Annotated in this window: 50 protein-coding genes and 3 pseudogenes (1 of these 53 running past the window's edge); 24 read left to right on the top strand and 29 right to left on the bottom strand. The window is 58.9% G+C overall.

Features of this window, described 5'->3' with window-relative positions:
* The 5 genes from M653_RS0119520 to M653_RS0119535 all read right to left on the bottom strand — a co-directional run.
* On the bottom strand, nucleotides 1-517 hold a 517-nt coding region (locus M653_RS0119520), incomplete at its 3' end, for an adenosine kinase (protein WP_027144846.1).
* A gap of 72 nt (nucleotides 518-589) precedes the next feature.
* A complete protein-coding gene (gene metK / locus M653_RS0119525; protein ID WP_027144847.1) occupies nucleotides 590-1,786 on the bottom strand; it encodes a methionine adenosyltransferase in 1,197 nt (398 codons plus the stop codon).
* 205 nt (nucleotides 1,787-1,991) lie between these two features.
* The gene (locus M653_RS1000000137780; RefSeq protein ID WP_280940110.1) at nucleotides 1,992-2,321 is read right to left on the bottom strand and encodes a hypothetical protein; all 330 of its coding nucleotides are present in this window, start codon (nucleotides 2,319-2,321) and stop codon (nucleotides 1,992-1,994) included.
* 338 nt (nucleotides 2,322-2,659) lie between these two features.
* Nucleotides 2,660-3,454, bottom strand: a complete 795-nt coding sequence (locus M653_RS1000000135810; protein ID WP_198028812.1) for a class I SAM-dependent methyltransferase — start codon at nucleotides 3,452-3,454, stop codon at nucleotides 2,660-2,662.
* 304 nt (nucleotides 3,455-3,758) lie between these two features.
* A complete protein-coding gene (locus tag M653_RS0119535; RefSeq protein WP_027144849.1) occupies nucleotides 3,759-4,496 on the bottom strand; it encodes a class I SAM-dependent methyltransferase in 738 nt (245 codons plus the stop codon).
* A gap of 825 nt (nucleotides 4,497-5,321) precedes the next feature.
* On the opposite strand from M653_RS0119535, the gene M653_RS1000000135020 reads away from it, so the two are divergent.
* The 8 genes and pseudogenes from M653_RS1000000135020 (at nucleotide 5,322) to M653_RS1000000138250 (ending at nucleotide 13,421) form a co-directional block, all read left to right on the top strand.
* Nucleotides 5,322-5,510, top strand: coding sequence for a hypothetical protein (locus M653_RS1000000135020; RefSeq protein ID WP_027144850.1), 189 nt, complete (start codon nucleotides 5,322-5,324; stop codon nucleotides 5,508-5,510).
* Between the two features lie 160 nt (nucleotides 5,511-5,670).
* Nucleotides 5,671-5,844, top strand: coding sequence for a hypothetical protein (locus M653_RS1000000136825; protein WP_156938230.1), 174 nt, complete (start codon nucleotides 5,671-5,673; stop codon nucleotides 5,842-5,844).
* 940 nt (nucleotides 5,845-6,784) lie between these two features.
* The gene (locus tag M653_RS1000000135815; RefSeq protein WP_084636779.1) at nucleotides 6,785-7,318 is read left to right on the top strand and encodes an SET domain-containing protein-lysine N-methyltransferase; all 534 of its coding nucleotides are present in this window, start codon (nucleotides 6,785-6,787) and stop codon (nucleotides 7,316-7,318) included.
* Nucleotides 7,300-8,365: pseudogene (locus M653_RS1000000134580) on the top strand (IS5 family transposase). Before M653_RS1000000135815 ends, M653_RS1000000134580 begins: the two are co-directional and overlap by 19 nt.
* A 402-nt stretch (nucleotides 8,366-8,767) precedes the next feature.
* The gene (locus M653_RS1000000135820; protein WP_245262229.1) at nucleotides 8,768-8,932 is read left to right on the top strand and encodes a hypothetical protein; all 165 of its coding nucleotides are present in this window, start codon (nucleotides 8,768-8,770) and stop codon (nucleotides 8,930-8,932) included.
* Nucleotides 8,933-9,628: 696 nt separating this feature from the next.
* Nucleotides 9,629-10,032: pseudogene (locus M653_RS1000000135825) on the top strand (CapA family protein); the annotation flags it as partial.
* Between the two features lie 137 nt (nucleotides 10,033-10,169).
* Nucleotides 10,170-12,164: a CocE/NonD family hydrolase gene (locus M653_RS0119570; protein WP_027144851.1), complete on the top strand. Its 1,995-nt coding sequence runs from the start codon at nucleotides 10,170-10,172 to the stop codon at nucleotides 12,162-12,164.
* A gap of 941 nt (nucleotides 12,165-13,105) precedes the next feature.
* Nucleotides 13,106-13,421: pseudogene (locus tag M653_RS1000000138250) on the top strand (ferredoxin family protein).
* Between the two features lie 203 nt (nucleotides 13,422-13,624).
* Here M653_RS1000000138250 and M653_RS0119580 read toward each other — a convergent pair.
* The 9 genes from M653_RS0119580 to M653_RS0119630 form a co-directional block, all read right to left on the bottom strand.
* Nucleotides 13,625-14,407 carry an ABC transporter permease gene (locus M653_RS0119580; protein WP_027144852.1) on the bottom strand — a complete coding sequence of 261 codons (783 nt, stop codon included), beginning with the start codon at nucleotides 14,405-14,407 and terminating at the stop codon, nucleotides 13,625-13,627.
* Nucleotides 14,408-14,409: 2 nt separating this feature from the next.
* Nucleotides 14,410-15,324, bottom strand: a complete 915-nt coding sequence (nodI, locus tag M653_RS0119585) for a nodulation factor ABC transporter ATP-binding protein NodI (RefSeq protein WP_027144853.1) — start codon at nucleotides 15,322-15,324, stop codon at nucleotides 14,410-14,412.
* Entirely contained in the window at nucleotides 15,312-15,650 is a 339-nt protein-coding gene (locus M653_RS1000000137365) for a hypothetical protein (RefSeq protein ID WP_027144854.1), read from the bottom strand. Before M653_RS1000000137365 ends, nodI begins: the two co-directional genes overlap by 13 nt.
* Nucleotides 15,651-15,682: 32 nt before the next feature.
* On the bottom strand, nucleotides 15,683-15,937 hold the full coding sequence (locus tag M653_RS01000000133075) for an exopolysaccharide production repressor protein (RefSeq protein WP_051442748.1): 255 nt from the start codon (nucleotides 15,935-15,937) through the stop codon (nucleotides 15,683-15,685).
* Between the two features lie 642 nt (nucleotides 15,938-16,579).
* A complete protein-coding gene (gene nodC, locus M653_RS0119605) occupies nucleotides 16,580-17,932 on the bottom strand; it encodes a chitooligosaccharide synthase NodC (RefSeq protein WP_027144855.1) in 1,353 nt (450 codons plus the stop codon).
* Nucleotides 17,919-18,605: a chitooligosaccharide deacetylase NodB gene (gene nodB, locus M653_RS0119610; RefSeq protein ID WP_027144856.1), complete on the bottom strand. Its 687-nt coding sequence runs from the start codon at nucleotides 18,603-18,605 to the stop codon at nucleotides 17,919-17,921. Before nodB ends, nodC begins: the two co-directional genes overlap by 14 nt.
* Nucleotides 18,602-19,228 carry a NodA family N-acyltransferase gene (locus tag M653_RS0119615; RefSeq protein WP_051442749.1) on the bottom strand — a complete coding sequence of 209 codons (627 nt, stop codon included), beginning with the start codon at nucleotides 19,226-19,228 and terminating at the stop codon, nucleotides 18,602-18,604. Before M653_RS0119615 ends, nodB begins: the two co-directional genes overlap by 4 nt.
* Before the next feature lie 1,438 nt (nucleotides 19,229-20,666).
* A complete protein-coding gene (locus M653_RS0119625; RefSeq protein WP_027144859.1) occupies nucleotides 20,667-21,725 on the bottom strand; it encodes an NADP(H)-dependent aldo-keto reductase in 1,059 nt (352 codons plus the stop codon).
* Nucleotides 21,726-22,617: 892 nt separating this feature from the next.
* Nucleotides 22,618-23,361, bottom strand: a complete 744-nt coding sequence (locus tag M653_RS0119630; protein ID WP_027144860.1) for a sulfotransferase — start codon at nucleotides 23,359-23,361, stop codon at nucleotides 22,618-22,620.
* 489 nt (nucleotides 23,362-23,850) lie between these two features.
* Here M653_RS0119630 and M653_RS01000000133080 point away from each other — a divergent pair, with 489 nt between their 5' ends.
* The 3 genes from M653_RS01000000133080 to M653_RS1000000137795 all read left to right on the top strand — a co-directional run bounded on the left by M653_RS01000000133080 (nucleotide 23,851) and on the right by M653_RS1000000137795 (nucleotide 25,893).
* The gene (locus tag M653_RS01000000133080) at nucleotides 23,851-24,789 is read left to right on the top strand and encodes a LysR family transcriptional regulator (RefSeq protein WP_032935642.1); all 939 of its coding nucleotides are present in this window, start codon (nucleotides 23,851-23,853) and stop codon (nucleotides 24,787-24,789) included.
* Between the two features lie 236 nt (nucleotides 24,790-25,025).
* Complete coding sequence (locus tag M653_RS0119640) at nucleotides 25,026-25,616, top strand: NodA family N-acyltransferase (RefSeq protein WP_027144861.1); 591 nt, start codon at nucleotides 25,026-25,028, stop codon at nucleotides 25,614-25,616.
* A 106-nt stretch (nucleotides 25,617-25,722) separates the two neighbouring features.
* Nucleotides 25,723-25,893: a hypothetical protein gene (locus M653_RS1000000137795; protein WP_245262231.1), complete on the top strand. Its 171-nt coding sequence runs from the start codon at nucleotides 25,723-25,725 to the stop codon at nucleotides 25,891-25,893.
* A 260-nt stretch (nucleotides 25,894-26,153) separates the two neighbouring features.
* Here M653_RS1000000137795 and M653_RS0119650 read toward each other — a convergent pair whose 3' ends face one another.
* From M653_RS0119650 to M653_RS0119715, 13 genes are all read right to left on the bottom strand, one after another.
* On the bottom strand, nucleotides 26,154-27,047 hold the full coding sequence (locus M653_RS0119650) for an SIR2 family protein (RefSeq protein WP_027144862.1): 894 nt from the start codon (nucleotides 27,045-27,047) through the stop codon (nucleotides 26,154-26,156).
* 39 nt (nucleotides 27,048-27,086) lie between these two features.
* Nucleotides 27,087-27,299: a putative nitrogen fixation protein NifT gene (gene nifT / locus M653_RS0119655; RefSeq protein WP_027144863.1), complete on the bottom strand. Its 213-nt coding sequence runs from the start codon at nucleotides 27,297-27,299 to the stop codon at nucleotides 27,087-27,089.
* Nucleotides 27,296-27,622 carry a nitrogen fixation protein NifZ gene (locus M653_RS0119660; protein ID WP_027144864.1) on the bottom strand — a complete coding sequence of 109 codons (327 nt, stop codon included), beginning with the start codon at nucleotides 27,620-27,622 and terminating at the stop codon, nucleotides 27,296-27,298. The genes nifT and M653_RS0119660 overlap by 4 nt, the downstream gene beginning before the upstream one ends.
* Nucleotides 27,623-27,692: 70 nt before the next feature.
* The gene (locus M653_RS0119665) at nucleotides 27,693-27,887 is read right to left on the bottom strand and encodes a 4Fe-4S binding protein (protein ID WP_027144865.1); all 195 of its coding nucleotides are present in this window, start codon (nucleotides 27,885-27,887) and stop codon (nucleotides 27,693-27,695) included.
* A 35-nt stretch (nucleotides 27,888-27,922) separates the two neighbouring features.
* A complete protein-coding gene (nifB, locus tag M653_RS0119670) occupies nucleotides 27,923-29,374 on the bottom strand; it encodes a nitrogenase cofactor biosynthesis protein NifB (RefSeq protein WP_027144866.1) in 1,452 nt (483 codons plus the stop codon).
* Between the two features lie 233 nt (nucleotides 29,375-29,607).
* The gene (gene nifA, locus M653_RS0119675) at nucleotides 29,608-31,308 is read right to left on the bottom strand and encodes a nif-specific transcriptional activator NifA (protein ID WP_084636774.1); all 1,701 of its coding nucleotides are present in this window, start codon (nucleotides 31,306-31,308) and stop codon (nucleotides 29,608-29,610) included.
* Nucleotides 31,309-31,889: 581 nt separating this feature from the next.
* Entirely contained in the window at nucleotides 31,890-32,189 is a 300-nt protein-coding gene (locus M653_RS0119685; RefSeq protein ID WP_027144869.1) for a ferredoxin family protein, read from the bottom strand.
* Nucleotides 32,190-32,202: 13 nt separating this feature from the next.
* Entirely contained in the window at nucleotides 32,203-33,510 is a 1,308-nt protein-coding gene (locus M653_RS0119690) for an FAD-dependent oxidoreductase (protein ID WP_027144870.1), read from the bottom strand.
* An 11-nt stretch (nucleotides 33,511-33,521) separates the two neighbouring features.
* Nucleotides 33,522-34,631 (bottom strand): electron transfer flavoprotein subunit alpha/FixB family protein, encoded by a 1,110-nt coding sequence (locus M653_RS0119695; RefSeq protein ID WP_027144871.1) that lies wholly within the window; start codon nucleotides 34,629-34,631, stop codon nucleotides 33,522-33,524.
* Nucleotide 34,632: 1 nt separating this feature from the next.
* Nucleotides 34,633-35,496 carry an electron transfer flavoprotein subunit beta/FixA family protein gene (locus M653_RS0119700; RefSeq protein WP_027144872.1) on the bottom strand — a complete coding sequence of 288 codons (864 nt, stop codon included), beginning with the start codon at nucleotides 35,494-35,496 and terminating at the stop codon, nucleotides 34,633-34,635.
* 181 nt (nucleotides 35,497-35,677) lie between these two features.
* The gene (gene nifW, locus M653_RS0119705) at nucleotides 35,678-36,061 is read right to left on the bottom strand and encodes a nitrogenase stabilizing/protective protein NifW (protein WP_027144873.1); all 384 of its coding nucleotides are present in this window, start codon (nucleotides 36,059-36,061) and stop codon (nucleotides 35,678-35,680) included.
* 60 nt (nucleotides 36,062-36,121) lie between these two features.
* A complete protein-coding gene (gene nifS, locus M653_RS0119710) occupies nucleotides 36,122-37,300 on the bottom strand; it encodes a cysteine desulfurase NifS (protein WP_027144874.1) in 1,179 nt (392 codons plus the stop codon).
* Nucleotides 37,301-37,374: 74 nt separating this feature from the next.
* Nucleotides 37,375-37,695: an iron-sulfur cluster assembly accessory protein gene (locus M653_RS0119715; protein WP_027144875.1), complete on the bottom strand. Its 321-nt coding sequence runs from the start codon at nucleotides 37,693-37,695 to the stop codon at nucleotides 37,375-37,377.
* Between the two features lie 1,163 nt (nucleotides 37,696-38,858).
* Between M653_RS0119715 and M653_RS0119720 the strand changes: the two genes are divergently transcribed.
* Together M653_RS0119720 and M653_RS0119725 are read left to right on the top strand one after the other, a co-directional pair.
* Nucleotides 38,859-40,598, top strand: coding sequence for an ABC transporter ATP-binding protein (locus tag M653_RS0119720; protein WP_245262234.1), 1,740 nt, complete (start codon nucleotides 38,859-38,861; stop codon nucleotides 40,596-40,598).
* Nucleotides 40,598-42,499, top strand: a complete 1,902-nt coding sequence (locus tag M653_RS0119725) for an ABC transporter ATP-binding protein (protein WP_027144877.1) — start codon at nucleotides 40,598-40,600, stop codon at nucleotides 42,497-42,499. Before M653_RS0119720 ends, M653_RS0119725 begins: the two co-directional genes overlap by 1 nt.
* 184 nt (nucleotides 42,500-42,683) lie before the next feature.
* Here M653_RS0119725 and rpoN read toward each other — a convergent pair whose 3' ends face one another.
* On the bottom strand, nucleotides 42,684-44,099 hold the full coding sequence (rpoN, locus tag M653_RS0119730) for an RNA polymerase factor sigma-54 (protein WP_027144878.1): 1,416 nt from the start codon (nucleotides 44,097-44,099) through the stop codon (nucleotides 42,684-42,686).
* A gap of 12 nt (nucleotides 44,100-44,111) precedes the next feature.
* Nucleotides 44,112-44,663 (bottom strand): peroxiredoxin, encoded by a 552-nt coding sequence (locus M653_RS0119735; protein ID WP_027144879.1) that lies wholly within the window; start codon nucleotides 44,661-44,663, stop codon nucleotides 44,112-44,114.
* Nucleotides 44,664-45,601: 938 nt separating this feature from the next.
* On the opposite strand from M653_RS0119735, the gene M653_RS0119740 reads away from it, so the two are divergent.
* The 11 genes from M653_RS0119740 to nifE all read left to right on the top strand — a co-directional run.
* Nucleotides 45,602-46,297 carry a nitrogen fixation protein NifQ gene (locus tag M653_RS0119740; protein ID WP_027144880.1) on the top strand — a complete coding sequence of 232 codons (696 nt, stop codon included), beginning with the start codon at nucleotides 45,602-45,604 and terminating at the stop codon, nucleotides 46,295-46,297.
* A gap of 133 nt (nucleotides 46,298-46,430) precedes the next feature.
* The gene (locus tag M653_RS0119745) at nucleotides 46,431-47,663 is read left to right on the top strand and encodes a cytochrome P450 (RefSeq protein ID WP_027144881.1); all 1,233 of its coding nucleotides are present in this window, start codon (nucleotides 46,431-46,433) and stop codon (nucleotides 47,661-47,663) included.
* A 45-nt stretch (nucleotides 47,664-47,708) separates the two neighbouring features.
* Nucleotides 47,709-47,912, top strand: a complete 204-nt coding sequence (locus tag M653_RS0119750; protein ID WP_027144882.1) for a ferredoxin — start codon at nucleotides 47,709-47,711, stop codon at nucleotides 47,910-47,912.
* 174 nt (nucleotides 47,913-48,086) lie between these two features.
* Nucleotides 48,087-48,629 (top strand): nuclear transport factor 2 family protein, encoded by a 543-nt coding sequence (locus M653_RS0119755; RefSeq protein WP_027144883.1) that lies wholly within the window; start codon nucleotides 48,087-48,089, stop codon nucleotides 48,627-48,629.
* 191 nt (nucleotides 48,630-48,820) lie between these two features.
* The gene (locus M653_RS0119760) at nucleotides 48,821-50,338 is read left to right on the top strand and encodes an SDR family oxidoreductase (RefSeq protein ID WP_027144884.1); all 1,518 of its coding nucleotides are present in this window, start codon (nucleotides 48,821-48,823) and stop codon (nucleotides 50,336-50,338) included.
* Between the two features lie 260 nt (nucleotides 50,339-50,598).
* Nucleotides 50,599-51,681 carry an LLM class flavin-dependent oxidoreductase gene (locus tag M653_RS01000000133085; protein WP_051442750.1) on the top strand — a complete coding sequence of 361 codons (1,083 nt, stop codon included), beginning with the start codon at nucleotides 50,599-50,601 and terminating at the stop codon, nucleotides 51,679-51,681.
* A gap of 1,025 nt (nucleotides 51,682-52,706) precedes the next feature.
* Nucleotides 52,707-52,919: a hypothetical protein gene (locus tag M653_RS0119770; RefSeq protein ID WP_027144885.1), complete on the top strand. Its 213-nt coding sequence runs from the start codon at nucleotides 52,707-52,709 to the stop codon at nucleotides 52,917-52,919.
* A gap of 489 nt (nucleotides 52,920-53,408) precedes the next feature.
* Nucleotides 53,409-54,305, top strand: a complete 897-nt coding sequence (nifH, locus tag M653_RS0119775; protein ID WP_027144886.1) for a nitrogenase iron protein — start codon at nucleotides 53,409-53,411, stop codon at nucleotides 54,303-54,305.
* 87 nt (nucleotides 54,306-54,392) lie between these two features.
* Entirely contained in the window at nucleotides 54,393-55,892 is a 1,500-nt protein-coding gene (gene nifD / locus M653_RS0119780) for a nitrogenase molybdenum-iron protein alpha chain (RefSeq protein ID WP_027144887.1), read from the top strand.
* A gap of 120 nt (nucleotides 55,893-56,012) precedes the next feature.
* On the top strand, nucleotides 56,013-57,554 hold the full coding sequence (nifK, locus tag M653_RS0119785; RefSeq protein WP_027144888.1) for a nitrogenase molybdenum-iron protein subunit beta: 1,542 nt from the start codon (nucleotides 56,013-56,015) through the stop codon (nucleotides 57,552-57,554).
* A gap of 59 nt (nucleotides 57,555-57,613) precedes the next feature.
* Nucleotides 57,614-57,671: the start of a nitrogenase iron-molybdenum cofactor biosynthesis protein NifE gene (nifE, locus tag M653_RS0119790; protein ID WP_027144889.1), read on the top strand. It continues 1,433 nt past the right edge of the window; only the first 58 of its 1,491 coding nucleotides appear in the window; it begins with the start codon at nucleotides 57,614-57,616; the stop codon falls past the right edge of the window.

The following is a 57,671-nucleotide window of genomic DNA, read 5'->3' on the forward strand; positions in this document are numbered from 1 at the left end:
CCGTCTGCCGGATGGCTTCCTTGGCGCGCGGCGGGTCCCATAGATAACCTTCGAAATAGGTGACCTTGGCGCCCGACGCCTTGTCGGCCTCGACATCTTCCGGCCCGAGTTCGACGCAGGCGCCGAGATAGGTGTTCATCGAGCGTTCGCCATCGGGGGTGACGAAGATCATCGAGCGCGCCGTCGGCGGCTCGCCCTCGAGCGGCCTGGTGTCGAAGGCGACGCCCTGCGCGTGGATGTCGTGCGCGTAGATTTCGCCCAGNGCATCGTTGGAGACCTTGCCGAAGAAGGCGGCGCGTCCGCCGAAGGAGGCGACACCNGCCGCCGTGTTGCCGGCACTGCCGCCGGAGGCCTCGATCGCCGGGCCCATGCGGCTGTAGAGCAATTCGGCGCGGTGGGTGTCGATGAGATTCATCGCGCCCTTGATGATGCCGTTGATCTCGAGGAAGTCCTCCTCGCACTGGGCGATGATGTCGACAATCGCATTGCCGATGCAAAGCACGTCATAATCCGGCATCAATGTCTCCATGCCCGCGCGGGTGCCCCTTGTTGCGATGGTCTGCCGCTTGCAGACAACCCGGTAGTGCCCTCAAGCCGCAGTCAGACCTGCCTCCCGCCGCAAGAGCTCGGCTCTGTCGGTCCTCTCCCAGCTGAACTCAGGCTCTTCACGGCCGAAGTGGCCGTAGGTCGCGGTCTTGCGGTATATTGGCCGCAACAGATCAAGCATCTTGATAATGCCTTTGGGCCTGAGATCGAACAGCTCAACAATGAGGCGCTCGATCCTTTCTTCCTCGATCGTCGCCGTGCCAAACGTGTTGACGAAAACCGAAACCGGATTGGCCACGCCGATTGCGTAAGCAATCTGCACCTCGCAAACTTCGGCAAGTCCGGCAGCAACGACGTTCTTGGCGACGTACCGGCCCGCATAGGCAGCAGAACGGTCAACCTTGGAGGGATCCTTACCGGAAAAGGCACCACCGCCGTGACGTCCCATCCCACCGTAGGTATCGACGATGATCTTGCGTCCAGTGAGGCCGCAGTCGCCACGTGGTCCACCGACCACGAACCGTCCCGTCGGGTTGACCAGGATTCTGATCCCTGTCGTGTCCAGGTCGGTGGGCAAGACTGGCTTGATGATCTCCTCCATGACGCCTTCCCGCAGGGCTTCCTGTGAGACCTCTTCATCATGTTGGGTCGACAGGACGATGGTATCGAGCGCCACAGGCCGCAAGCCTTCATAACGCACCGAGACTTGCGATTTCACATCGGGACGCAGCCAGCTGAGCTGTCCTGCTTCGCGAACGTCTGCATGCCTTTTCGTCAAGTGGTGAGCGAGCTGGATCGGCAAAGGCATCAGTGTATCGGTCTCCCTGCAAGCGTATCCGAACATGAGGCCCTGATCCCCCGCTCCCTGATCGAGATCAATTCCTCGTCCTTGGTCGACACCTTGGCTGATGTCAGACGACTGTTCGTTGATAGCCAGAACGACCGCGCAACGCCGACCATCAAACCCGATGGCGTCGTCATCATATCCAATGTCAAGAATGGTATCACGGGCGACTTGGCTGTAGTCGATCTGCGCATCACTGGTGATCTCGCCAGCCAGCACGACCATCCCTGTCTTCACCAAAGTCTCACAATTTTTCACCAAGGCCTCACAGGCGACCCGCCCCTTGGGATCCTGACGGAGGATAGCATCGAGAATGGCATCCGAGATGTTGTCGGCCATCTTATCTGGGTGGCCCGCGCCCACGGATTCGGAGGAGAACACAAATTGTCTTGCCATGGAGTAGCCTCGCTTCAGGTGTTGGGTCGAACAGGATTAGTTATGCTGCCTACGGGGCAGTGATGCCGGGCGCGGCGAACGGAGCGCAGAAGTCCGCAACGTCCTTCCGCACTTTGCATAAACATCTGGATCGTCAGGTTGGCGTGCAGACTGAGCCGATGAAACCGGCAATCTGCCCATTTCTCGCTCACACATGCCATCGACGTCACTGCTGGTTCCCTAAGCGGATCCCGCTTGTGGCCGCTGACTCCAACGGGTCGGCAGGCACCATATTGAAGTTCGTAATGATGCCTGCCTCGACACAGGCTTTGCCGGATAGCGGCCAATCCTGAGGGTAAAGGATCAGCATGTGATTGTCAGTCCCGCCGGTGACCAGCTGGTAGCCGCGGCCCAGAAGCGCGTGCGCCAGAGCCTTGGCATTCTGCACGATCTGCTGACCATAGGTACCGAATGGCGGGTTCGCGGCTTCGTGCAAAGCGACAGCCGGCGCGGCGATGGTATTCACGTAGGGCCCCGCTGAGGAAGACCGCGCGATCTATACGTTTGGCGAGATGTGTTTCGGATCGTAGAGCGCCTGATAGCGATCTTCATTCCGCGACAGAATGAAGCCACTACTTGGACCTCGAGCCATCTCTCCGACAGAGGCGGACAAACGGTCTTACGCAACATTCGCCCCATCCGTGATGTCAGTCGCTGCCAGGGCGATGCGTTCGTCTCGTGCATAGCGATCCATTCCTAACTACTGCGTCGATTACATTAAGACACCCACATCCCGGTCGCCAACACACGGCGACCCAGTGTTACCCGTGAAGAGAACCACAGCGCCGCCAGGAACTTGGACAATATAAAAACTTCTTGCAGTTAGCTCAGGGATTAGAGAGCGACAGTTGAATCAGTCTTTCGAAAGACCGACACATGACTCCAGGATGAGGTGTCAACTGGCCGCCGCTCCCAATCGCCCCAACGCTCAACCAGTCCCAAGCCAACGAAACGAGTGAGAAGTTCTAGTTCAGATGGATAAACGTATCTAAGTTTGGTGGGAAGAGTGCGCACTCCCTCGGGAGTAATCCAAAGGTCTTGCGAAATAAATATCTGGTCATTCCGATCGTGCTTAGTAAATCTAACCAGTGTGCGGTGTTCGTCTACGTGAAATACTGTTGTACGTTGATCAGCCTGCATTCCTTTCCCTGTAAAATCCGTCGTATTAGGGTAGTTCAAGTGTATAACAAAATGCCCATCATCTTCCAATGCGTTAGTTACGGACCGTAGACATGACAACTGCCTTTCTACCGACAGTAGATGCGTGAACGAATTGTTGACGCAATAAATTAGGTCAAACCGCATACCAAAGTCAAAGTTCGCCATATCGCCATGATGAGTTTGTACCAAGTGCGGGTCATTCTTTTGGTCAAGTAACGATAACATGCGAGTGGAGCTATCGAGACCATGGATCTGCATTCCCGCCTTGCCCAGCGGTAGCGCGATATGTCCATTTCCACATCCGAGTTCTAGCGCTGTACCGCCACCTACAAGTCCTGCTAAGAATACCACAGCCTTTGTGGTCTCTGCAGTTTTGTTTTGTGCGTCCGCGTATTCGTCATACGCGTCACCCCAATAAAGACCAAAATCTGGGTACGTATCATCATTTTCTCGCTGGACATTATTCATAATGCATCTCCGCATGGCTATTGTCAGCTAGGTTATCTTGCACTGGCAGTCGTGGAGACTGGAGGCGTCCTCCCCCGATTCAAGCGTGGCTGCATAGGAGCGGCCTAGATGCGGAACGCCCTTTTGGTTGGTTGCTGAGGTACCAGTCCGAGCCGTTTCTGAGGCCGCACCCGCCACCCAGCAACGACATTTTTCGGACCGGCTAGCTTTCTGAACTGCGAATAGGGAACAGGAGCAACTACCCGAAATTGAAGCTTGCCTTTTTTGAATCAGTCATCAAAGATCGGCCCCAAAAAGTCCCGAACTACAGGCCGGTTCGGCGGTAAACCGAGATATGACGTTTGGATTCTTTGGTGAATGCACCTCTCGTCCAATCTCCCCAACGCTCCGCTAATTCTAGTCCTACGCACTCGGCCATGGTATCGAGCTCCTGATGATAAACGTAACGAACGCAATGTGGTAAACGCCTGACCTCTGCACCGGAAAACCAGAGGAGGCTTGAAACGAAGGTCTGAGTCAGTGGATCATGGACGCCTGCATTGAGGATCGTATTCTCATGATCCACGAGCAGAGTACTGGTTTGATGCCCGCTGACGAGCCCATCCAAGGGCGGCACGCCGACATCTATCACCAAAAAACCACCATCATCTAGTGCCTCCACAGCAGATCGGAGGCAAGCTATTTGCGCTTCGCGCGTGATGACCAGCGTGAACGTATTCCAAACGCAGTACACAAGGTTGTAGCGTTGCTCTGATCTGAAATTGGCAATATCCGCCTTCCAAAATTTGATGAGATCGGTGCGCTTGGCGAGAAGTTTCAACATGCTATCCGAATTGTCGATACCTTCGACCCTGACGCCGCGCTCATTCAACGGCGCCGCCACCCGTCCGTCACCAACACCAAGTTCGAGAGCACTCCCTCCGCTCGCATATCGTTCAAGAAAGGCGACAGTCTCGGCTGCCTCATCCCTCTTGCCTCGCATGATGGCAAATTTTTCGTAGATTGAAGCCCAATCCTCGTTATAGATGAAGTCGTTCGACATATTCAAATCTCCTTAACTCTTTTGATGTCCTATTTTGTTGCCTTCATAGCGCGATAGATTTCCAAGACGGACGTAAACGCAATTTTTTTGAAACGACAAAGCAAATATACAGAAAGTTTCCATTTCGGTCCTTTGCGACGTCGCGGTGATCAGGCCCTAATCGAATCTAGTCATCATCGAGTGGCGCTGTTCTGGGGGAACGTCACGATTAGAACCGCAAGAACTATGCCCACGCAAAAAACGGTTCCGGTTCAGTAGGTTGGTTTTTCGTGTCTCATTATGTGTGCCCGCTTCCGCGCAGTTTTGTCAGGCTTCCGACAACGGAAACACTGGGTCGCGAAGGCGCCACACCAAGCAGGAGGGACGACACGGAAAGTCAGGAAAGGCTAGTGGATTCCGGGACAGAAGAGTCTTTTTTGGGATTCCAGGCTTGCTGGCGCTCGGCATGCGACTCTACGCGATGCGCACTGGTAACCGACAAGACGCCCTCCGGGCATTGCGCCGCTTCAGTCTGTGCCGGTCGACAAGGTCGTGGCTGACACTTCGGCCTCAACTGTCAAACGACAAGGCATTCCGTGCATTCCGTCCTCGATCTGCAGGCGGCCGTCAATCGCTTCATTCCCGAGCACAATCAGCCATCCCGAACGTACGTCTGAAGAGCCGACCCACACAATCATCACCGCCACCAGGCTGGGTGGCTGTCCCTAAAAATAATGGTGTGTTGAAACGGAGTCCGAGCCATCGGCTCCAAGCATCACAGAGAGGAACAACCGTGGAACACCATGCGGGATCGATGTCTCTCTGGAAGAGCAGCGTGCGCGACGATTGCGCGAGGTCAAGATCGCCCCCCAGCCCGAGGCACTGGTCCGCTATTTCGACGACCTGAATTTTCCGTCGGCTGCATTCGGCTCGGGCGGGCCATCGTCGCAATCGCTGCATGCCGGGCTAGTGGCGCCGGACGCGATGCGGTTTTGCTCCAGACGCGTCAAGACGGTGCTCTCGGCAATGACGTAAAGACATGCACGCGGATCCCCAATTGCTAGGATGGGATCGCCCCGGTTCATGCCAATCGAGAGTTGCAAGTATAGGAGCCGAGCCTTTCTTGTCGGACGCAAGCTTCTTCAAGGCAAGCTTCTCGACGTTGAAATGAGTATCCGTAGGATCTTGCGTGGCTATGGGGCTGAAGGTCGGAGATGTCGGTTGTGGAAAGTTTGAGGGGTGCATCGGGGAACTAACAGCTGGGCACTTCACCCTGGAGATGGTCATCGGTGCGATGCTGGCGGCGCGGACGGCGTTGTGGTGCGTGTTTACCAAGCTCCATCGCGACATGCTGGAGATCACGCGCTGATAAGGTCTGCCGAAGTTTGAGGCGCGCCAGGGCGGCCCTGGCCCGCAAGTTGGGCGTCGTGCTCCGCCGCATGTGGATGCGACCGACGTTCACTGGAGCAAGGCCGCCTGGGCGCTGCAGGCCCTCCATCACGACAACGGCCGGCGACATCGATGTGCCAAAATGGTGGATCAAAGCCCGCAATCAGAGAGGACGGCAATCTCGTCGCACGGGACAGGTGAATGCCCTGCGCGCCGCGCGTTACGAATACCTCTCCGAGCCGGATCAATGCCAGGACGAAGAAAAAGGCGAAACAACCGGCGACTGCGACGGACAAGGCGCGCGTCTGAATACGAGGCGTGGGGTCGGCCGATTAATCGCGCTGGCGGTCGAGACCTTTGCCCCAGAGATGTCAGACTTCAAGCGCGGCCGGATTTTGCGGTTCACGACCGAGGCCCAAGGGCGAGCACCTTTTCAACATCCTGCTAGGTCAACGCATAGCCGGTCGAACAATGCCTTCCGACATCTTCTGTCTGTTTGTCGGGTCCGCCACACAATCTTGTTTAGCCATTCGCTTGGCTGCCTCCGGCTAAATAACTGAAACGCGAGCAAAATATTCTTCTTCGATCTACCAGCCGGATCGGCACGAATTTTGAAGCCTTCGTTGCGAGGCGGTGAGAGCTGCCTACCGGAGTTGGTGTCACGGCTAACCCAATCGATGGATGGGACGAAGGAAATCTCAAGTTTGCGTCACATCGCGTTCTACCGGAAGGGACATCGGCAATTGCACCGCCTCCCAAAAAAACGCTTCGCGCCGCCTTGGAGGAAAAACTCGGCTAATAGAACACTGGTAGTGTCCCTGGGTAATCAAATAACAATTCTGGATAATGATGCCGAATGGCCATCATTTGTGCTTCTGACACGATATCAAGTATGGCGCTCCCTCGCCTAGCATCACATCATGAAAGCAGTTGCCATGACCACTTCGCACATAGACAAAAGCAATTCTATCTTGACAGATGATGTCGGCTGTGCCCGGCGCATCAATGCCCGCAACGTAAGTGTCCTCATCACAGGGGGGGATAGGGGCCGGGGCGTGTTCGCTGCTCGCGATTTCCTGCCGGGCGAGGTTGTTATCATCGGGCTACTTGACCGCCTGGAAGGCATTCGAACGACAAACTCGATCCAACTGGATTGGGATGTCCATGCTCTCTTTGAGAAACCGGCTGTCCTGGTGAATCATTCTTGTTGTCCCAATTTAGCAATCGTGTCTAACCGGTTCGGAGCGTACGATTTTGTCGCCAGTCAGGAGATCTCTTCTGGTGCCGAAGTGACCTGGGACTACGCCGCCTCGGAGTTTGAGTGCATCGGAGTCTCAGTCTGTCTTTGTTCAGCGGCAAATTGCCGAGGTGCAGCCGGAGGCTTCTCTACATTGCCTCCCGATCATCCGATGCTCGTGTCGGGATTCTATGCGCCATACCTAGCAGGCTGTTGAAAAAGGAGGCACTGCGGGGGCTGGAGCGGGAATTCTCGGCGCTGTATTCGCCGATCGGGCGGCCGTCGATCCCGCCGGAGAAGCTGCTGCGGGCGATGCTGTTGCAGGCGTTTTACACGATCCGCTCTGAACGGCTTTTGATGGAGCGGCTGGAATACGACCTCCTGTTCCGCTGGTTTGTGGGCATCGGCGTCGACGATGCGGCCTGGGACCATTCGGTTTTCTCGAAGAACCGCGACCGGCTGCTGGAGGGCGATATCGCGGCGAAGTTCCTGGCGGCCGTGCTGGCGCAACCCAAGGTGAAGAAGCTTCTGTCCACGGATCACTTTCGGTCGACGGCACGCTGATCGAGGCGTGGGCATCGATGAAGAGCGTGAAGCCGAAGAACGGGTCGGGCGAAGACCCGAAGGATGGCTTTGGCGAGCCGCCGTCAGAGGGCGGCGGGCGCAATGCCGAGGCAGACTTCCACGGCCAGAAGCGGTCTAACCAGACGCATGCATCGACCACCGATCCGCATGCGAGGCTCTATCGCAAGGGGCAAGGCAAGGAGACGAAGCTGTGCTTCATCGGGCATGGGCTGATGGAGAACCGCCATGGCCTGCTGGTCGATGCTTGCCTGACGCAAGCCGACGGGCATGCCGAACGGGTGGCGGCGCTGCACATGATCGAACCCTATGCCGACAGGCCGCAGGCAATCACGCTCGGCGCCGACAAGGCCTATGACGCGCAGGACTTCATCAATGAGCTGCGTTCGATGAAGGTGACGCCGCATGTGGCGCAGAACACCAGCGGCCGTAGTTCCGCGATCGACGGCGCACGATGCGGCATAGCGGCTATGCTGTCAGTCAGCGTACTGGCAAGCGCATTGAAGAGGCGTTCGGATGGATCAAGATGGTCGCCGGGCAGGCGAAGACGAAGTTGCGTGGCGCGACCGCGTTGTCGACCGCCTCGCCGGGGCGCTGGACAGCTGCTGGCACTGGGCACCTCTTCCCAGCGCGTCGTGAAGGCTTACGTGGAATCGAACAAGGGCGAGATCATCGATGCTGAGGCCCCATCGCCGAGCAGTGACGCAGCCGAGATGCGGTTTGCCGGGATGAGGAGCGGAGCAACATCTGACCTCCAGATGATTCTGTAGATGCGCGCCTTCTCTGCCTCAAGTATAGGATTGCGCTGCGGCAAGGAGCCGGGCCGTTCAAACTCGACCTGCCTCGAGTCCTCGAACACCCGTCGAGCGACCTCTCGATGGCGATGCTCAGACTGGTCGCAGATCTGTTTGCGCGGCCTGCGCCAGTTGAGCAGCGCATCAGCGAGTGTGGCGAAGGAGATCGTGGCAATCGCGTCGAGAGGATGTCGCCCGTCGCCTCATCACGATTTCCGGAATCGGAGCATTAGGAGCTACGGCTGCTGGCGGCCGCTGGCAGCGGACGCCAATTCCAGACGGCCCACGATATGGCCGCATGGCTGGGCCTGGTCTCGCGAGAATACTCGACTGGGTGCAAGCAGAAGCTCCTCGACATCAGGAAGCGGGCAACCGATACGTCCGCAAGCTCCTGGTTTATGGAGCATGATCATGCTTCCGTCATCTGGTCCGACCGCGATCGTCTGGGAAGCTGACTTGATGGCGTTGGGTCTCGCATGCATCCGATCGAGGCCGCCGTCGGTATTGCCCGCCAAGATGGCGCGCATTGTCTAGGTTGTCCTGACCAAGCCGAGAGCGCGCGTTACTCCGACCAGATAATACCGATTTATCTGGGCCTGCCTTGTGCAGCCGGTCCTGATGACATCTGAGCGGACCTGAACGCAGGCTTGCTGCTTGGGCCTGAAAGCTCTTCCATTACGCTCGCCCGAATTGTCGCTGCAGAGGGCCTCAAGGATCCGCTTGTCAGTATATCAGAAAAATTAATAGGATGTCACAATAATTTAATCAATTGACGGTTTTTGCGTTTCCTCCCATCGTTCGGCAATGCAACTGAGCGATCAAGCGCATCAGGGAAAACATCAGATCTAATCCGAATAGGTGGACGTCCCCTGGCAGTGTCGAGAGTTCATAATAAGAGAACAACTTGTGAAAAGTCGGCACAGACTTGATCGAAGGGTTCAACCCAATGCTCAAGGCAAGCACAAGGGGCCGTTTGCTGCACAAGATAGCCGAATCGTTCGTCGGCGACACTTTCCCAAGATCCAGAAGGACCTACCAAATTTCATCGCACCTTTTGTGGCCGCAAAAGAGAGGTCACCGTTAACGTCTTTACTCAAGGAACTCATCTCTTGTGTTCATCATTCACCCTCACCATAACCGGACAGTCGCTCATTCGGCACGCATCGGATGAGGGCTTCGCCGCAATCAAGAAATTGACAAATTTGGAGACCCCCCTTCTTGGGCACGGCGGTGGCCCGCTGAAGGCATCTCATTTTGTTTGTTCACCGGCTGTCGTATTGGATTCCTTGAACGATATTTCGTCAGCGCACTGGCCCTTTCCAACAACCATGCATTCGATCTCGGCCTTTCGGGGGTGTTGTCTACGCTTGAGGAAGTGGAGGGACGTGGTTTTCTTCATGCGAGAATCGTTGTCGATGCCACGGCCGCGCAACAGGCAGGGGTCAAGGAATTCGGCGCAAGAAAAGTTGCGCTCGTTGCGAAGGATGCCGGTCCCGGACCTGCCATAATGTACGCTGCAAATGGGACTGACGCCCGTTCCGCTCGACCGGGGGTGAAGTATCTCGACGTGCGGAAAAGCACGGAACCAAAAATTTTGGAGGACGGCCGCATATTTTGCCCGACGACAATTCGCGCCCAAAGCGCCGGCCATGGGCAACGAAACCCATGCCTCATCTGCGTAAGGCTTTCCTGATGCTGCGGCAAACCTATACCGTGATCGAAAACGAGTGGATCACCCTTAAGGACGGCACGCGGCTGGCCGCGCGCACTTGGATGCCGGAAGGGGCGGCGGCAAGTCCGGTGCCCGCCGTTCTGGAATTCCTCCCGTACCGCAAGCGCGGCGGCACTGAACCACGAGATGAATCCACCTATCCGGTGTTCGCCGCCGCCGGCATTGCCGGCGTGCGCGTCGACATTCGCGGCTCCGGCGAGTCCGATGGCGTGATCGACGGCGAATACACGCCACGCGAGCTTTCTGATGCTTGCGAGATCATCGGATGGATCGCAGCGCAGCCCTGGTCCAACGGCAATGTGGGCATGATGGGCATCTCCTGGGGCGGGTTCAATTGCCTGCAGGTCGGAGCACTCGGGCCGCCGGCGCTAAAGGCCGTCATTTCCATCGCCTCGACCGTAGACCGCTATAATGACGACATCCACTACAAGAATGGCTGCCACCTTTCCGCTCACCTTTCCTGGGCGGCGACCATGCTTGCCTACCAGTCACGCCCGCCCGATCCCGAAATCGTCGGTGAGAGCTGGCGGGAAATGTGGCTCGAACGTCTGGAAAACGAGCCTTTCTTTATGGAAGAATGGATTGAACATCAGCGCCGCGACGCGTTTTGGAAGCATGGTTCGATCTGTGAAGACTTCGATGCGTTTCCCATCCCGGCCCTAGTTATCGCCGGGTGGGCCGACGGGTATCGTAACACCCCTGTGAAAGCCGTAGAGGGGCTTGGCGCCAAGGCCAGGGCATTGATCGGTCCGTGGGTGCACAAATATCCACATTTCGCTTGGCCAAAGCCGCGCGCAGATTTCCATAGTGAAGCGATCGCCTGGTGGAACCGCTGGTTGCGCGACGAGCCAAAAAATAGCGTCGAGGACCTGCCGCAGATGCGTGCCTATATCCTCGATGGTCCCCGCCCTGCGTTGCGGCGCGAGCAGGAACCCGGTTACTGGGTAGCCAAGCAGCAATGGACGAAGCCAGAGAGCGAAATATTCGGTGTCGATGCCAGAGGTGCTCTGACAGCGGAGGGCGGCGCAGGTATTGGCGAGGTCTATATTCGTTCTCCGCTCGACACCGGCACGGCGGCGGGCCAGTGGTGGACCCTGAAGCCCGATGCCGAGATGGCGGGTGATCAGCGTATCGATGATGCCGGGTCGCTGGTTTTCGAGACGGAGCGGCTCGAGGCGGAACGGGTCTATTTGGGACAGCCCCAGCTGAAGCTTGGGGTTCGCTGCGAGGGTGAGTGGGCGAATCTTGTAGCGCGGATCATCGACGTGCATCCGGACGGAACCGCAACGCGCGTTGCCTATGGAGTGCTCAACCTGGCCCATCGCGAGGGCAATGCCGAACCGAGCACAATGGAAAAGGGGGAAAGGACGGCAGTCACCATGGTGCTGGACGCCTGCGGCTATTGTTTCGCTCGCGGCCACTGCATCCGTCTGTCGTTATCGACAGCCTACTGGCCGCTGATTCTTCCCGCGCCGGAGGACCCGGGCTTGACGATCGACACAGCCAGCCTTTTGCTTGCCCTGCCACTACTCGGGGCGCATGAGAAAATTACTTTGCCGGAACCAGAAAACCGCGATCCGCTGCCGGACTACATCGATCATCTGCCTGGCGAGTCGCGGCGCTCCGTCGAGCGCGATCTTATAGGCGGCACGACTCTCTACAGGATTTATGAGGACACGGGTCTTTCCGAACATCCCGCCAACCACTTGTCGACACGAGAAATCCTCGACGAGGTATGGTCGCTCAAGTCAGGCGATCCGCAATCAATGACGGGGTCATGTTCTTGGTCATGCTACTTGCAGCGGTCCGGGTGGTCCGTACGCACAGAGATCACTTCACAACTTTCATGCACCGCGTCCGAATGGCTGGTTACGGCTTCGGTGACGGCCTATGAGGAAGAGCGCCGAATATTTCACAAGACCTATGATAAGCGCATAGCGCGCGATTTCATGTGACGGAGCACAGTCGCCGGACTCCAGGTTTAGCTGAAAAGACTTTGGTCAGACCTGGAGAAGATTCCTAAAACTATAGATGCTTAGTTCCGGCGCGGTCCAGTTGAGATCACCCCCGACTCATGCTTTCGATCGGTGATCAGCACGATAGCTGCCAACATGATGCTGGTCCATGCGGTAATCCGATGTGCCCATCTCGTTGGCGTGCTCGACCAGAGGCCAGCGACAGTCCTGACCACGGCATCATCGGAGGTCTGCGCTCAAGCAGACGTTGTTGCAACGACCGAAATAGTGGCACAAAGAGGCGCTGACGAGAGGTCAATCAAGCGGCGAGGATTCGAACTGCTCGGCCAAGGACGCATCCATATCGAAGGCATACCTCGCCTGTCGCTCGCGCATGATGTAAGTCATTTCGAGGCCGGTCAGGATGGTGGCTGCGGTGAGCGACCGCGTCCCCGAGAATCAGCGCGCTCTCGCACCAGCGATTAGATTCTCGGCGGCTGAAAGCCATGCGGGAAAGAGCTCAGGAGCTTGTATATCCGCCGCCGCAAAAACAGTCGCCCGCCTTGCGTCCCCATACCGCGAGCGGCCGGAAACAATACGTGAGGGAGTCGAACGTCACGTTCGGATGGTGCTCTCTTTGCAGCACACTATGGACAGAAACCAGAGAATAACCTGGCGCGCGCGCCGCTCCCGGGCCTCGCGGGCCTCGCCGGGCGAGTGACGAGGCCGATAACTCCGGTAGGAGACGTACCCGCACCAGGATTCACGCCGACGACAGCCGCTTCTGTTCCTGCTCCCGCGCGACGGTCCCAGCGGCTTGACGATCGCGTCATCGTCGACGAGGCCGAGCTCTACTCGACGGGATTAAGCCCGCGTTCCAACAGGCCGCGAATAGGTGTTGCTTAGGGCTTCGGGAGTTTTGAACGCAACGCTAGGCGATTGTGACCTTTGTCGTCACCGAGAACTGCATCAAATGCAAACTATACGGACTGCGTCGACGCATGCTCGGTCGATTGCTTCTACGAAGGGCCGAACTCTCTCGTCATCATCCCGACGAATGCGTTGAGTGCCTGCCTGCGCCCCGGTGTGTCCGGCCAAGGCGATCTATGGAGACACGGAAGTGCCTGTACACATGAGGCACTTTCTTCAAAGAAGAGCTTTCGCGACTGTGGCCTAACAAACCGATTCCAAGGCATCGCTCCCGACGCAGCGGCGTGGGATGGAGCACCAGCCAAGCTAGGCCATTTGGAGCGCTAGGTGATGACGATCGCCGCGGCCCGGGCGCTCCGACGCTGCTCGTCACCGACCTTGCCGTGTGGCGGTCCGAGCCGGTCACACCAAATTCACGGTCGCCGCGTCCAACTGCGCGTGCGGTCGGCTTCCGTATTCTGCTCCGGCTCAAAGTGCACGAATCAGGCGCTTATGCTAGTGACTCCTCTCGTGTTGGTCCGTAAATTGCATCAAGGCATCAGGCGCCGACGCAACAAAGCAGACGACAGGAAGAACGGTAGCACTGTGTAGATGCACAGCGCGCCGACATGCAGTCCGATGCTGCCGGCCGGGCGGCCAAGCATGGCCGGCCGAATCAGTTCGATCGAATGGGCAAGCGGCAGGAAACCGGCTACCTGCTGAAAAACCCCAGGCATTCGGCTCACCGGGAAGACAGCCCCGGATGTGAAAAGCATGGGTGTGATGACCAGCGTCTGGTAAAAAACGAGGTAGTCGTAACTGGGCGCAAGCGCCGTCACGACCAACGCCAGGCTCGCGAAAGCCAAACCAGTAAGAGCAAGGGCAGGCAGCGCGTAAAGAGCGGATGGCCATGCCACATAGCCCAGCACAGTGGCGACAAGCATGATTCCCATGCCGGCCATCAGGGCCTTCGTGGCTGCCCAGGCCAATTCGCCCAGCACGATGTCGCCGAGCGTGAGCTGCGTATACAACATTCCTTCCCAGGTCCGCTGCATGCGACCGAAAGCTGCATAGATCGTTTCGAACGTGGAGCCGGTCATTGCGCTCACGGCGACCATGCCGGCTGTCAAAAAAGCAATGTACGATGTGCCCTCAACTTGACCCACCAAAATTCCGAGCCCAAAGCCGAGCCCGAACATGGAGATCATGGGATCGGCCACGTTTCCGATAAGCGACGCAAGCGCGACTTTTTTCCAAGCAAGGTAGTTGCGGCGCCATACAGAGACCCAGTTCCAGGCGTTCGACGGCAGAGCCGCCGCATAACGGTCACCCATCATCATTTCTCCATCTCGCGCCCGGTCAGCCGCAAAAAAACGTCCTCCAGATTCGGTGGCCGCTGCAGGAGACGCAGACCCGCGCGCCCGTGCAGCTGCACACGGACCTGCTCCGGATCGGGCGCATAGCAAAACAGCGTCTCGCCGCTCACCTCGCTGCGCTCGACGTATGGCTTGACTATCGCGCTCAGCTCATGCGGGTTGCCCCCGTATATCTCAAGCACCTGGCACCCGATCTGGTCTTCGATGAGCGTGTGTGGGCGCCCTTCGGCGATAATGCGCCCTCTCTCGAGGACGCACAGGCGGTTGCACAAGCGCTCGGCCTCTTCCATGAAATGGGTGGTCAAAATGATCGTCTTGCCCTGCGCCAGGAGCTTGCGCAGCCTCTCCCATATCAGGTGGCGCGCGTGCGGATCGAGGCCAGTGGTGGGCTCGTCCATGACAAGCACCTGTGGGTCGTTGATTAGCGCTCGCGCGAGCGTCAGGCGCCGCTTCATGCCACCGGAAAGTGCGCTGACGCGGGCATCGGCCTTGCTCTCGAGGCGAGCGAACTCAAGCAGTGACGGTATCAGCGCTTTGACCGCGCGCGTGCTCATGCCGAAATAGCGCCCGAAAACCAGCAGGTTCTCACGTACGGTGAAGTCAACGTCAAGATTATCGAACTGTGGGACGACCCCGATGCGCCCGCGTGCCAGGCGAGCGCGTGCTGGTATTGGCATATCCAGCACTGTGATCTTACCCGCGTCAGGGGGTGTCATGCCGAGAAGCAAACGGGTAATCGTGCTTTTGCCGGCGCCGTTCGGGCCCAGCAGGCCGAAGCATTCTCCCGCCGCGACAGTGAACGACAGCCCGTCCACAACCAACTTGTTGCCATATGATTTGCTCACGCCGTCCAGGTCGATAGCTAGCCTAGACATGCGTTCGTCTCCCCTTGCAGAATTCCGCCGACCAGCACCAGGTCGCTTGGAGAAAACTCCGAACACTCGAGGGGAGAGAGGAGGGGCACGTCGCCGATCACTACGACCGGCAAATTGGGCTCGCAGTGCCAACACTCGCTCACGCGCTTATCGCCACCCCTTGCATGCTGACCGTCTCCCGCGAAGGCGGTCCCACTCGTGTCCAGATACCCGCCAATCTGAGTGGGCAGACGTTCGTCTTGCTTCTCCTGTTCAAAGTGACGGAAGAGCCTTCCGTCCTCGGCATGGGCAATCGCCCCGTCACGCGTCAGCTTCTTGCCATGCATGCGTATTGTGCCTCCATTTTAACGCCCGCAGGCTATTCAGCTTTCGCAGAGACGTCGGTTCTGCTTGCATTTGGATGCCGCTCGACCTCTTGTGTATTGGGTCGTGAACCGCTCGTGGAGCTCTGCTCCTTCCTCCACACCAGACAAAGCATCGCTAAGAAGTACCCGACCTGGGTGAGAACCGCGCAGAGGGCCGACTGGCCGAACGAACCAGTCAAGTAGTAGGTCGCCGCGGCGAAGGCAGCTGATGCACCGATCACGTGTATCAAGAAATATGATGCTTCCATTCGGCTCTCCTAGTCTCCCACTTTCATCGGCCGGAATTCGATCCACCCTGTATCGAAGTCGAAACCGGAGCACGCTGTCTTTGTTGATGATTCACATCTGCACCTGCTGACGGTCGGCCTGGTCTTATGGAGCATACTGTTGCGGTGTCGGCGCCGGTGGCGTGCCTCAGCACCGACCAGTGGCATCGCGCGCTGAACCAAAGCCAAATGCCGCCCGACGCAAGCATAGTCGCCAGCTCTCGGATAGCCGCGCGCATATCGGCCTTGACCGCGGCGGCCGTATAGAAGTTCCGCAGCGACAATCAGATCGAGGGCTCCTGGATCGAGAACATTTCAACCTCTCCGACCCTGAGGCAGACGTGTTGGGGCTCGTTCATCGGCTCCGCCGTCGAGCTTGTGCTCGCCGCACGACGGCGATGAGTGGTGGGGCGAACGTTCCGTCAAATGCCCCGGCCCGGCATGCGTTTGGCGCGTGTTCGTAACAGGCCCACTCGGGAAGCGACAGCTCGGCGCTTGCGCGTGAACCTCCCGCTCCAACGGCTTGCTGTCCAGTCGCCATGCATCGTCCGTGGCCAATTCTAGATGCGACCAGTGGCGACTGTCGTGCTCTGTCAGGACGTGTGCCCGATATCAGATAGGCAATCACTCTTGGCTGCCGATGCCGGATGACGTCACCGTCGAGAACTCCCGCAAAAGAGTGGGCCTGTGCGATGGCTCCGTATTGTCCGGCAGGTCCGTGGCTCTCGAACCAACATCGGGGTTTCTGATCGGGCCGCCTTTGCCACCGCCGCTAGCAACTGCGGCAGCAGAGTCGCGCGACAGCCAATCGCTGTTGCTCAATGTGCAAAGCGCATAGGCCTTTAGCGGAAGGAGAAGAAAGAGATTAATTGGCGTGTGTAGACAAAACCCCAGAAACCGCAGTTCGCGAGCACGAAACGCTGCCACGCAGCAGCGGATCAGGGTCATGGCCGCAATCATGATTCCCGTCCACCAAGGCACTGAGCCAGTCAGCGCCAGGTGCGCAATCCCTGTTGACACCGAGACGGCGAGGAGCAGCGGCCCGACATTTTGTCCGACCACGTCCAACGTCAGATAGCGATCCAGGCTGGGTAGCAGGCGTAGCGAAAGCAAAGTGTCTCTGAAGGTGCTTCGCGCCCATCGCAGTTGTTGGCGCAGATACGGACGCAGCTTATCCGGCACGACCGTTGCCGCAATCGCGTCCGGAATGTACTCGGTTCGCAGGCCTGCTTTCAGCATGAGGATCGTGAGATGCCGATCCTCGCCGAAGTCGCTTAGCTTCCCACGAAACAGCTGCGTTTCGTACTGATCAAGAACCATGAGAAGCGCCGACCGGCGGTACATGGCACATGGGCCACAGCAGCACATGACCGCACCGAAACGAGCCTGTGCCGCACGCTCCTCGTTGCAAGCAAGCCAGTACTCCATGTCGATCAACCGGGTTAGCCAATTCTCGTTCCGGTTGCTGGCTATCAACTGACCCATGGCCGCGCCGATCTGTGGATCCCTCATTTTCAGCGCAAGCTTCGTCACGACATCAGAAGCCAGCGTCGTGTCGGAGTCGACGTTGAGCACCAAATCTCCGGATGAGCGGCGTATGGCGGCGATCTGCGCCTTGCGCTTTCCAACATTCTGCGGCAGCAGAATGAAGTTGAACCTCCGGTCGAGCGCGTAGAGATCGTGAACAGGTTCCAAAGCAAGGCGATTTGCAGAGCCGTCATCGACGACGTAGACCCGTAGTTTTCCGGCGTAATCTTGCTCCGCAATTGAGGCTAGGCAGGCCGACAGCGTGTCCGGGTCCTCATTGTAGCAGGGGATGATGACATCCACACTTGGCAGAAGCTGGGAGCGGGCTTCGCCATCCGAGGGCGAAAGGTCTGCCGGCGAAGCATAAACCGTCTGCATGCTTTTATAGGCAGCCGAGAGTAGTGCGTAGGTTGAGACAGCACCAGTGCTGATGGCGTCAAGCAGGTTCATAGGATTCCACTTCGTTTAGTTGTGTCGGGAGGGAGCGGATAGCAAATCCCCGCTCGTGCAGCTCTGGAATGAGACGAGACAGAGCCGTAAGCGTCTGGTCCCGCAGACCGGCCTGAGTGTCCGGCCTGAACTCGTTAGGAGGGCAGCCATCGTGCAAAAGCACCATTGCGCCTGGGCGCACAGAGGCAACGACTGTGTCGACAATCGCGTCGACCCCGGGACGAGACCAGTCGTGAGGGTCGATCGACCAGTGGACCGGGATGAGACCGGCGCGCCCACAATGCGTGATGACTTGTTCGGTCCAGTTGCCATACGGCGCGCGCATATGCGCCACCGAGGCTTGGGAACAGGCAATCCGAATGACCCTGTTGGCCTCGAGTATTTCATAGTGGATCTGGGCAGGCCGGCATCCGGACAGGTCCGGATGCGTCATCGTGTGATTGCCGACCCGGTGCCCTTCTGCAATCATTCGTTGGATGAGTTTGGGATGGTCTGCCGCATACGCCCCGATGACGAAGAAAGTAGCCGACACATTGTTTTCCGCCAGCAGATCGAGGACGTCCGGTGTGCAAACCGGATTAGGACCGTCGTCAAACGTCAAGTAAACTGCGCGTCGGCCAGTGCCGTTGGCACATTCATCATGGACTTCGGATATGCAGTTGGGGGCTCTCATAGCTCTGGCCCGTTCCGATGGATTATCGTCCCGGCCGGCCATTCGGACATCGGCTGAGCAATCGGAAGAACAATGAGGGCGACGTCCTCCGTGCGGGTTGGCGGGTTGTCCAGACGCGCACATGGAAGGGTCGATCGCACCCGGATCCCGGGCACGATCGTCGCCAAAGCATTTCGGCTGAACCTTGCAACATGGTGCTGCAACGCGGGTCGCACCGCCCCGAAGGCGAATGGAACTTTGAGCTCCTGCAGTACCGGATACGTCACCCGCACTGAATGGGCCATCCAGAGTCCCTCTAGATCCGGACGTACCCCCCACAGACCAAGCTCCCCCACCAGCAGATCGATGGTGCCAATCCGGATGAAGCGGCGCAGCAGGCCAATGTGAGCCGCCACTCCCTTGGAGTCATAGCCGACTGCACGCAGCTCAGGCCTCGCCCCGCCCCAACTTTGGCTGCCTTCGAATGGTTTCGCGTTGAAGCTCCCGGTCTGCCCATAGATCTTTAACGCGGCGAGTTCCACATGCTCATCAAGTTCAAGCTCACTTTCCCAGCACAGTCTCCAGCGCAGGTGAGAGCGCGTAGAGCAACTCTCTACTTCTCTCTGTTTTGTTGAGTCACGCATCACGTGATCCGATCCTAAAACAATTCGAAAGCCATACCCAAAGACGCAGAAGGGTAGAGATGTATAAGTCTGGTCTGTTCGGCTCTGCTCGATGTATATTGAAGAGCATAGCAGCCAGACATAAAGGTCGGTTGATGCTCTCCTCGCAACCAGAACTTTTCCAATTGGAGTTCAGGGCGTAAACAACTCTCTCTATCAGGTCTATAACCCTAGGCTCTGGGTTTTAATGCAGCATTTGCTAAAATTGGGGAAATTTATTGTTTTGATGGATGTCATCCAGGTCATGGATGGCAGCGACGCGGGACGCCAAGCGGCATCGCGCGTCACGACCAGAAGTGCCGACAGCAAGAGACGTGCCAATCCGTTCAACCGCAGGAAGGGCACCGTTTTCTGGTATTTCGGCCATCATCGATCAGGCGTTTTGTGCGGATTTCCGCATTTGCCAGCGGCATTCCGCACACTCGTGGTCCATTGGCGGGTTAGAAGCTAAACGCGCTGCCGCCCTGCACCAAGGGAGAGAATCCCGGCGTGCATGGCGCGCGAGTTCCGAGACTCAATTCTCGTGCGAGCACGACCTAGAGTTTGGGGGTGTTTGGCTACCCTGCTTCGGGCGCAGCCATGTCACTGCATCGGAACAGGAAACCTGCCCGCAACAGCCGTGTCCAATCGTGGCGCTATGCGTCAGCCTCTGCTGGCGGGAAGCGCGTCGTTGAGCGCGGCGGCGGTATCGGAGGCCAAAAGCGCTGGGACCCTCCAGGAAATCCCAAATCGCTGCTGAACAACCCTGCACGTTCGCCATGGGAGCCTTCTCCTCAAACCATCCAAATGGTGGACGCGAAGACGTGCGCGACGGGGTTGTGCAATCGTCAACGGTGTGGAAGTAAGCCTCTGAGGAGGCTCTTGGCAGTCGCGTGGGCCGAACTGAAGTGACCGCAGCGGTGCCAATGTGTTTCTGCGAACGGCGCCTTGAAGCTGGCCAACGGGCGAGCTCGGCAAAAAAATCCAGATGACCGTGAAACTCAGCTGCGTGGTGTTGCAACACACCCGCGCCGCCTTGTTGTAACCTCGGTTGGGGTGGCGCAAGGTGGCACGATCGAGGAGGTCGCGATCGCTGCCTAGAAGGCGATGCTTATCCGACGAATTCGAGTCGCTTGTGTTGAGCAACTCACCGTTGCTCAACACGTTCCGATTCCCGTCCAGCACTCTTCCAGGTAAGGCGCGCCTGTCTTCGCGTTCGCAGGACCACAAGGCGCCCAAAGCCGGAGTGGGACGGTACATTGCATATCGGTCGATGACTGCTGACGACAGCAATCGATCTGGAGCAGGGCGTGATCCCCGCTGCAAGCTAATTGCGAGCTAATGGGCGTGCAATCAGACTGGGCAGCCTAACAGCAACCTTGTAAGGACCGCGTGAGCGCCCGGTCTAAACCCGCTCCTGCTAGGCTGCGGGTGACGTTCCGTAACGCTGGTAAATGGCTTGAATTCCATCCAGGACTTCGCGTGAAAGGTTGACGTCCACACTGGCGAGGTTGTGTTTCAGTTGCTGCACGGAGGTAGCGCCCACGAGGGTACTTGCGACGAATGGCCGGTTGGTGACAAATGCCAACGCGCCATGCACCGGGTCAATGCCATGTTCTCGAAAAAGCGTGGTGTAGGCGAGGGCGGCCTGCTCTGCCCTTTCGTTGCTGTAGCGAAAGAACCGTTTGAACAAGTCCAGCCGAGAGCCTGCCGGCAGCTGCCCTCCCATATACTTGCCAGTCAACGTACCCATGGCCAACGGCGAATAGGCTAGGAGGCCGACCCGCTCGCGCTGAGCCATTTCGGCCAGCCCGTTCTCGAAGTCGACGTTGAGCAGATTGTACGGATTTTGGATGCTTATCACCCGGGCCAAACCGTGTAGTTCCGCTTGATGTAGGAATCGCGCAAGGCCCCAAGGCGTTTCGTTGCACAGTCCAATGTGGCGAACGCGACCGCTTTTGACGAGCGCGTCCAACGCTTCCAGCGTCTCCCGGATTGGCACCGTATCCTCGTCGAGTTCGTACTGGCAGTCTAACGATTGAAAGACGTTGGTGCTTCGGTCGGGCCAGTGCAGTTGGTAAAGATCAATATAGTCCGTCTGAAGCCTTTGAAGGCTGGCGTCTAAGGCCTCAAACAGATTGGCGCGCGTGTAGCTGATGCGACCGTTGCGCACATAGGGCAGGTTCGCCTTGCCTGCTCGAACAGGCCCGATGGCTTTGGTCGCGAGTACAATGTCTTGCCTGCGGCCGCTGTTGTTGCTTAGCCAGCTGCCTATATATGCTTCCGAAAGCCCATGTGTCTCCGCGCGCGGTGGCACAGGGTACATCTCGGCAGTATCGACCAGGTTTATGCCGGCTTCCAGAGCCGCGTCCAATTGCGCGTGCGCCTCGGCTTCCGTGTTCTGCTCTCCCCAACTCATAGTGCCCAGGCCGAGCGCGCTGACCTTCAGGCCGCTCGATCCAAGTTCACGATACTGCATCGGTGTCTCCTTCTTCTCGTATTGGTCGTAAGTGCGTCAAGGTATGAGGCGTCGACGCAGCAGTGCTGATGACGGGAACGGCAACACCGGAGGCCAAACATCGCCGGACCGAATAGGCTCGATCGAATGTGCAAGCGGCAAGAAGACCGTTAAAGATCTGAGCAGCTTAGCAGCAGCTTTATCGGTTGAGCCGGTGCGGCAGCTTTGCCGAATTAGCAAGGCCGCAACGGAACACACGGGCTCGATTGATGCTCTGCAGACGACTAAAGGTCGTTCCTCTCGAGCCAGGGTTTAGACGATCATCCTCAAGGATTCCAAATTTAGCTTTGCTTCAACTCCTTTACTGCAGCATTCCCTAAAATTGGCAAAATCGATTGTTTTGATGGCGACTATCCAGGACATGGATGGTGAGGCGCCATTCCTTGATCAGCATCAAGCGTCACCACACCCCTTTCGTTCATTCCGGCGGGTCTGTTGCTGGGTAATGGACGTTGCGGCCATTACATATGGTATGAAGGAACATCGTTGTGAGCCCGAACATGGATGCCAGCGGCGAACTACGAGCCCGCGTTCTGCCGAAACCGCGATGCCGTCACATCGCCCGCGGCAATCACCAACGGCATGCGCATCGTAGGATCGTACCAACTCTGCGTATGAATCTTGGCCGGAACAGATCCGGCTCCTGGAGGTTTTGCGACACTGGGTATCGCCTCCTGCACGTCCATCGTGCCTGATCTTCACCTAGCCTTCGTAAACTTGCGTTCCTTTCCAACATCGCTGCCGCAGAGCACCAGCAGGTTAGTCGCGTGCCAGCGCCACCGCAGGATCGAGCTTCGATGCATCGCGGGCGGGACTGAAGCCAAAGATGATGCCAATCAGGCTCGAGCAGATATCAGACGGTCTCACCTACCTCAAAGAACTCCGCGTAAGGACCGCCCGCGAAGTGGCGCCGCAACTCCTCGAAATTCTCTATGGTTTGGTCGAGGGGGCGCGCTTCCTGGCGCTTAAGGTTAGCAGTCCCAGTATGCTCAAACGCCGCAACCCCCAGGAAATCCCAAATCTTAGCCATGCACGCGGAGGGTTCGATAAGAAGGTTCTCGTACTCGACCACATGCAAGTCGGCCGACGCGAAGGAGCGCGCGAGCCGATTGTGGAATTCGTCGGCGGCCTTGAAATAAGCCTCGCAGCAGGGGATTGCTAGTTTCACGGAGGGAGTAGCGTCATTGTCAGAACTGAACTTCAGCCACTGGCGGGTTTGTCTCGCCTGTGTCAGCGAACGCAGCGATTCCAGTGTGTTCTTACGGACCATGAGGATAACCTTGAGGCCCGGCCAACGGGCAAGCTCAGCAAAAAAGCCCGGACGCTCGTGGAACTGGGGTTCGTTGATCTTGCAACCAACGCGTGTCACCTTCTTGTTGGTTTGGTTTGGATAGCGCAAGTAGGCGAGTTCGAGGAGTTCGTGATCGCTGCCTGCCAAGCGGCCCTTATCGGACCAGTTCGTATCGTAAGTATTGAGCAACTCACCGTTGCTCAGTACGTTCGGATGCTTGTTCAGCAATTCTTCCAGGTAGTGCGTGCCCGTCCTTGGCATCGCAAGGATCACAAATGCGCCAGGCGATGGCACGGGATGGGTCATAGCATGATCTCCAATGAATATTGCTGAGGGCACTTCGTCTGGGGCCTAGTGAATAGACCCCGCCAGTTCCATCAAACGGTCCAGCACTGCCTTAATGTGCTTTGAACTGGCTGCAGCGAGCATCCTAGGCCCATAGGTGTTTCGAAGAACGCGAGTTCCACATGATCGGCACGTTCAGTCTCCAAGAACAAATCTCATTTGGAAAGCGCCTGAGGCTGCCATCACACGATCCCGCCCAGAACAGTTTCAGCACCGGCTGCTTTGCCGGTCTGAGCCTCCAACCAGCCTAGGGGAGCTCGGTTGCAGGCATCCCGACCGGCCGCACCGTCGTGGATTGACGCTCGGTGTAACCTTGGGAACCAGGGCAACTGAACAGCCATGGATATAAGGCGAACTTTCGCGGCTGACATTTTTCTATGCAGGAATTCATAAGCCGCGTAAAATCGAACGTTTTTATGGCTCCCATCCACGCTACGGATAGATGAACACGTGCGCTTCAAAGGCCTTGATCTAAACCTTCTCGTCGCGCTCGACGCTCTCATGAATGAGCGCAACCTCACCGCTGCTGCGCGCAGCATCAATCTGAGCCAGCCCGCCATGAGCGCGGCCGTCGGCCGGTTGCGCGACTTTTTCCGTGATGAGCTATTTACGATGAGGGGCCGCGAACTTGTCCCAACACCCCGTGCAGAGGGGCTTGCTCCCGCCGTCCGCCAGGCGCTGCTACACGTCCATCTGTCCATCATTTCCTGGGACGAGTTCAACCCGCGTCAATCGGAGCGTTGCTTCAGGATAGGCATTTCCGATTACATGACGCTGGTATTTTTTCAAGCGGTCGTGGAGCGTGTCGCACGGGAAGCTCCCGCAGTCACCTTTGAGTTGCGTGCTCTCGACGAGCACCCCGATGACCTCCTCCGGCGCGGTGAGATAGATTTCTCAGTCCTTCCAGAAGTGTTCATGTCCAGCGCCCATCCCAGAGCAGCACTGTTTGAAGAGACGTTCGTGTGCGTAGGCTGCCCTAAGAACGAGGCGCTATCTCGTCCGCTTACATTCGAGCGATACATGTCGATGGGACACATTGCAGCCAAGTTCGGCCGTACGCGGCAGCCCTCCATCGAAGAATGGTTGTTGCTTGAGCATGGTGTCAAGAGACGTGTCGAGGTGGTCGTTCAGGGCTTTAGCATGATCCCTCCCATGCTACCGGGCACCAACCGGATTGCGACCTTACCGTTACGGCTGGTTAAGCACTTTGCAGAAGCAATACCCCTGCGGATCGTCGAACTTCCGGTGCCGCTTCCCGCATTCACCGAGGCCGTACAATGGCCCGCGCTTCACAACAACGACGTGGCAAGCATTTGGATGCGGGAAATGCTTTTGCAGGGATCCGACTTGGCTTGTTCGCACGACGCTGGAGCGCTTAAGAGCTCCTAGTTTCGAAGAACGCAAGCAACTCCGCGGATCAGGCAGGCCAAGGCGCGCTGTGGATGGAGGCGGAAGGCCGTACTCGAAGGCAGGTAGCGCGCTGCCATTCATGACGTCGATGGTTTTAATCCAAACAACAAATTTTACCAGATCGGCCGGGTGTTGCATGAACCGCGCCCTGAGTGAAGCAGCTGTGCCTGGCACCGCACCAGTGCTTCGAATGATGTAAGCGAGGGGTAGCGTCCATGAGCTCTGAAGTGCGGTGGAAAGTGTGTTGGGAGAGTGAGTTGGAACTCTCCGATCACAAAGAGCTCGCCGAGTTCTTCAGAACTATTTTTGCACGGACCGGGTCCTTCAACGCGAAGCCATTCGAAAGCTATCGCAGTTGGGCGGGTGCGAGGCCTGAGCTGCGCGCAATCGCCTACGATTCGCGCGGCGTAGCGGCTCATATGGGCGCTCTGCGCCGTTTCATACGGGTTGGCGACGAAGATCTGCTGGTGGCCGAGCTCGGATTATACGGTGTGCGCCATGATCTTGAAAGGCTTGGGATAAGCCATTCAATCAGGGTCATGTATCCGACGTTGCAGCAGCTTGGCGTGCCCTTTGCTTTCGGTACCGTCCGGCACGCGATGCGTAGCCACTTGGAAAGGTGGTGTCGGGGCGGTCTAGCGACCATGAAATCGGGCATGCGCGTGCGGTCGACCCTCCGGGATGTGTTTGCCGAGCTGCCGCCGACTCGCGTCGAGGACGCACTCGTGGTCGTTGTGCCAGTTGCGCGCCAGATTGATGAGTGGCCCTCGGGTACCTTGATTGACCGGAACGGCCCGGAGTTATGAAAGGACACCCATGCCCACTACAGGCAAACCAGATTTGAACCGGCGTCCTCAAACGCAGTGGCGCGGTGCTTCACTGATAGCGGGCCCGCGGTCCCCCATCGAACGCATGTCGAAGGACTGGAAGGGCCGCAATGCGCCATGCTTTGCCTGCCTGGCCGATGCCGGGCTGAACATCGAGGAAGTCGACTATTTCAACGCGCGCGGCACCTGCACAAAGACCAACGATCAAACCGGGACAGTCGCGATCAAGCGTCGCCTGCGCGACGACCATATGTGAAGGTGTAGTGTCGCCTAAGGCAACTATCGTGAGCCGGATCCCGATTGCGGTCTCTCAACGTACGCGCAAGGTGGCGCGCGAGAGCGAGAGCGAGTGGCGCTGAGCAACACTTTCGTTTTTGGCGGCACGAATGCCGTCGTTGTTCCAGGAGGGTGTAGGCATCCGACACCGGACCTTGGTAACGAAGCCGTCGCCGTAGGAGCGCCGCTAGCCGCACTCACCTCAGCCGGGGCGTGATCCAGGGTCGGCTGGAGCCTAGCTCAACCGTTCTGGTCACTTGGTAACGAGCCGGCAAGCCGAGCCGCAGCTTCGCTTATCGGCATGTCAATGACTGTGACTGCGCACGCTGCCAGGAAACGGCGTTCGTTTCTGGTCAGCTCAGACCCATCGATTAGCGCGAAATGTGGGCCGTCGGAGCGCTTCATGATCTGCCGGGCATAGGTGCGCAGCATCTGATCGTCGAACCGGCAGCCGAGGAAGAAAAAACCCCGATTGCTGCGCCGCTGCTTCACCTGATCAGGGATCGGCGTCTGGATGTCGATGTCTGTCAGCGCTTCGACATAGTCGGAATCTGAAATCAGGAAGTTCGCCGCCGGCCTGACACTGCCATGAGGCACATAGAGAACCGTCTCAACGGGAGGCACCGCGTCGAGTTCGTTTCCGGACAAATCATAGGCTTTGGTCCAAATGTCCCTGGTTTCGTTCGCCCGGGTGACGCCCTGTATCTCTACGACATCTCTTCGGCCGGTGGCGATCAGGGCTGCGCGCATGGTGCCATCATACCAACTGTCGACGATGAGCGAGAGCGGCAGTGTGGCGAGCCAGGCGTGGAGCGCCGTCGGCGCTGCCGGCGCGGCGAAGATCTCGGCCATCCAACCCTGGAGCGTCCGGCGATGCCGGCGCTGCTCGATGAACTGCGCGACAGACCACATATTGGTGCGGATCTTGGATGGAGCCGGCGCACGCTTGGTAAGGGCCGTGGCCACCGCCTCAGGACTATGCGGTACAACAGGCTTTGCGCAGCCGAGCTGGAGGAGACCCGGGCCCAGGTAAGGAACAATCGCATCGGCCGCGAGCGCTCCCTTGAGCAGGTCAAGCCGCGTGTCTGCATGGCTGTCCCGAGTGATTAAAAGATGGCGCGGGAAGGTGTTCATGCTCAGTCCTCTTGGGCTTCATGCCGTCATTCCGCCGTCCTAATCCCCGTCGGATATTTTCCTGGCCTCGACGGTGATTGGCAGGCGCGTATCTCGCGGCAGGTCGGGCAGGACGAAGCGCCAGCCGTTCCTGAGCATGACGGCCCCCCCCCATAAGCCTTCATTCTCAACCTGAATGATCGGCTCTTCGAGATCCTTCTTGGGAACATAGGCCGACAGGCCGGCGCCGGTCCGGCGGATCATCAACTTCATCCGGCTGCTCCCTTGCCAGGAGCAGACGTAATTTCCGCGCTACCAGCAGCCCCGGCATTCTCGAGGCTCACCATTTCGCGCGCCCGCATTCCCACGACCGTGCCACCGCCGATCCATTCGACCGCATAGATGTAGAACTGCTGGAGAAAGGTGCCGATGTCACGCACGTACCCTTCGTCACCCTTCAACACGAGGTTTTCCCCGATCTCCCTGCCGGGGTAGGTGCCGTCATTCTTGACGTGACGGGTTGCGCGGACCCGTTCGCCCGGCATGAATCGTGGAGGCTTGCGGATTTCGACCTCCTGTTCGCGCCCCAGGGTCATGGCTGTTGTTCCTTTTCGCGGTTGGAGGTTGGAATGAAGAACTCAAGGCGCCTCGCCAGCCGATCGGACGTCAGGCGGGAACGCAGGTCATCTCCACCGGACAGACCGAGGCGCATTGCTGTGTGTCGAAGGTGTCCTTGCATTCGGTGCACTTCTCCGCGTTGATAACGTAGGCCTCGCCTTTGAATTTGATCGCACCCGAAGGACATTCGAACTCGCAGGCACCGCATTGGGTGCATTGGGATGCGATGATCTTGAACGCCATTTGTCGTCAACTCCTGGTCAGCTGATTGAGAGATGTCAGGCCGTCGCGGCCAATGGTTTGGCCCCAGACTCGGCGGCGTAGACCGTGCTGATCGCGGTCTCGATATGCTCATAGCCATAGTCATCCATTGCCCGGATTCCGGCTGCCCTGAGCTGAGTCTTCGGGCTATCCCCGATCTTGGCGCACAGCACAACGTCTATTCCTTCGAGGGCCGCGATCACGCCTTTTAGGGTGGCATCTTCGCCCCAGCCACCCAGGCAATACTGCTCGACCGTCCGATGCCCGACCAAGCTGATCCCTTCCGGCGAGGCCTCATAGATCTGGAACTCTCTCGCGTGACCGAAGTGTGCGTTGACACGGCCGCCGCCCTTGCTCGCCACGGCGATAAGAAGCGACTTGCCCGAGTCCGCTCCTTTGACCAGTTCAGTCGCCTCGCTTTTAGCCGCCGCTCGATCGCCGCGCTCGCGCGCGACCACCTCCCGATAGGCCTCGCGCCTGCTTGCGTCATAGGTGACCTCGTCGGAGATCTGGTCGAGCGTGAACTCCTGGCCACGATCATCGCCCAGCAGGCCAACGGCATCGGCCCGGCACTGCCGGCAATGGCGCATCAATTTGGCACCGCCCTCCAGACGATCTTGAAGAGCCTTCAGCTCCATCGCCCTTGGGCCTCGTTGCCCGGTCAGCCCGTAATGGGTACCGTGCTCCCGGTTCGAAATCAGCGGCATGATGTTGTGCAGGAAGGCGCCGCGCTGCTTGACCCATTTGTTGACCTCGATCAGGTGCTCGTCGTTGACACCGGGGATCATCACTGAATTGACCTTGGTCAGGATGCCGCGCGCCGCCAGCATCTCCAGGCCCAACATCTGGCGCTCGTGCAGGATCCGGGCGGCTTCGACCCCGGTGTGGCGGCGATGCTTGTAAAAGATCCAGGGATAGATCCTTGCGCCGACTTCCGGGTCGACCATGTTGATGGTGATTGTCACGTGGTCGACATTCATGTCGCACAGCTCGGCGACATGGTCCGGCAACGCCAGCCCGTTGGTCGAGATGCAAAGCTTTAGGTCGGGGATTTCGTTGACGATGCGTTCGAACGTGGCCTTTGTCTTGTTCCAGTCGAAGCAGGCGTCGCCAGGTCCTGCGATGCCGATCACGGAAAGCTGCGGCACTACATTGGCGACCGCGATCACCTTGCGCACCGCCTGATCTGGTGTCAGCTTTTCCGAGACGACCCCAGGTCGGCTCTCGTTGGCACAGTCAAACTTGCGGTTGCAGTAATTGCACTGAATGTTGCACGCCGGGGCGACCGCCACGTGCATGCGCGCGAAATAATGGTGCGCCTCTTCTGAATAGCACGGATGGTCCTTTACCTTCTCCCAAATGGCCGGCTCCATATCGCCAGGCCTTGCGGACGAACCGCAGGTTGAAGACGCGCATCCAGCCGATTTCGCGGTGGTTTCGCTTTGAAGCGAAATCTTCGGTGCCGACATCGAATGGCTCTGCTCCTGGCTGACTTACACATCCAGGTGCAACAGCTATGCCAGCCCCCAATAGGGGACATTTACCCAAGATCTCGGGTTTTCGTCTCTGATTTGTCAGTTCGCTACGACCTGGATTTGTCCGGGTTCCGACATTGAAGGAGCGTATCGATCGACAGAGCACCTCTGGCCCGCACAGGGCGCAGGGCACTCCGAAACTTCACATCGTTAGACGTTAAGCTCGTCTAAAATTTTCTGACGTCGATACCATGGCGGCGTATAGCATAGCCGACCTGGCGCGGCGTGAGGCCCAGGATACGAGCCGCTTTTGCTTGGTTCCAGCCGGATTTTTCCAATGCGTCGAGCAGCCGGTCGCGTTCCGTCAGGCGCGGGCTGCCCATTCGGTGACCGTTGGGATCGTTCCGATCGGCCGGCAGCTGCGATCCATCTCGGTTCATGGTGCCACAAGCGAGATCGGCGACGCCATTGGGGCTCTGCGAACAGCAGGCTCCTTTCCAGATGAGCGAAGAAAGACACTGGCCATTCCTGCAGGCGAAATCCGACGGAACTATCGTCTCTGACCGGGCAAGTGTCGCCGTCCTTTGCACGCAGTTTTCCACCTCCCGCACATTGCCAGGGAAGTGGCATGCCGAGATCACATCAAGCCCCGCTGATGAGAAGGTGAGATCGCGATTGTTCTGCTTGTTGAAGCGATCGAGAAAGAATTCGGCAAGGAGTCGAATGTCTCCGGGGCGCTCCCTGAGCGGCGGCAACCTAATTGATATCACATTGATGCGGTAATAAAGGTCGGACCTGAACTCCCCATTCAGCACAGCCTTTTCAAGGTCCTTGTTGGTGGCGGATATAAGCCGGACATCGACCTTTAGCGTTTTCGTGCCGCCGACCCGCTCCAGTTCGCCTTCCTGCAAGACGCGCAGCAGTTTGGCTTGAAAGGTAGGCGAAATCTCGCCGATTTCATCAAGCAACAGGGTTCCGCCATGCGCCAATTCGAAACGGCCGGCGCGCTGTGAGACAGACCCAGTGAAGGCGCCCTTTTCGTGCCCAAACAGTTCCGATTCCAGGACGGTTTCAGAGAGCGCGGCGCAGTTCACCTTGACGAAGGGCTTGTTCTTCCGAGGTGAGAATTTATGGATTGCCTTTGCAAAGGCTTCCTTGCCGGTGCCGCTTTCCCCCCGCAGCAGCACGGGGGCATTCGTGCTTGCCACGACCGGGACCATTGCGAGCACCTGTCTGAGCGCGGGACTCTTCCCCACGATTCCGTCGATTTTGACGTGCGGATGCCGGTCACCATCCATCCTTCCATCGGCGGGCGATGGTTCCGGTTTCTCTTCGACATGCCGTTGCCCCCCCATGCTCGGGAGGCGATGGAGAAAGATGATTTGGCCGACGAGGATGGCGACCCTGCTTAGGAAGGCTACGTCCTCGTCAGTGCGGAAATTGGTCGAGCGGTCCCCGACGCGGTCGATCCACAATGTTCCAAGGGTTTCATCCTGAGCTTTGAGGGGAACACCGATAAAGCTCACCGGCAGAGTGTCGCTCCTCAAGCGCATCTGGGGAGCAGCCTGAAATAGTTCCGACTTGCTGATATCCTGTTCGACCAACGGCGTCCCCGTTGCGACGATTTGGTCTAATACGGCCCGCGGGATGCTGCCGCAAGTGGCTGATTGAGGTGGACGGACGCCGCCAGCAGTGACGGCAAACCCCGGCTCTCCGTCAGTCCCGGGGACAATGATTTCTCCATGACGCATTTGCACAAACGAGGAGAGCCGGGCCATGGCATTGGCAAGCTTGGTCTCCAGCCTGCCGGGGGCGGTCAGGACCTTCGATATCTCGTAGATTCCCTCGAGCGGGAGATGCGCTCCGCGCCCGCTTTCGTTGGTCTCCCCAGGCTCTGCATCATCGACTTCATCCCGCCGCGCATCCATGGAAGTGCCTCCGAATTTGTCTAGGATGCACTCGCCAAGCACACCTTAAAACTGAAGTTTCTAGAGATATCCCGAGCAATCATTACGACATGCGGGTCGACTTGGCGCTTGCGGGTTGGCGCAAACAATCGGCGGGGCGGCGTATCTAGATCCTTGAAGCTTGCCGGCCAGCACAGCCGATCATGGCGCAGACCCTCGTGGTCGCTGAAATGTCATAGCCGATAGCGAATATGCGCTGGCCCACCAGCATCTCCAATGCGGCATTGTGGACGTCCGCGAGCGTCGGGCGAAGCAATGAGACGGCCGGTCGCTCGGTCCGCCAGACCCAGCAGAAGTGCGTCAGCATCCGAACGTCGTTCCACCGTCAAAACCGGCATCGGCGTGCTTTACAGCAGGTTCAAACTCAAACTGATCCAATATCATTGTGGCGTCATCGGGGGCGCTCCTCGATTGCTAAGCTGCTTTCGCAAAACAACTTTCCCCGATTCGGAACCCCGATGCACTTCAACAAAGCGAGAGGTGCGCTGCAACGCATACATGCGACAGGTTCCGTTGGCTCACTCTGCTGCTGCATGCCCCAGCTATCCGAACTTAAAGAGGACACCGAAACCGCCGCGCGGATAGTTCCACGTGATCTCCCCACTTTCCTCGCACAACACTCGGCATGTGCCACACTCCATACACCCGTCGGCCGCGATCTCAACTTGGCCCGTGGCGTTCAGCTCATAGCATTTGGCAGGGCAGATACGTGTCAAGGCAAGCAGGTTCGCGCTCGGGCTTTGGTGAGGTCGCACCTTGATATGCGGACGCCCTGCATCGATCAGATAACGGTTTTGATATAGCTTGTCCTCGACGCGGACGGGCGGCACTGTGATCGTCATTTTTTGCTCTCTCTCAGCGCCAGGCCAATGCCAAGCGAAGCGCGTCGCTGACCAGCCCCCAGCGCGAACGCCCCTTTATGAATGCAGCAGTGGTCGCTTTTTCCTTATCGATCTTCGGGGTGCCATCGACCCGCACGAGGTTCTGCGCGGCCAGAGAAATCAGCTGCGGGTATCTCATGAAGAAATTGTGCGAGTTGGTGTGCAGCAGTGCCGGCATGTCCTTATGCTTTCGCAAGTCCTTGAGGACGAACGAATCGTCCAGCATGGTTTTGTAAAGGACGAGGTTCCGCTTGGTCATCGGGGCGTTCCGGCACTTGACCTGTACGATTGCTTCGCCTGCGATACGGCCGGACGTCATGGCGAGGTTCGAACCCTCACGGTGAACCGCGTTGTTCAACTGCGCTGCATCTCCGACCGCGACCCAACCATCACCGAAGAGCTGCGGGATCGCCTTATAACCACCTTCCGGTATAAGATGGGCGGCATATTCCTTCAACTCCGAGCCCGCTATCAGCGCTCGTACCGAAGGGTGGTTCTTGAATCCCTCGAGCAGGGCGTAAGGGCTCTCCATGGTGGCCGCGAAATCCGAAACGAGGCAACCGATACCAAGGGAGATCGATTCCCTGTTCGTGTAAAGAAATGCTAGCCCGGTCATGCTGCGGGAGATGGTGCCCGCCGCCTCGATCACGCAGCCTTCATTGCCCTTGAGGCCGAAGCGCTGCTCGATCACTTCTTCGGGCAGGAAATGCATTTCCTTGACGGCCAGCGCCACGGTTTCTGGCCGCGGCGTTTCGCGCAGGCCCGACCGCGTGCCAAGCAGTCCATTAACGCCTTCTGCGAGTACGACCACGTCGGCCAAGATCCTTTCGCCGGCTCTGTCGGTGCGAACGCCTATGACCTTGTCCGTGATGTCGTATACGAGCTCAGTCGCTGTCGTCTCGCACAGGAGGGTCGCGCCGGCCTCGCGCACCTTGCGCGAAAACCACTTGTCGAACTGGGCGCGGATGATTGTGTAACGGTTTGGCTTTGCCTCGTTGAAGTCGTCGGACCGATAGTGAATGCCGGCATGGGATGTATTGTCCATCATCCAGAAGCGCTGCTCGATCAGATGCCGCTCAAGAGGCGCGTCATCGCGAAAATCCGGGATGATCTTCTCTAACATGTTCGCATACATGATGGCGCCCTGGACATTCTTAGAGCCCGGATACTCGCCGCGCTCCAGTTGCAGCACCTTCAAGCCGCCGCTTGCCATCGTGAAAGCAGCTGCGTTGCCGGCCATGCCGGCGCCAATGACGATAGCATCGAACTTTTCCTCAACCATAGCCGTCTTCCTTAGCTCGCAAGCTTGTCGCGATTGTGCGGCGACAGCCGCCGGGTGAAGGCTTCCGTCAACGCCGGCAGGAAGCGGATCGCATCGGTGGCGATACCGATATGGGCGAAATCGAAAATCGGCGCGTTCGCATCGGTATTGATGGCCACGATCAGATCGGCGCCTTCAATGCCCACCCGGTGCTGGATGGCGCCGGAAATTCCGGCCGCGATGTAGAGCTTCGGCCTGATGGTCTTGCCGGTCTGGCCGATCTGCCGTTCAGCCGGCATCCAGCCCTTCTGGACCAGCGGACGCGAACAGCCATATTCGGCGCCGAGCGCCCGCGCCAGCTTCGTCACAACCTGCAGGTTCTCCGCCCCGCCCAGCCCAAGGCCTCCCGCGACAACGACATCGGCATAGGCGAGATTTGCCTTTACCGACTGCGTATCAGGCAGGAAGCCAAGGACCTTGGTGACGATCTCGTCCTCAAGCATCGACAGCTTGTGTTGGACGACCTTGCCGACCGGCTTATCCATACGCGGCGGCATCGCCATGACTCTCGGTCGCACTGTCGCCATCTGCGGCCGGCAGTTGAGCGTATAGATGGTGCATAGCAACGATCCCCCGAAGGTCGGCCGGGTCGCGGCAAGGGAGCCGTCAGGATCCACGTCAAGTTGGGTGCAGTCGGCCGTGAGCCCCGTTAGCAAGGTCGTTGCCACGGAGCCGGCAAGGTCCCGGCCGCGCATGGTGGCACCCAGAAGCAGGATCTCGGGTTTGTATTGATTGACCAGGTCAGTCATTGCCCTGGTAAAGGGCTCGTTGCGGTAGTCGGCGAGCAGCGGCGTCTCCACGATATAGACAAGGTCGGCACCATAGGCGAAGGCCTGGGCAACGGCATACCAAGAGGCCTCTCCCGGCGGTCCGAGCACGACTCCCGCAAGCTGCACGCCAAGCTTGTCGGCCAGCTTGCGACCTTCGCCGAGCAGTTCGAAAGAAACCGGATGGACTTCGCCGCGCTCCAGCTCAATGAAAACCCAGACGTGCCGATACGCCTGGAAATGTTCGGGCAGATCCTTCTTCATGCCGGCACGACCCCCGGCGGCAGGCGGGGTTTCTCGGTTCACGCTAGACATCCTACGCTCCTTGCCCTGAACCACCCTCGAAGGCCAGTTCGTGTTCCAGCGCCGGCTGGCGCGCGAAAATTGCGGCAATCAGCTCGTCAGCGAGATCACGCAGCGCCTTGTCTGCGGTGTCGATTTGCACCGCCTTTTCCGCCCGGCTGGACGGGGCGAACACACGCTTCACGACAGTTGGCGAGCCGCGAAGACCGCATTTGCCGAGATCCTCGATGCCAGCCTCGCCCGCACTCCACTTCACGATCTGGCTGCGGGCGGCGCGCAGGGCATCGTGCAGCGAGCCGCGACGGATCACGTTGACACCCTCCAGCATCGTAATGAGGCAAGGAAGCTTGCTCTTCAGCATCTGCATGCCGCCTTCCGCGCGGCGCTCGACCTTGATCTCGCGCGCATCGAGATCAAGGGAGGCGATCCTCGCGACGTAGGTGAGTTGCAGGAAATCGAGGCGCTTGGCGATGCCAGGCCCGACCTGGGCCGTGTCGCCGTCGATTGTCTGCTTGCCGGTGAAGACGATGTCTGGCGGGCCGAACGTCTCACCGATCTTGCCGATTGCCTGAGCGAGCGCAAAGGAGGTCGCCAGGGTGTCGGAGCCGGCAAAAAAACGATCGGTCAGGAGCACCGCGCGGTCGGCGCCGTAGGTGAGCGCCTTGCGCAGCGCGTCCTCTGCCATAGGGGGCCCCATCGTGAGCACGGTGACCTCGCCGCCGTCGATGTCGCGTAGTGTGAGTGCTGCTTCAAGGGCGAACAGATCGTATGGGTTGATGATGGTAGGCACACCCTGGCGCATGATCGTGTTGGTCACCGGGTGGACGCGTATCTGCGCGGAGTCCGGGACCTGCTTGATACAGACGACGATATGCATGCGGTCTCTCTGGCTCCTGTCGCGGCGCGGCTTGGCGCTTCATCTGCTTGCAAGCACCATTCGTGCCAACCGTTGAGCATCGCGCCATACCTTTGAGCCGCGGTACTCTGCTTCTGAGGTGTGTCCGAGAGAGGCGGGTTTGCCGGCTTTGCGACATTGTCGTGTCGCATCCGTGTCGCGTTTACTCCTTTCCGAACGGCTTCAGGATGGAATCGAACGGGACGAAGGTGCGGCCCGGCGTGGCGGGGCGATTTGGATCGTGGTCTTTGAGCACCTTGAAGACACGGTGCCTGAGCGGCGAGGACGTCGCGAAGTCCTCATAGGCGCGTTCCAGTGTCGCGCGCGCCCGCGCCGCGATCACCAGGTCCGTGAGACCGGAGAGGTCCTCTTCGGCGAGATATTGGCCCATGCGCTTCATGATGTGGAGCCGCGAGACATCGAGCACCTTCGGATCATAGGAGACGCCAAGGGCCGCGAAGAACTCCTCCGCAGCGGACAAGCCTTTCAGCCGCGTGAGAATGTCGGTGAGGTCGATGATTGGCCTTTGGGTGGAACAGTGGCTCATTGTAAACTCCCTGGTGATGATGGTCTCGGGGTCGGCTTCCTTCTCGACCAAGATCCGCATTCAAATCCCATCGCCGTATCCGGTGCAGGCCGGGAAGGGGTCACGCAGCTTCGCCACCAGTGCGGGCACGACCTCGAGCACCCGGTCGATATCCATCCCGCTGTTGTCGCGCGACAGGGAGAAGCGGATTGCCCCTTGTGCCGCGCTGCTGGCCACGTTCATTGCTTCCAGAACATGGCTGAGCTCCTGCGAGCCGCAACCGCAGGCAGAGCCAGAGGAACAGGCGATACCCTCGCGATCGAGAAGGAGCAGCAGGCCATCGGCCTCGACGTTCTCGAAGGCGATGTTGGTCGTATTCGAGAGCCGATCCAGCGGATCGCCGGTCACGAAAGCGTCTGGAATGCGCTGGATAAGTCCGCATTCCAACCGATCGCGGAGAGACTTTATGAGCTTGCTGTCCTCATCCATGAATTTCATGGCAAGTTCGGCTGCCTTGCCAAGCCCGACGATGCCTGGGGTATTTTCCGTGCCGGCGCGCCGGTTGCGCTCCTGGTGCCCGCCCTTGATCAGCGAACGGAAGTGCACGCCGCGCTTTACATAAAGCGCACCGATCCCTTTGGGGCCGTGCAGCTTGTGACCTGAGAGCGACAGCATGTCGATTGCTGTGGATTTCAGGTGGATCGGGAGCTTACCGACCGCCTGCACCGCGTCCGTATGGAACAGGGCACCGACTTCCTTGGCCGATTCAGCAAGCTCGGCGGCAGGGAAAATCGTGCCGGTCTCGTTGTTTGCCCACATGATCGAGACGATTGCCACGTTTGTGGTCAGCGCCGCCTCATAGGCGTCGAGGTCGAGCCGGCCACGGCCATCCACCGGGATCTTGTGCACCTTGAGGCCGCACGTCTTCTCAAGATGCTCGCACAGCGTCAGCACGGACGGATGCTCGACTGCGGAGGTCACGATCTCTGTGCGCTGAGGCATCACCCCCAGCGCCGAAAGGATCGCCGCATTGTTGCTTTCCGTTCCGCCCGATGTGAAGGCGATCTCATCGTCGAATTCCGCTCCGATCAACGCTTGCACCTGCTGGCGCGCCTTTTTCATGGCTACGCTCACGGCAGCGCCATATCCGTGCTTTGACGAAGGATTGCCGAACTGATCCATAAACAGCGGCCGCATGGCTTCATAGACTGCGGGATCCACTCGCGTGGTTGCGTTGTTATCGAGATAGACCGGCCTCATGAAGCTCTCCTTAGCTGACCAAAACACAGACTTTGGGCAGACCCAACCGTCGACGAGTCTCTTCTCTCAGGCCCTCAGCCGAAGGACTTCCCACAAGCGCATTTTTCCCCGGCGTTCGGGTTATCGAAGACGAAACCAGAGGATTCGAAGCCGGTGACGAAATCGACGGTCATACCCGCGACATGGATTTGCGAGCTTACATCCACGAACACCCTGACGCCGCCCGTCTCGATGACCGCATCGCCCTCACGCGCGAGGCTTTCCAAGCCCATGAGATACTTCAGTCCCGCGCAGCCGCCCCCCTCCACTTTAATGCGCAGGCCTTCCGCCGGCTGCTCGGCTTGGGAAAGCGCGGTCCTTACCGCGGCGACAGCATTTTCGGTGAGCGTGATCATGGGACGCCTTCTACTCGAGTGCGCGATGCGTTCGCCGATCGCGACGCATGTGCCGTGCCAGGGAGAAAATTGTTTTCTGAACAACGCGATGTTTTTAGCGCCGGCACATCGCAGGTCGCAAATCGTTGGACATCGCACAACACGCAGCCGGTGGGATGGAGTGGGTAGAGCTTTTCCCGCGCATCCGCTCTTCCCTAGATATGCTGGGCACCAAACACCCACTGTCGGCTTTGTCGAGCCCACAACATACCGGTGTCCCGCCAGCTTCTCTTCAATCCATTGAATAATCTGGAAAGCTGTTCTGTGAGGCTCTTCGAGGCAGTTGGCATAAGTTTTGAACCTCCTTCGTTGCGAGGCGGCAAGAAAGCGACCGCCATTCATGTCACCCGTGACATCGCAGCGAAGGAAGGACAGCATAATGGCAGGTCTGCCTCAGATCCCCATTCAATGGGTCTCGTGGTATTTACATTGGCCACCTCCCAAAACACGTTCCCCGCCATTGTCGACCTTCGGCAGATCTTGACGGTCAGCTGTGACCCATCGCCGATTCCATCGGCACACCTCCGCTTCTGCTTCGACCTTTCGGAAGCGCGCAGAGACCGGTAGCAACTGATTGACGATGAGATCGCAGCCATGAAGTTCGATGCCGGCAAGGCGACTACAATGGAGTCAGCTGGCTTTCGCGTCGCGAGCTGCGGGACCTCCTGCCCCGCAGTCTCCTTCCCCTATCACTACCAGCGGCCTTCGCCGCCGAAAAACTGATCGACCCCGACTCCATCGGGATGCGATCGCACCGGCTGGCGACCCATTGGGACTCCGGCTGGCAAAGATCATCCGACGCAGTGCCGTCTCAATGACCCCCTCTCGAAGGACTCGCGTCTTTCGATCACCGAGCTTAGCCGTTCACCTGCTCGTCGCGCTGAAATCCAACGGTCGGGAACATAGCAAAAATGGAATGCGAACCTTGGGCAACACTCCTCCAGCAAGTGCTTGCTCCGGTAGACCGCCCAACGTGCTCGCCAGTGCTGAGGCAAACAGATCTGGAACCTACGACCGTGAACAGTCATGCCGATGGCGCAGCAAACAATCCGAGGAATCCGTTCGCACATGTCGAGGCGGCGGGCTGGGGCCAGGGCCTGAGGACGCTCACGCGTATTACCTACATGAATTTGCGTCACCGGTGGCAGGTTGCTATCGCAATTGGGTCGACGTTCATCGCCGCAGCCCTCCAACTGCTCATTCCTAAACTGCTCGGTCAGGCCGTTGACCAGGTCCGGATGGGTGAGGGCATCTCCGGCGGTACCGTCGAACAAGCGCTTTGGACATCGGCTCTCCTGCTGCTCGCCGTCAGTGTGCTGCGCGGCCTATTCACATTGGCGCAGAACTACTTTGCCGAATCGGTCGGGCATCACTTCGCCTATGAGCTGCGGCTCGCCTGCTATGACAAGATCCAGCGCCTCAGCTTCTCCTTTCATGACCAGGGGCATTCAGCCGATCTGATCACCATCTGCATGCTCGATATCGAAGGTGTGTGCTGGTATTTCTCCACAGCGCTGGTCCGCGCTGTCCTGCTGGCCATGTTAATCGGCATTGGCGCCTACATGCTGCTCTCCACCAATCTGGAGCTCGGTGTTGTGGCGCTGAGCTTTGTGCCCTTCGTCGCATGGCGCTCATCGCGGACCCAGCTCAAGCTGCGCGCCACCTGGGACGAACTGCAAGGGCGGCTCTCCGTTCTGGGCCGCGTCATGGAGGAAAATCTCTGCGGCATCCGCGTTGTCCGCGCTTTTGCCGCACAAGCCTATGAGATGCTGAAGTTCGAGCGTGTCTCCCAGAATGCGCTCGCACTTGCCCAGGAACGCGCCGACATCTACGCGCGCGACACTTCGGCGATGACCTTCTCCTTCTTTTTTGCCATGGGGCTGGTCCTCTGGATTGGCGGCAGCAAGGTCATCGCCGGTGAGATCAGTGTCGGAACTCTCACGACCTTCCTGACATTCATGACCGTCCTGCAAATGCCGGTCCGCCAAATCGGGTTGATGATCAACGCTTTCGCTCGCGCTTCGACATGCGGTTCACGTCTGTTCGGCTTCCTTGACCTGGACATCACGATTAAGGACGCACCCCACGCTCGTCCGCTCGAGATCAGCGAGGGCACTGTGCGCTTTGACAATGTCTCGTTCGCTTATCCTGGCGCTGAAAACCGCCAGATCCTGCGGAATATCAGTTTCCAGGCCCGTAAAGGTGAGACTGTCGCTATCGTCGGCCCACCCGGCTCGGGAAAGTCGACAATCGCTCACCTGATCCCGCGTTTTTACGATGTCACCGGCGGCACCATCACGCTTGATGGGCAAGACATCCGCAACGTCACTCTTTCCTCGCTTCGCAGGGCGGTCGCGGTCGTGCAGCAAGATCCGTTCTTGTTCACCACAACGGTCGAGAACAACGTCGCTTATGGAGACCCCTGGGCCAACGAACCGCGGATCGAGCGCGCAAGCGAATCCGCCCAGCTGCACAACTACATCCTGGGTCTACCCGCTGGCTACAAGACGGTCGTGGGCGAACGTGGCGTTTCCCTCTCGGGCGGCCAGCGCCAGCGTCTCACAATTGCCCGCGCGATGATGCTGCGCCCATCAGTCATTGTTTTTGACGACTCGACCGCGGCGATCGACGCCGCTACCGAACAGCGCATTCGCTCGGCCATGCGCCGTTTCGCCAAAGACCGCGTGACGATCATCATTGCCCACCGGCTGAGTTCCGTCATGCACGCCGATCAAATCCTTTTCGTTGAAAATGGCGAGATCGTCGAACGCGGCACTCATGAAGAGCTTCTGGTGAAGGCAAGGCGCTATGAGGCTCTTCACAATCTTCAGACGCGCCCACGCGATGATGACGGCGCGAACTGATGTCCCAGATCCCCGACCCTGAAAGCGAACGCAAAGGTGTCCGCGACGGTACGCGTCCGCCGCGGGCTGTCGTCGGCTCGCATCGGATCGAAGACGAGGTGTTCGGACGGGCTTTTGACAAGAACATTGTCCGGCGGATCTGGGCATTCGTCGAGCCTTACCGGACCAAGGCTGTTATCGCGGTTGTCGCAGTCCTGATCTGCGCCGGCGTGCAGCTTCTCATCCCGTTGATCATCCGCTACGCGGTCGAGCACGCCATCACTCCGGGAAGCCGCGATGGCTCGGCGCTGCTTGCGGCTGCTGGCGCCTTTTTTCTCGCGATTCTGGTCAATCGCGTTGCCAGCTACATGCAACAGAGCGTGATCGGCAAAATGGTCGAGGTTGTGCTCTTCGACATTCGCCGCGCCATGTTCGGCCATCTGCAGAAGGTATCCCTTTCCTTTATGGACCAGACCGAGGTCGGACGTCTGATGTCGCGACTCCAGGGCGATGTCAGTTCAATCCAGGAATTTCTCGAGACCTCAGTGCTTTCGGTGGGCGATATCGCCCTTCTTTTCGGCATCATCTTCGTCATGCTGTGGCTGGACTTATCGTTGGGGCTCCTTACGCTTTCGGTCTTGCCAGTCCTCTTCATCGTCCGCATGTTCTGGCTGCCGAGCGCCCGCAATGCCTTCATGGCCGCGACCGAGACCAATTCGGCCACCAATGGCGCGCTGGCCGAGGCCATTCATGGCGTGCGGGCCGTCCAATCCATGGATCGGCAGCAGGTCAACTTCCTCCTCTATGACGACAAGGCCCATGCCAATCTCAAGACGCAACTGACAGCTGCCAAATACGCCCAGGTCATGGTGCCGATTGTCGATACCCTCACGGGCCTTGCCATGGCCGGCATCGTGCTGGGCGGTTCAAAGGTCCTGAACGACCGCATCGATGTGGGCGTGACGATAGCATTCTTGTTTTATATCCAGCGCTTCTTCGACCCGATCCGTTCGCTCACCCTGCAGTATTCTGTCATGCAACGCGCAATGGCCTCGGGCAAACGACTGACAGAGGTGCTCGATCTGGACATCGAGATTCATGACAGGCCAGACGCCAAGGCGCTTTCGCCGCAGATGGACGGTTCGATCGAATTCAGGAATGTCACTTTCGGCTACGATCCCAAACATCCGGTGCTGAAAAACATTTCCTTGAAGGTCAGCCCCGGCGAGACGGTCGCCCTGGTTGGCCCAACCGGTTCGGGTAAATCGAGCGCCATCGCACTCGTTCACCGCTTCTATGATGTCCAGCGCGGCCAGGTGCTGGTCGGCGGATATGATGTGCGCGATCTGACCCAGGAATCGCTCGGACGGCAGGTCGCCATGGTCCTGCAGGAGCCGTTCCTCTTCACGGGGACGATTTTCGACAACATCCGCTATCACAGGACGGACGTGAGGCGCGACCGGGTTATCGAAGCCGCCAAAGCCGTCGGCGCCCATGACTTCATTGTGAGCCTGGCCGGCGGCTACGACGCCCCTTTAGGCGAGCGCGGCGGCAATCTCTCGCTCGGCCAGCGCCAGCTCATCAGTTTCGCTCGCGCTCTCGTGGCCGATGCCAAGATCCTGGTCCTCGACGAGGCGACCGCCAACATCGACAGCTACACGGAAATGCTAATCCAGAAAGCTCTGACAAAGCTTCTGGAAGGCCGCACCGGCTTGGTGATTGCCCATCGTCTTGCCACGATCCGCAATGCCGACCGCATCATCGTGCTGCAGAACGGAGAAGTGATTGAAACCGGCAACCACGATCAGCTGATGGCCATGGGCGGGTTGTACTTCAAACTCTACAATCTCAATTATGCCTCCTTCGACGACCTTGCCGAGGAGCAACTCGATATCACCGCGCAAAGGGGGGGCCAGACTTGATGCCGTGGCAGCTGTGAACGCGATTGCCATGACGGGTTCAGCACCCGGCGGAGCGGCCGCACCCCAGCGGGGCGCGACCTGGGCCGGACAAAGGCCACAGCCACCTCTCACACCAATCAAGAACGCCCTCGACTTGACTCATGAAGCTTCCGCCGCGGGGACGAGCGGGCAGATTGGATTGCCATCAAGGCCAGCCACGCTTCTCCCGGCGCCGTTGCACGGAGGAGGGGATGTTCATTGCCTCCCGGTATTTCATGACGGTGCGGCGAGCGAGGTCGATGCCGTTTTCTCTCAGCCGCACAGCAATCTCCTCATCGGAAAGCACGGCATCTTCTGCGGCGATCATCGCCTTGATCTGATGGCGAACGGCTTCGGCGGAGTGGGCGTCGCCGCCTTCGCAAGAGCCGATCGCCACGGTGAAAAAATACTTCAGTTCGAACACGCCACGCGGTGTGGATATGTATTTGTTCGACGTCACCCGGCTGACAGTCGACTCATGCATGTTGATAGCATCAGCGACGGTTCTGAGATTGAGGGGCCGCAGATGCGTCACGCCATGTCTCAAAAAGGCGTCCTGCTGGTGCACAATCTCGGCGGCCACCTTGATGATTGTCTTGGCGCGCTGGTCGAGGCTGCGGACAAGCCAATTCGCGTTCTCCATGCATTCGTTCAGGAATGCCTGATCCTTTGGGTTTTGAGCGGTGAGCCGCGAGACTTCGACGAAATAGCTTTCGTTGATTAGCACCTTGGGGAGCGTGTTAGGGTCAAGTTCGACATTCCATCCACCTTCGCGCGACGGCTGCACCCAGACCTCAGGTTGTATTGATTCCGGTCCTCCTGATTGGAATCGGTGGCCAGGCTTGGGATCGAGCGCACGCAGTTCGTGCAGCATGTCTAGAAGGTCCTCTTCATCGACGCCGCAAAGCTGCTGCAATGCCTTGAAGTCACGATCAGCAACCATCTGGAGATTGGCTACCAAAGTTGCCATCGCTGGGTCGAATCGGTCTTGCTGACGCAACTGTATTTCAAGGCACTCGCGGACAGTTCGCCCAAATAGCCCCGGTGGGTCAAAAAGCTGCAAGGCTGCCAGAACCCTTTCCACGACAGACAGGGGAACATTCAGGATTCCGGCCAGCTCCAAAAGGTCCACCGGAAGATACCCGGTGTCGACCAGATGATTGGCAAGCGCGCCGGCAATCATCCGCTCCTGTGAGTTGAACGCGGTGAGGGCTATCTGGCGAGCGACATGTTCGTGCAGTGTTTCGGGATTGGCGACAAACGCCTCCGGGTTAACGTCTTCCCCTGACCCAGAGGCGGGTGTGTCGCGCGTTGACTTCTCTTCCCTGAGCCGCTCAGAAGGCTCGGCTCCGTTTTCGCGTTCGCCCCTGGGCGGATCCTCGCCCAAAACCGACGAGAAATCATCATCAGCCTCACTGTCGTTTGTAGTCAGCTCCAAAAGGGGGTTCTTCTCGACTTCCTGCTCTACGAACTGGCGCAGTTCCGTATGCGCCAACTGCAGTAAGCGAATCGACTCGATGAGTTGAGGTGTCAGAACCAGAGATTGCTTCTGGCTCAGAAGCAGGCTTGCTGAGGACTTCATGATTATCTGGCCCTATCCTGCGCGGAACACGCCATTGGCGCCCCTCAGGGTTTCAAGAATTTTCTGCGGGGACGAGACGCCATAGGGGTCGGTTTCGCAGTTGTCGCAGAAGCCTTCTTCCACGAACCACTGCTCCACCACACCATCGTTGATGAGCGCGGCGTAACGCCAGGAGCGCATGCCGAACCCGACATTGTCCTTGGCCACCAGCATACCCATCTTGCGCGTGAACTCGCCCGATCCGTCCGGGATGAGCTGAACCTTCCGCAGCCCCAAGGCCTTGCCCCAAGCATTCATGACGTAGGCATCGTTGACCGAGACGCAGTAGATCGCCTCAATCCCCTCTTTCTCGAACTCGTCATAGAGCTCCTCAAAATCCGGCACTTGGTAAGTCGAGCAAGTCGGCGTGAAGGCACCAGGCAGCGAAAACAGGATGACGCGCTTGCCCTTGAAATAGTCGTCGGAAGTTTTGTCATCCCAGCGGAACGGATTGGGCCCGCCAATAGATTCGTCGCGAATACGCGTGCGAAAAGTCGCGAAGGGAATCTTCTTGTTCACGGTCATCAAGTATTGCTCCTGTAGAAGGGAAATGGCGCAGTGCTTCTCTGTGGGCCGGACGCAACATCACACTGCCGGCACGGACCAGGCGTTTTGCGGGGCCTGATCCTTGCCGTCTGGACGGCAACGGTCAGGCTTTCGCTCTTCGGCACCCGGCGACGTCGACCTGGGTGGCTTGCGTTCTCTGGCACGCCTTCTACGGCCATGCCGATGGAAGGGATATCGACGAAGAATTGCTCGTCCTCGAGAAAAGCGCGCGAGGGCGCTCACATCAGGATGGCGGTCGAGGGCAAGACAGGGATGTTCATCGCTGTCGACGATGTTTCGACCGGCATCCTCGCCGTGCTCGAGACGGATAATCCCGCCGGCTCCCGAACGGCCGCAGCCCTCCGCGAATATCTGAACTGCCTCACCGTCAGCAACGGTGGTGGCCAGCGTAGCCGCCAAAGGCGCTCGCATATGGGTGTGCCCAGCATTCAAGCCACATCGACATTGCCCGTCGCTCTTCAAGGCTCATCTCCTCGGTCCGTGAAGCGTTCACTCCATCTCCACGCATGGATCGTGCCAAAGGAAAAATCGCTTCTAAAACAAGGTGACGGGGTTCCAAGATGCTTTGTCGCATGTCGGACATCTGACATGCGAAGTCGGTCGCGTGGCTCGCGCAATTTCCGCTTCCGCTGTGGAGTACCTTGTCCGGGTTTCCCGGGATGGCTGAACGGACGTCCCAGTGTCGGGTTTGTCGAATCGACGACGCTCGTGTCGTCCGCGTTCTTGCTGCGCTCCGACTAAACGCACCAGAAATGCCTTCTAGGGCCCTGGTTGTGCCGTTGGCGGCGCAGTTGGCACGGCGTTTGAATCTGCTTGCCAGAGCGGCTGGACGCCGCCGGTAGGCTTTCATGTCGCGAGCGACATCGCGGTCGAGGCAACGAAGCAGGGAAGCAAGAATGTCAGGTCAGTCCCACGAGGGCATTATTTGGAAAAGGGGCGTCACCCGCCGAGCTCGAAGGCCTTATCGCCCTGATCGGCTTCCACACGCAAAGTCATCCGGCGCCGGCCAATGGCCTTCGATCGATCCGGCGGTCAGGTTCGACGAGCACGTCCTTGCCTGTGTCCTCTCCAGAGCGCTCGAGGAGATTGATGCCGGCGAAGCGACCGCGACACAGGCAACCGGCCTTTCGCGTGCCGATCTGCGTGATGTCCTGACGGACCGTTTCCCGCATGTTCCTATCAGTTCCTTCGCCCTGGAAGAGGCGACCGACGTCGATCCTGAGATGGAGGAACACCTCCTGCGCGACCTGCTCCTGGGGCAGGCCCGGCCGGGAGACCCGGCCAGCGCCCGGTTTGCCAAAATCATCGCTCGGCGCGCCATGCGCGATGACCACCTCTGGGAGGATCTTGGCCTTTTCAATCGGGCCGAACTCAGCCGCTTGCTCGCTACACATTTTCCGACACTGGCAGCCGGCAACACCAACAACATGAAATGGAAGAAGTACCTGTACCGCATGCTGTGCCAGGCTGAAGGCTTTTCAATATGCACCGCGCCCAGTTGCCGCCAATGCAGCGATTTCGAAAGCTGTTTTGGCTCCGAGGAAGACGAAAGCTGCCTTGCACGGATCAGGAACGACATCGGCCTGAATTAAGGGCTGCTTCCCTCAGAGATGCGAGGCCGCGCGCGTCACCCGGCAGTGTTGCTGGAAGGAGGCAAGTTCATTGCTTCGCACTTTTTGTCACGGTGCGCTCGAGCCCTCCATACGGCCCCCAAGGAGGCGTCAGATGAAGAAAAATGAAGTTGCGAGCAGTCCGGTCCCGGACCATGTCCCGCCCGAACTGGTAAGGGACTTCAGCCTGTTCACGTCGCCCGGGATGCCCCCCACGGTCAACGGGGATCCTCACGCAGCTGTCGCCTGCGTCCATGCCGGGCCTCCGATCTTTTACGCCCCCCACAACACGCGCGACGGCCGGGGTACCTGGGTCATCACGCGCGCCAGAGACCAGCGCAGAGTGCTGCAGGATACCGAAACCTTTTCCAGCCACCGCAGCATCTTCGCCTCCGCGCTCGGCGAAACCTGGCCGATGATCTCACTCGAACTCGACCCACCGGCGCATTGTGTTTTTCGTTCACTCCTCAACCCACTGTTTTCACCCCAGCGGGTAACAGCGCTCGAACCAGCTGTCCGGGAGCGGGCGATCGCCCTCATCGACAGGATCGCCGCCTCGGGCACAAGCTGCGATGTCATGAAAGATTTCGCCTTCCCTTTCGCGGTCAACATCTTTCTTCGCTTCCTCGGGCTATCGGACCACCGACTCGACATATTTGTCGGCTGGGGGAAGGATCTCCTCCACGGCGAGCCTGTCAAAAGGTCGGCGGCGGCCCAGAAGATTGTCTCTTTCATCGACGATCTTGCAGCCCTGCGGCGCAAGGTACCCGTCGGTGATTTCATGACCTTCGTCGTGCAGGCTAAGGTCGAGGGCCGCCCGCTGACCGACAAGGAAGTCCGCGGCATCGGCGTGCTCGTGTTCGTCGCGGGTCTCGACACGGTCGCAGCAGCGATAGGCTTTGATTTGTCCTATCTTGCGCGCAATCCGAAAGACCAGGAATGGCTGCGGAGCAAACCCGAACGCATCGTACTGGCAGCCGAAGAATTGCTGCGCGCCTTTCCGACCGTGCAGATGCTGCGCGTGGCAACCAAAGACATCGACTTCGAAGGCGCCCCCATCCGCAAGGGGGACTACATTTCCTGCGCCACGATGATTGCCAATCGTGACCCGGCGGAATTCGCATGCCCCGACACGGTCGATCTGGCGCGAGAGGAGAATTCCCACTCCGCCTTTGCCAATGGTCCCCACCGCTGCCTTGGCTCACACCTTGCACGGCGCGAGATTGTCATTGGCCTGGAGGAGTGGCTGGCGCGCATCCCGGCGTTCCGGATCAAGGAAGGCACAGCGCCCATCACCCACGGCGGCCATGTGTTCGGGATCGAAAATCTGATCCTGGACTGGTGCTGACCAGGCCGTCCTAGATCCGCGGGAAAGAACTATGGAGCTAGGGCCATGCGCATCATCGTCGACAAGGCCAAATGCCAGGGGCACGCGCGATGCTGGGCACATGCACCGGACGTCTTCACCCTTGATGACGAGGGCTACATCCTCCCCGGTGACATCAAGGTGGCAATGGGAGACGAACTGCTGGCCGCACGAGGCGCCCGATCCTGCCCCGAACGTGCACTGGAAATCGATGGCACCGCCGGTCCTTGATCGGTGTCCGTCTTTGTCTCGGGGGTGTCGCGGCCTGGCTGCATCGAGCCGCATCAAACGCGCAAAAACCCGGGCGAGGGGCGGTCCACCGTGTCGGTCGAGCGCCGGACAATCGGTGTTGCGCAACTGAAGGCGCGAAAACGCCTCTTGCAATCTTGGAATTTGGAACAAGCAATGGACCATGCAAAAGTTATCGAACTGCTCGACCGGGAGGCCATCCGCGACTGCCTCTATCGGTACTGCCGCGGAATAGACCGGGCCGACGAGGCGGCACTGCGCAGCGCTTACTGGCCAGATGCGCACGACAATCATGGTGCCTATTGCGGCCCGGCCGAGGGGTTCATCCAGGTTGCGCTGGATATCTTCAAGACCCGACCGCGCTACGTCCATCAGGTCACGAACATCCTGATTGATTTCATCAGCCCGGCTGAGGCCGCAGTCGAGAGCTATTTCACCGCTTTGCAACGCGGACCCGACAAGGCCGGCGAAATACGTCAGGAGCTCCTCTGCGGCCGCTATTGCGATCTGTTTCAGAAGCGGGAAGGGGCGTGGCGGATCGCCGGACGGACGGTGGTCTACGACTGGCAGGAGGAGCAGATCCCGCCGGCCGGCTTTGAGCCAGAGCGGTTCGGGCCCCGGCAGCCGGTCGGAGCACCGCATCCAGTCGACCCGGTCTACGCGCTCGCCACGCGCGGCGGCGGGGGCGAAAGATTATGAGCGTGCTGCACTGTCCCAGCCCCTCTTGCGGCGAAAGGCTGTCCCCTCGCCACCATGCTGCGGAGATAATTCCTGACCCAGAGCGGACCTGGTCCACTTGGGAGGGAATTGAACCCCCATCAGAACGCGCTGCTGTTTCGAAACCGGACCTTCCGCCACTTGGCGTCAGGGCGCTACTGGCAGAGCAGGTCATGAACCGCCTGGCAAGACGCATCGTGATCATAACCGGCGCTGCAGGCGGGATCGGCCGTGCCCTGGCCGATACGTTTGCCGCGGATAGAGACGTCGTCGTTGCTGTAGACCTTCCCGGCAGTGGGGTGCTTGAACTGGCCCGCGGTCTCGGCCGCCCGCATCTCGGCCTCGAGTACGATGTCTCGAAAAAAGACGACATTCTTGCGCTTTACCACCGGGTCGAAGCACAGTTCGCGCGCATCGACGTACTCGTCAACAACGCGGGTATCGGGCCCACCGTGAACCCAACTGTCGAGGCCAGTATCGAGTCCTTCCGACGCACCCTGGCGGTAAACCTGGTCGGTCCCTTTGCTATGGCCCGCCAAGCAGCTAGGCGGATGCAACCTGGCGCTGCCATCGTCAACGTCGCCTCGATATCGGGCACAGTCAGCAATCCCAAGCGCAATGCCTACGCTGCGTCGAAAGCGGGCCTGATCTCCTTCACGAAATTTTTGGCGTGCGAGTGGGCTTCGCGCGGCATTCGCGTGACGGCGGTGGCACCGGGCTATGTGCGCACTTCGATGACCGCGGCACTTGAACGTGACGGCAAAGCGGACCTGTCGGCGGTGCGCCGCCGCGTGCCCATGGGACGCATGGGGCGCCCCGACGAGATCGCCCGGGTGATACGATTTCTGGCCAGCCCACAAGCCAGTTACGTGACCGGTTCGGTGCTGACGGTTGATGGTGGTTGGACGTCCTTCAACCAGCCGGGCGATGCACATCCGCCGGTCGATGGGACTCCAGGAGCCGAACTCTCCCGTCCAGCCGAGCAGAGCGGCGGGCGAATCGTGCTTGTCACGGGCGGGGCAAAGGGCATAGGCGCGGCCATTGTCCGCCGCTTTGCCGCGAACGGCGACACCGTCGTGATTGCCGACAGAGACCGCACTGCCGCGACAGAACTCGCTCGATCGCTCGGCAGAACGCATGTGGCGTACCCCCTGGACGTTGCGGTCGAGAGCGAGGTGGTGGCGCTGTTCGATCAATTGAAGGGGCGCTTCGGCCGCTTGGAGGTCCTCGTCAACAGTGCTGTTGCCGGTGATCAACAAATGTCGGCCCAGACCCAAGACGTTCTTGATGTCACTCTCACCGGTGCCTTCACTTGCGCCCGTGAAGCGATCAAGATGATGGGCCCCGGAGGCATGATCCTTAATATCGGACCGATCAACACCTTTCTGCCCTTGGCACCGCGCCACGCCTATGGTGCATCCAAGGCGGGGTTGGAAATCCTGACCCGGTGCATGGCGGCCGAAGTCGGGCCGGGCGGCATTCGGACAGCCACCATCGCTCCTGGCTACATCCGCACGCCTGGCAGCAGCCTCGACCCGAAAGCGATCAGCCGGCGCATCCCGATGGGCAGGATGGGAGAGCCGGAAGAGGTCGCGGACGCAGTGCTGTTCCTCGCTTCGCCAGACGCTTCATACATCAACGGCTCAATCCTGTACGTGGACGGCGGCTTGACCTCGTTCGGTGCTGCATGATTCGCCTGCGAACGCGATCAGGAGACAACCGAGGACGTGGGATGATTGGCCACGCAGCTGGCGGGCTGCGGCTGGTGCACCAAGCCCCGCGGAAGGCGGGTCCGCATTAGGGCCAACCTTCCGGGCGCGGCTGCGATCGCCGAACCGCAAGCGGCTTACCGCAATCGGTGGATCGAGCCATCACCGAGACAGGATCGACACCGCGGCCAACGCCCCGACTCAAGCCCCCGATCACCCATCTCTGTGAACAAGGAACCGTCATGGAATTCGCGACATTTATCCTGGCCGCTCAACGCGGCTATCACCAATCGTCCGGCAGTGTAATCCGCAACGCCATCGAACAGGCGGTGGCATCGGAGCAGGCCCAATTCAAAACCGCCTGGTTCGCCGAACACCACTTCAACAACTACAGCCTGGTTCCGTCGCCGTTGATGATGGTGGCGCACTGCGCCGGCGTGACGAAGACCATTCGGCTTGGCACCGGCGTCTGTGTTCTCCCGCTCTATCAGCCACAGCGCCTGCTCTCTGAGATCGGCTTCGCCGACGTTGTTTCGAACGGCCGCCTCGAGCTTGGAGTCGGCTCGGGCTACCAGCAGTTCGAGTTCGAGCGTTTCGGCGTCGATGTCGATGAGGCGCCGGCTGTATTCTCTGAATATCTGGATATACTTCTCAAGGGTCTCAGCAGGAAGATCTTCGAGCACAATGGCCGATATGAGAAGATACCGCCGACGGCGATCTCGGTACGCACCCTTCAGAAGCCGACCCCGCCGATCTGGATCGCCGCCGGGTCCGAGCGCAGCATGAGCCGGGCGTATCGTGAGGGACACAATCTTTTTGTCACAGCATTCCACAACGGCTTGGAGACTTTGAGCATGTTGCGCGAAGGCATCGAGAACGCGGCCGCGTCCGAGGCTAAGAACGTCGCGCACGCTAGGATATCGCTGCTGCGATGCTGCTATGCCAGCGACGACGCCGCGGAAATCAACAGCTATCTTGACAATGCCCGGTTCCAGCGCCGGCTATCTGAAGCACTGCATCAGCGCCGCCAGCAGAGCCAGGACGGCTACCTGCTGCAGGAAATACCGACGCAGCAGGATCTGTCCTTCGAGACTATGCGCGAGAACTTGCCGATCGGCAGCGTGAATCGGGTAATCGACCGCCTACTGGAAGAGATAGAGATCCTGAAACCGGACCAGATCGCCATTCAGACCCAATTGGGAGATTTCGACCATAACACGATGCTGCGCCAGCTCGATCTCTGGGGGGAAAAGATCATCCCGGCGGTCGACAAATCGCTTCGTCACACCGTGGTTTCAAAGTCGCAACCGCCTGACTCGAATTAGACTGCGTTGGCGTAGCGCTGCTCGCCATGGGAGACCGTCCACGGACGCCGCGATGCGCCAGCATAGCAAGCTGCGGTTTGGTCGGGACATCGTGTTCGAACAGCATCGCTCTTGTCCGACAAAACGCGCCCGCTTTCACCGACATTTGGAGCGGGAAACCAGCTTCAACCTTCGGTGATGGCGCCCGTTCGTCAGGCTGCCGTCAGCAATGACCCTCTATTGAGGCCGTGGTGATCCGCCTGCCAGTCAAAGCTGGCAGGGTGACTTTGATCCCGAATTGACTAGGAGACAGAACATGAAGAGATCCTTCCTGCTGCCTGCCACCGCGATTGGCTTACTCGCTCTGTTCATGACAGCGAAATCGTTTGCGTTGGAACTCAACGACCACTCAGCTCCGGCGCCCATGCCACCTGCGGGATCCAGGCCATGCACGGCACCAAGCGGCGACGGCCAAGATCACGCCCCCGATCCGACCGGTGATCTTGGGATCGGCGAAAGACTCCTCTGCTTCCTACGGCTAGGGACGTGCACCGATCCTCGGTTCTGAGGCTTAGCTCTCTGCCTAAAAATGAAACCGTGCCGTTAGCATCTGCTCCGGTCCACCTGGTCCTGATGGCTGCTGCCTCAGGATGGCGTCAGCCGCGGTGCGTAGGTTCGTCAAATCGACCGACCCACGCCCTGCGGGTCAAGGCCGGCGGGGTGCCTCGGCACAATCTGCCGTCCCAAATTGATCAACGGAGACAGAAATGAAGAGCACCGTTTTGGTGGCAGCGGCCATAATTGGTTTGCTGGCTCTGCTTGTGATAGCAAGATCATTTGTGTCGGTGGCCGATGCGTCGACTCCGGTAGAGATCACGGGTATGGCCCGGCATCCGTCAGCACCTCGCCGATCCGCCTGGTTGGCCGCTCCGTCAGCATGTCGTCAGCCGCGGTCCGTAGGATCCTCAAATCGACCCGCCGGCCACCTGCGGCAGGGCAGGGGGCGACTCGATCTGCCGTCCCCAATTCGATGAACGGAGACAGAAATGAGGCGGATCATTCTTCGGGTGGCGATAGCGCTTGGATTGCTGGTCTTGTTTGTGACAGCGAGAGCATTCGTGTCCCCAGTCGATCACTCGGCGCCGGCAACGGCCACGGCACCGAGCGCCGATCAGAACCATAACGCCACAACCGAAGCAGATGATCGTGCCGTCAAGGACAACTACGATTACATCTGCCTATCGCGATGGTTTTTCTGAGCTCGAGCGAAATCGTCTGCGTCGGAAGCCACGCCCCGCTTCGGTGCCGGGCAGCAGGCGATGACAGCTTTGGATGCCAGGCCTGTGCAGGCATGATCCTGCTAGTGGATGCCGACGACGCCGACCAGTTTAGACACGGACCACTGGCGGCTTTTTGGTAGAGGCGCTCGTCTCACAAAGACCTTTGTAAACGGCGGCATGCACGTGGCCAAGGCCAAGGGCGTGTTCGATTGCGGAGCTGTGCCTGTCTCACCGGCGACATTAACCAATCGACACCTGTGTAGGCTTTGTCGGATCCGCGACATGGGTCTTTGATCAATATGAGTCGTCTTCAAGGAGGATAAACCTCTGGAATTACAACCATAATTTTCCGCTTCAGGTCGGGCCACGCAGGTTGGCACGAGTTTTGATCCCGTTCTTGGGAGCGGCATGATCTGCCGGTCTTTCGCGTATTGGCCCCAATGGATGGAACGAAGGAAGGAAAGCTACATGTCGCGTTTGCGTCAGATCGCATTCTACGGAAAGGGGGGCATCGGGAAATCTACCACCTCCCAAAACACGCTCGCTGCCCTGGTCGACCTCGGGCAGAGGATTCTCATCGTAGGCTGCGATCCTAAGGCCGACTCGACCCGTCTCATCCTTAACGCGAAGGCGCAAGACACCGTGCTCCACCTCGCCGCACAGGAAGGGTCCGTCGAAGATCTCGAACTCCAAGACGTGCTGAAGATCGGTTACAAGGATATCAAGTGTGTCGAATCCGGCGGACCCGAACCGGGCGTCGGTTGCGCAGGACGAGGCGTCATCACTTCCATCAATTTTCTTGAGGAGAACGGCGCCTACGAAGACGTGGACTACGTCTCGTACGACGTGCTTGGTGACGTTGTTTGCGGCGGCTTCGCAATGCCTATCCGCGAGAATAAGGCACAGGAAATTTACATCGTCATGTCCGGTGAGATGATGGCGCTCTACGCTGCCAACAACATCGCCAAGGGTATTTTGAAATATGCCCATTCGGGCGGCGTGCGTCTAGGCGGGCTGATCTGCAACGAGCGCCAGACGGACCGCGAACTCGATCTGGCTGAGGCTCTCTCGAAAAAGCTGAATTCCAAGCTCATCCACTTCGTGCCGCGCGACAACATCGTCCAGCACGCGGAACTCCGCAAAATGACGGTGATCCAATATGCGCCAGACTCCAAGCAGGCTGGGGAATACCGCGCGCTTGCCGAGAAGATCCACGCCAATGGCGGTCAAGGCACCGTGCCGACTCCCATCACCATGGAAGAGCTGGAAGACATGCTGCTCGATTTCGGCATCATGAAGACGGAGGAGCAGATGCTTGCCGAGCTTGCGGCAAAGGAAGCCCCCGCGCCTGCGGCCGCTCAATAGTCCCGCCCAGGGCGCCGGACATCCCGGCGCCTCCACCGAACGGCGTCTACCAGGCGCCAGACGAAGAACCTCAAAAAGGGCAGCTTTATGAGCCTTGACTCCCAAACTGACGGCGCCTTGCACACCAAGCTTATTGAGGACGTGCTATCGCGATATCCAGACAAGACGGCAAAGCGGCGCAAGAAACACTTGGGCGTCGCTACGCGCATCCAAGAGATTGCCGGAGAAGCCGAGCCTCTCTCTGAATGCGACGTCAAATCCAACATCAAGTCCATTCCCGGTGTGATGACGATCCGGGGCTGTGCCTATGCCGGTTCCAAAGGCGTCGTGTGGGGGCCGGTGAAGGACATGGTCCACATCTCGCATGGGCCCGTGGGGTGTGGGCAATATTCCTGGTCGCAGCGCCGCAACTACTATGTCGGCACCACCAGCATCGACAGCTTCGTGACGATGCAGTTCACCTCAGACTTTCAGGAAAAGGATATCGTCTTCGGCGGCGATAAGAAGCTGGAAAAGATCATCGACGAGATCGAAGAGCTTTTCCCGCTGAACAAGGGCATTAGCATCCAGTCGGAATGCCCGATCGGGTTGATCGGAGACGACATCGAGGCCGTCTCGCGCAAGAAGGCCAAGCAGCACGAAAAGACCATCGTGCCGGTGCGCTGCGAGGGATTCCGCGGGGTCTCGCAGTCGCTCGGCCATCACATTGCCAATGACGCAATCCGCGACTGGGTCTTTGAGAAGAAGGACGTTGAGTTCGAGCCAGGTCCTTACGATGTCAACGTCATCGGCGACTACAATATTGGCGGTGATGCCTGGGCCTCGCGTATCCTGCTCGAGGAGATGGGCCTGCGCGTGGTCGGGAACTGGTCGGGTGACGCTACGCTCGCCGAAATCGAGCGCGCGCCGAAAGCCAAGCTCAACCTCATCCATTGCTATCGATCGATGAACTATATCTGCCGACACATGGAAGAAAAATATGGCATCCCCTGGATCGAGTACAATTTCTTCGGACCCTCCCAGATCGAATCCTCGATGCGCACCATCGCCAAGCATTTCGGGCCGGGGATCCAGCAGAAAACCGAGTACGTGATTGCCAAATACCGACCGCTAGTGGATGCGGTTATCGACAAGTATTGGCCGCGCCTGGAGGGCAGGACGGTCATGCTCTACGTCGGTGGCCTGCGCCCTCGGCACGTGATCTCCGCCTACGAAGACCTTGGCATGGAGATCGTCGGCACAGGCTACGAATTCGGGCACAACGACGACTATCAGCGCACCGGTCATTACGTGCAAGAGGGCACGCTGATCTATGATGATGTGACCGGTTACGAACTGGAGAAGTTCATCGAGGGGATCCGTCCCGATCTGGTTGGCTCCGGCATCAAGGAAAAGTACCCGGTCCAGAAGATGGGAATACCATTCCGCCAAATGCACTCCTGGGACTATTCCGGTCCCTATCATGGATATGACGGCTTCGCCATCTTCGCCCGCGACATGGACTTGGCCATCAACAACCCGGTCTGGGACCTCTACGACGCGCCCTGGAAGAACAAACCCGCGGCTGCGGCCATCGCAGCCGAATAAAACCTTGCTTCCCATCGCCTGCTCGGCCTCGAGCACCTGCGGTCCTTGATCCGCAGGAGACCCGAAAATCATGACGTCCCTGTGCCGCCGGATGGCGCCGCCAGATCAAAGAGGTACTCCATGCCGCAGTCGGCCGAAAAAGTTCTCGATCACGCTCCTCTGTTCCGGGAGACGGAATACCGAAAGATGCTGGCGGCAAAGAAGCTGAATTTCGAATGTCCGCATCCGGACCAGATCGTCACCGACCAAAGCGAATTCACCAAAACCTGGGAATATCGGGACAAAAACCTCGCTCGCGAAGCGCTTGTCGTGAATCCGGCCAAGGCCTGCCAGCCACTTGGCGCGGTGTTCGCCGCCGCGGGCTTCGAACGCACCATGTCGTTCGTCCACGGCAGCCAGGGATGCGTGGCCTACTACCGTTCGCACCTGTCACGCCACTTCAAGGAGCCAGCGTCGGCGGTCTCGTCCTCCATGACCGAAGACGCAGCGGTGTTTGGCGGCCTGAAGAACATGATCGACGGGCTCGCCAACACCTACAAGCTCTACGAGCCGAAGATGATCGCCGTCTCTACCACCTGCATGGCAGAGGTGATCGGCGACGATCTCCATTCGTTCATCGAAAACGCCAGGCAGGAAGGCTCAGTCCCGCAGGACTTCGAAGTGCCTTACGCACACACCCCAGCCTTCGTCGGCAGCCATATCGACGGCTATGATGTAATGGTCAAAGGTGTATTGGAAAACTTCTGGAAGGGGAAGCAACGCTCCGAAGTCGCCAACACCGTAAACATCATCCCCGGCTTCGACGGCTTCTGCGTCGGCAACAATCGCGAGCTTAAGCGTCTGCTGGATCTGATGGGTGTGTCCTACACATTCATCCAGGACGCCTCCGACCAGTATGACACGCCATCGGACGGCGAATTTCGCATGTATGACGGCGGCACCAAGATCGAGGACGTGAAAACGGCTCTCAACGCCGAGGCAACCCTGTCGTTGCAACACTACAACACCCGCAAGACGCTGGAATATTGCCAGGAGGTCGGGCAGACAACGGCCTCCTTCCATTATCCCATCGGTGTCGAGGCCACCGACGAGCTCCTGATGAGGGTGTCGGAAATATCCGGCAAGGAAATCCCGGAGGCGATCCGCCTCGAACGTGGCCGCCTGGTTGATGCCATGGCCGACAGCCAGTCATGGCTGCACGGGAAGAAATACGCCATCTATGGTGACCCCGACTTCGTCCACGCTATGGCCCGCTTTGTCATGGAGACAGGCGGCGAGCCGACCCACTGCTTGGCTACCAACGGCACCAGTGCCTGGGAAGCTGAGATGAAGAAGCTGCTCGCAGCCTCCTCCTTTGGCAAGGACGCCCAGGTCTGGGCGAGCAAGGATCTATGGGCGATGCGCTCTCTGCTCTTTACAGAACCGGTGGACCTGCTGATCGGCAATTCTTACGGCAAGTATCTGGAACGTGACACGGGCACGCCGCTGATCCGACTAATGTTCCCCATCTTCGACCGTCATCATCACCACCGTTTCCCGCTCATAGGCTATCAGGGTGGGCTGCGCGTGCTCACCACGATCCTCGATAAGATCTTCGACAAGCTCGACCGAGAGACGATCGAGACGGGCGTCACCGACTATTCCTTCGACTTGACCCGCTAAAGCAGCGGCCACCCATTAGGGTGGCCGCTATTCCGGACGGACTTTGGAGACCGGCGCAAATGTTCTTGCCCAATGCCAAACTGCGGGATGTCTTCAACGAACCCGCTTGCGAGAAGA

This window comes from Mesorhizobium sp. WSM3626 (assembly GCF_000513935.1).
Taxonomy (GTDB): domain Bacteria; phylum Pseudomonadota; class Alphaproteobacteria; order Rhizobiales; family Rhizobiaceae; genus Mesorhizobium; species Mesorhizobium salmacidum.

Excerpts from the sequence above, each read along its gene's own strand:
- M653_RS0119570 (WP_027144851.1), top strand. The coding sequence starts at position 10,170 with ATGCTGCGGCAAACCTATACCGTGATCGAAAACGAGTGGATCACCCTT.
- metK (WP_027144847.1), bottom strand. The coding sequence starts at position 1,786 with ATGGCAAGACAATTTGTGTTCTCCTCCGAATCCGTGGGCGCGGGCCAC.
- M653_RS0119725 (WP_027144877.1), top strand. The coding sequence starts at position 40,598 with ATGTCCCAGATCCCCGACCCTGAAAGCGAACGCAAAGGTGTCCGCGAC.
- M653_RS1000000137365 (WP_027144854.1), bottom strand. The coding sequence starts at position 15,650 with ATGCATGGCAAGAAGCTGACGCGTGACGGGGCGATTGCCCATGCCGAG.
- M653_RS1000000137795 (WP_245262231.1), top strand. The coding sequence starts at position 25,723 with ATGTCGAAGGACTGGAAGGGCCGCAATGCGCCATGCTTTGCCTGCCTG.
- M653_RS0119720 (WP_245262234.1), top strand. The coding sequence starts at position 38,859 with ATGAATTTGCGTCACCGGTGGCAGGTTGCTATCGCAATTGGGTCGACG.
- nifT (WP_027144863.1), bottom strand. The coding sequence starts at position 27,299 with ATGAAGTTGATGATCCGCCGGACCGGCGCCGGCCTGTCGGCCTATGTT.
- M653_RS0119700 (WP_027144872.1), bottom strand. The coding sequence starts at position 35,496 with ATGCATATCGTCGTCTGTATCAAGCAGGTCCCGGACTCCGCGCAGATA.
- nifD (WP_027144887.1), top strand. The coding sequence starts at position 54,393 with ATGAGCCTTGACTCCCAAACTGACGGCGCCTTGCACACCAAGCTTATT.
- M653_RS0119750 (WP_027144882.1), top strand. The coding sequence starts at position 47,709 with ATGCGCATCATCGTCGACAAGGCCAAATGCCAGGGGCACGCGCGATGC.
- M653_RS01000000133085 (WP_051442750.1), top strand. The coding sequence starts at position 50,599 with ATGGAATTCGCGACATTTATCCTGGCCGCTCAACGCGGCTATCACCAA.
- nifB (WP_027144866.1), bottom strand. The coding sequence starts at position 29,374 with ATGTCGGCACCGAAGATTTCGCTTCAAAGCGAAACCACCGCGAAATCG.
- nifW (WP_027144873.1), bottom strand. The coding sequence starts at position 36,061 with ATGAGCCACTGTTCCACCCAAAGGCCAATCATCGACCTCACCGACATT.
- M653_RS0119760 (WP_027144884.1), top strand. The coding sequence starts at position 48,821 with ATGAACCGCCTGGCAAGACGCATCGTGATCATAACCGGCGCTGCAGGC.
- M653_RS0119615 (WP_051442749.1), bottom strand. The coding sequence starts at position 19,228 with ATGCGTGACTCAACAAAACAGAGAGAAGTAGAGAGTTGCTCTACGCGC.
- M653_RS1000000136825 (WP_156938230.1), top strand. The coding sequence starts at position 5,671 with ATGGGGCTGAAGGTCGGAGATGTCGGTTGTGGAAAGTTTGAGGGGTGC.
- nifS (WP_027144874.1), bottom strand. The coding sequence starts at position 37,300 with ATGAGGCCGGTCTATCTCGATAACAACGCAACCACGCGAGTGGATCCC.
- M653_RS1000000135815 (WP_084636779.1), top strand. The coding sequence starts at position 6,785 with ATGAAAGCAGTTGCCATGACCACTTCGCACATAGACAAAAGCAATTCT.
- nodC (WP_027144855.1), bottom strand. The coding sequence starts at position 17,932 with ATGAACCTGCTTGACGCCATCAGCACTGGTGCTGTCTCAACCTACGCA.
- nodI (WP_027144853.1), bottom strand. The coding sequence starts at position 15,324 with ATGTCTAGGCTAGCTATCGACCTGGACGGCGTGAGCAAATCATATGGC.
- M653_RS0119640 (WP_027144861.1), top strand. The coding sequence starts at position 25,026 with ATGAGCTCTGAAGTGCGGTGGAAAGTGTGTTGGGAGAGTGAGTTGGAA.
- M653_RS1000000135810 (WP_198028812.1), bottom strand. The coding sequence starts at position 3,454 with ATGAATAATGTCCAGCGAGAAAATGATGATACGTACCCAGATTTTGGT.
- M653_RS0119755 (WP_027144883.1), top strand. The coding sequence starts at position 48,087 with ATGGACCATGCAAAAGTTATCGAACTGCTCGACCGGGAGGCCATCCGC.
- nifH (WP_027144886.1), top strand. The coding sequence starts at position 53,409 with ATGTCGCGTTTGCGTCAGATCGCATTCTACGGAAAGGGGGGCATCGGG.
- M653_RS0119695 (WP_027144871.1), bottom strand. The coding sequence starts at position 34,631 with ATGTCTAGCGTGAACCGAGAAACCCCGCCTGCCGCCGGGGGTCGTGCC.
- M653_RS1000000135820 (WP_245262229.1), top strand. The coding sequence starts at position 8,768 with ATGGCCGCATGGCTGGGCCTGGTCTCGCGAGAATACTCGACTGGGTGC.
- M653_RS0119740 (WP_027144880.1), top strand. The coding sequence starts at position 45,602 with ATGTCAGGTCAGTCCCACGAGGGCATTATTTGGAAAAGGGGCGTCACC.
- M653_RS0119650 (WP_027144862.1), bottom strand. The coding sequence starts at position 27,047 with ATGAACACCTTCCCGCGCCATCTTTTAATCACTCGGGACAGCCATGCA.
- M653_RS0119625 (WP_027144859.1), bottom strand. The coding sequence starts at position 21,725 with ATGCAGTATCGTGAACTTGGATCGAGCGGCCTGAAGGTCAGCGCGCTC.
- rpoN (WP_027144878.1), bottom strand. The coding sequence starts at position 44,099 with ATGAAGTCCTCAGCAAGCCTGCTTCTGAGCCAGAAGCAATCTCTGGTT.
- M653_RS0119580 (WP_027144852.1), bottom strand. The coding sequence starts at position 14,407 with ATGGGTGACCGTTATGCGGCGGCTCTGCCGTCGAACGCCTGGAACTGG.
- M653_RS0119715 (WP_027144875.1), bottom strand. The coding sequence starts at position 37,695 with ATGATCACGCTCACCGAAAATGCTGTCGCCGCGGTAAGGACCGCGCTT.
- M653_RS0119665 (WP_027144865.1), bottom strand. The coding sequence starts at position 27,887 with ATGGCGTTCAAGATCATCGCATCCCAATGCACCCAATGCGGTGCCTGC.
- M653_RS0119630 (WP_027144860.1), bottom strand. The coding sequence starts at position 23,361 with ATGACCCATCCCGTGCCATCGCCTGGCGCATTTGTGATCCTTGCGATG.
- nifK (WP_027144888.1), top strand. The coding sequence starts at position 56,013 with ATGCCGCAGTCGGCCGAAAAAGTTCTCGATCACGCTCCTCTGTTCCGG.
- M653_RS0119770 (WP_027144885.1), top strand. The coding sequence starts at position 52,707 with ATGAGGCGGATCATTCTTCGGGTGGCGATAGCGCTTGGATTGCTGGTC.
- M653_RS01000000133075 (WP_051442748.1), bottom strand. The coding sequence starts at position 15,937 with ATGGAAGCATCATATTTCTTGATACACGTGATCGGTGCATCAGCTGCC.
- nifA (WP_084636774.1), bottom strand. The coding sequence starts at position 31,308 with ATGGATGCGCGGCGGGATGAAGTCGATGATGCAGAGCCTGGGGAGACC.
- M653_RS0119690 (WP_027144870.1), bottom strand. The coding sequence starts at position 33,510 with ATGGTTGAGGAAAAGTTCGATGCTATCGTCATTGGCGCCGGCATGGCC.
- nodB (WP_027144856.1), bottom strand. The coding sequence starts at position 18,605 with ATGAGAGCCCCCAACTGCATATCCGAAGTCCATGATGAATGTGCCAAC.
- M653_RS0119685 (WP_027144869.1), bottom strand. The coding sequence starts at position 32,189 with ATGACGATCACAGTGCCGCCCGTCCGCGTCGAGGACAAGCTATATCAA.
- M653_RS0119535 (WP_027144849.1), bottom strand. The coding sequence starts at position 4,496 with ATGTCGAACGACTTCATCTATAACGAGGATTGGGCTTCAATCTACGAA.
- M653_RS0119745 (WP_027144881.1), top strand. The coding sequence starts at position 46,431 with ATGAAGAAAAATGAAGTTGCGAGCAGTCCGGTCCCGGACCATGTCCCG.
- M653_RS0119735 (WP_027144879.1), bottom strand. The coding sequence starts at position 44,663 with ATGACCGTGAACAAGAAGATTCCCTTCGCGACTTTTCGCACGCGTATT.
- M653_RS0119660 (WP_027144864.1), bottom strand. The coding sequence starts at position 27,622 with ATGACCCTGGGGCGCGAACAGGAGGTCGAAATCCGCAAGCCTCCACGA.